Source organism: Nocardia pseudovaccinii NBRC 100343, from assembly GCF_001613225.1.
GTDB lineage: Bacteria > Actinomycetota > Actinomycetes > Mycobacteriales > Mycobacteriaceae > Nocardia > Nocardia pseudovaccinii.
The window spans coordinates 1-55,635 of record NZ_BDBY01000015.1; the positions used below are offsets into that span (position 1 = coordinate 1).

General features: G+C 67.5%; 14 protein-coding genes. 7 read left to right on the forward strand and 7 right to left on the reverse strand.

The window, feature by feature from the left end:
• The coding region (locus NP3_RS51355; protein WP_373864721.1) for a DUF6879 family protein at window positions 1-139 on the reverse strand (139 nt) is incomplete at its 3' end.
• A 531-nt stretch (window positions 140-670) separates the two neighbouring features.
• Here NP3_RS51355 and NP3_RS01495 point away from each other — a divergent pair.
• On the forward strand, window positions 671-904 hold the full coding sequence (locus NP3_RS01495; RefSeq protein ID WP_063036989.1) for a hypothetical protein: 234 nt from the start codon (window positions 671-673) through the stop codon (window positions 902-904).
• A gap of 600 nt (window positions 905-1,504) precedes the next feature.
• Window positions 1,505-1,795 (forward strand): DUF6968 family protein, encoded by a 291-nt coding sequence (locus NP3_RS01500; RefSeq protein WP_063036991.1) that lies wholly within the window; start codon window positions 1,505-1,507, stop codon window positions 1,793-1,795.
• 160 nt (window positions 1,796-1,955) lie between these two features.
• Here the strand turns inward: NP3_RS01500 and NP3_RS01505 are convergent, their stop codons facing one another.
• From NP3_RS01505 to NP3_RS01525, 5 genes are all read right to left on the reverse strand, one after another.
• Complete coding sequence (locus NP3_RS01505) at window positions 1,956-45,887, reverse strand: non-ribosomal peptide synthase/polyketide synthase (protein WP_063036993.1); 43,932 nt, start codon at window positions 45,885-45,887, stop codon at window positions 1,956-1,958.
• A gap of 336 nt (window positions 45,888-46,223) precedes the next feature.
• On the reverse strand, window positions 46,224-46,988 hold the full coding sequence (gene cobM / locus NP3_RS01510) for a precorrin-4 C(11)-methyltransferase (RefSeq protein WP_063036995.1): 765 nt from the start codon (window positions 46,986-46,988) through the stop codon (window positions 46,224-46,226).
• 16 nt (window positions 46,989-47,004) lie between these two features.
• Window positions 47,005-47,430 carry a PPOX class F420-dependent oxidoreductase gene (locus tag NP3_RS01515; protein ID WP_063036997.1) on the reverse strand — a complete coding sequence of 142 codons (426 nt, stop codon included), beginning with the start codon at window positions 47,428-47,430 and terminating at the stop codon, window positions 47,005-47,007.
• Between the two features lie 66 nt (window positions 47,431-47,496).
• On the reverse strand, window positions 47,497-48,114 hold the full coding sequence (locus tag NP3_RS01520) for a LuxR C-terminal-related transcriptional regulator (protein WP_063036999.1): 618 nt from the start codon (window positions 48,112-48,114) through the stop codon (window positions 47,497-47,499).
• On the reverse strand, window positions 48,111-49,313 hold the full coding sequence (locus NP3_RS01525; RefSeq protein WP_063037001.1) for a sensor histidine kinase: 1,203 nt from the start codon (window positions 49,311-49,313) through the stop codon (window positions 48,111-48,113). The genes NP3_RS01520 and NP3_RS01525 overlap by 4 nt, the downstream gene beginning before the upstream one ends.
• Window positions 49,314-49,443: 130 nt before the next feature.
• Between NP3_RS01525 and NP3_RS01530 the strand changes: the two genes are divergently transcribed.
• The 3 genes from NP3_RS01530 to NP3_RS01540 are packed head-to-tail and all read left to right on the forward strand — an operon-like array spanning window position 49,444 to window position 52,195.
• Window positions 49,444-50,502: an ABC transporter permease gene (locus NP3_RS01530; RefSeq protein WP_063037010.1), complete on the forward strand. Its 1,059-nt coding sequence runs from the start codon at window positions 49,444-49,446 to the stop codon at window positions 50,500-50,502.
• Between the two features lie 31 nt (window positions 50,503-50,533).
• A complete protein-coding gene (locus tag NP3_RS01535; protein WP_063037012.1) occupies window positions 50,534-51,265 on the forward strand; it encodes an ABC transporter ATP-binding protein in 732 nt (243 codons plus the stop codon).
• Window positions 51,266-51,319: 54 nt separating this feature from the next.
• Window positions 51,320-52,195 carry an RpnC/YadD family protein gene (locus tag NP3_RS01540; protein WP_063037003.1) on the forward strand — a complete coding sequence of 292 codons (876 nt, stop codon included), beginning with the start codon at window positions 51,320-51,322 and terminating at the stop codon, window positions 52,193-52,195.
• A gap of 91 nt (window positions 52,196-52,286) precedes the next feature.
• Here NP3_RS01540 and NP3_RS01545 read toward each other — a convergent pair whose 3' ends face one another.
• Window positions 52,287-53,210 (reverse strand): LysR family transcriptional regulator, encoded by a 924-nt coding sequence (locus NP3_RS01545; protein ID WP_245720756.1) that lies wholly within the window; start codon window positions 53,208-53,210, stop codon window positions 52,287-52,289.
• A 141-nt stretch (window positions 53,211-53,351) separates the two neighbouring features.
• Here NP3_RS01545 and NP3_RS01550 point away from each other — a divergent pair, with 141 nt between their 5' ends.
• Both NP3_RS01550 and NP3_RS01555 read left to right on the forward strand, forming a co-directional pair.
• Window positions 53,352-54,761 (forward strand): MFS transporter, encoded by a 1,410-nt coding sequence (locus NP3_RS01550; RefSeq protein WP_063037006.1) that lies wholly within the window; start codon window positions 53,352-53,354, stop codon window positions 54,759-54,761.
• Between the two features lie 76 nt (window positions 54,762-54,837).
• Window positions 54,838-55,584: a 3-hydroxybutyrate dehydrogenase gene (locus NP3_RS01555; RefSeq protein WP_063037008.1), complete on the forward strand. Its 747-nt coding sequence runs from the start codon at window positions 54,838-54,840 to the stop codon at window positions 55,582-55,584.
• The last annotated feature ends 51 nt before the right edge of the window (window positions 55,585-55,635 follow it).

Consider the following 55,635-nt stretch of genomic DNA (forward strand, 5'->3'; position numbering starts at 1 on the left):
CTCTGTGTCCAGCAAGGAACCGGTCGAGCTGCGGATTCTCGTCGTCAACGTCGTAGGCGTCCTTGCTTTCGAGGTGGAACGCTGAGCGCTCAGCTTGTCGAAACAGATCCCAGAACGCTTCGCCTTGCAGCAGCCTCACCGTAGAACTTCCTTTCTCGCCTCGGCACCTCGATTGCCGTTTCGTCCTCGGCTAGGTCGAGTTGATCCAGCGTCTCAGCATCCGTAATCGGTCGGCCAGCGAGGGTGAATGTTCCCCGGCCAGTGTCGGTCATATTTGCCCCGACGAACGTATCCGGCTCAGCGAATCCGAGTAGCAAGTGTGGAATCTCGATAGTGCCGAGGTAGTCGGTTTGCCACCCCTGGACGAGGTAGCTGTCTTGGTCGGTGGAGTACAACGTCGGGCAATGGCCTTGTCCTGACCCGCCGCTGCCCAGGAACTCTACGCGCATGATCTTGGCTCCCGTCTAGGAGTGTGACCGTGTGTGACACCCCCACAGGCAATGGTGCCCCATTTCGACTGACTATTTCGCCGATAAACCAAACTTTGTCAAGTTCCGTCAAATTACTAGCAGCTACGGTTATGGGCTCCCTAGCGTCTGAGCTGGCCCCCGTGACATGTGACGCCAACCGGTCACGGGGCGCCTTCCAACACCGGACTACAGGAGTCGAGATGGACAGGTGCACACGACTGTTCGTGTTCCCAGGCGGGTTGTTGGAGGTCGCCGATTACGGCGACGAAAATGACGGTCCGGGTGTGTACCTGGAGTTGCCGACTCCAGCCGATCGTGTGCTATCGCAACGGGTTCCGGGTGCTGCCGTCGTGGATCACCGCGTCAGCCCTGTCGAACCTGCCGACGCCGAGACGTGCGCCACGGTGCTGCGGCTGCTCCAAGATCTGCCGTGATCGTGCTCGGCTGGGTTGTCGCGATCGGACTACCGCTGGCGGTGACGGTCGGAGTGATCGTGTGGCCGGAACAGACTCCGAAGAACCAGTCCGTCAGGGGAATCCGCGAACGGATCGAATGTGAGGACGCGGACGGGATGAGGTCCGACGCATCAGGGGAGTACTGATCAGCTCCGGTCGGTCAGCCACTCGAAATGGGAAAAACATTGCGTAACAGTATTTCTCGACTCGTGAGGAAGAATCATGCGAAACCTAGTGACCCGGTCCGTAGTCATTCTCGGTATCGGCCTATCGGCCGGTCTGCCCGCCACTCCGAGCGCGCCCGCTGCAACGCTCGCGGCGGCGCACTGCACGAAGGCTGTCGTGCAGGTCAACGGCGTAGACAAAGCCGCCTGTGATGCCCACTACTACAACTACCTTGTGCCGGAATGCAATAAGCGCAGGTCGGCCGCCTGCATGCAAGCTGCGAACCAGTGGTATGCGGACTGTCTCTCCGGGAAGGTTCCGCCGCCGTGCGGGTGTGTGTCAGATCCCATGCGTCCGGAGAACTACGGACCAGACACACCCGCCGTTCTCGGGACGGCCGGATAGGATGCGGCCATGGCGATGACCTGGGAGCTTGGGGAACCGATCGCGACCCGCGAACTCCGCAAGGGGGACGATCCCGTGGTCGTCACGTTCGGGAAGCCGACGCCATCCGAAGGCGGTTCTTACTCATGCCCCGTCCGGATCGAAGGCATAGAGGCAGAGCCCTTGACCCGGGCTATCTTCGGTGTGGATGCGGTACAGGCCCTTATCGAGGCGATGACATTCGCGGGTCGTCTGCTCGAAGCCAACGAAGGCGAGTACACGTTCCTCGGGGAATCCGACCTCGGATTTCCGCGAAGCTGAGACAGAGCCGCAGATACGCAAACCCCCGACCGATCGGTCGGGGGTTTTCTGTTGTGCATCGAGACGGCGGTCGGTAGTAGAACCGGAAAGATAAGAGCCCCGCACCTTCATCTTTCGAGGTGCGGGGCTCTTACCTTCGTGTACCGCCGGGTGGTCTCGGTTACTCAACGATCACGATTCGCACGTCCTCGTCGGCTGCATCGGTCGCCTCGCCCACCGTGACGAACCAGTGGGTGACCTCGCCGTCGGCCAGGTCGTCCGCGATGTCGTCCGCGCCGGGCAGTACCGACAACGCACCGGCGACGGCGGCTGTCATGGACTCCAGGAATGCGGCTCGACCCGAGATGGCGGTGGTGAAGGTTGTCGACTCGTAATCGATGTCGTACTCCGAGCGGACCTGCTCGGCCTGTTCGAGTGCCTCGGTCTGGCTGAAGGCGCGTACCGCCCCGTCGGCCGTGAGGATCACGAAGGCCGGGTGTTCCTCGGCGAGCGGGCGGACCCGATCGGCGTAGGAGACCGGGTGCGATGGGGCGGCGGCCAATTCGGCCTGGACCGCGGGATCGCTCGGGACCAGCCAGTTGATCGGGCCGTCGGCCGGTTCCAGCGTGATACCGAAACCGGCTCCGGCGGTTGCCATTTCGGCGGCGGAGAGATCACCGGCGAACAGGCAGGCGGCACCGGCCTTCTGGATGGCCCAGACCGCGACCACCGCATCCTCCGAACGCGGCAGCGCAAGGGCCACCACGTCGCCGGGTCCGGCGCCGTGTGCGATGAGCACCCGGGCCAGCTGCGAGGAACGGCGATCCAGGGCGTGGTAGGCGATTTCGTCGCCGTCCACCAGCAGCGCGGGCGCCTCGGGATCGGCCTCGACCACCTCGGCGAGCACCCGCGACACCGTGCGCGCACCGACGCGGCCCACCGGTTCCGGTGCGGGCGCCGTTGCCGCGATACCGGATTCGACGAGCAGGCGGGCCCGCTCACCGGCATCGAGGATATCGATATCGCCGACCAGTCCGGCCGGATCACCGAGCAGAGCGTCCAGCACCCGAATCAGCCTGGTGGACAAGGTTTCCACCTCTTCGGCGGTGAAACGGCTGAGCAGGTACTCGAAGGTGAATTCGAGGGTGGACTCCGCGGTCACCTGCAGGGTGAGCGGGTAGTGCGTCGCGCTTTCCATGCCCACACCGGTCACCGACATGCCGTCGATCGAACTCGCCGCGGCGATCGCCTCCCGATCGATCGGGTAGGACTCGAACACCAGCAGGGTGTCGAAGTGCGAGGCGATTCCGGCGGCCCGCTGGATATCGGACAGGCCGACGTAGTGGTGGTCGAGCAGCTCGGTCTGGTCGCGCTGCAACCGCTCGAGCTGATCGTCGATGGTCGCGCGGTCATCGATGCGCACCCGGACCGGGAGCGTGTTGATGAACAGACCGACCATCGATTCCACGCCTGGCAGTTCGGCGGGCCGACCCGACACCGTGGCGCCGAAGACCACATCGGCGCGGCCGGTGAGCCTGCCGAGCAGGATGCCCCAGGCCGCCTGCACCAGCGTGTTGACCGTGATGCCGAGTTCGGCGCAGTGCTTGGTCAGCTGACGGGTGCGGTCGGCATCGATCTCGGTGATCAGTTTGGCGGTCTCGTAGGTCTCGGCCGTCCGCGCGGGCGGCGCCAATTCGGTCGGTTCGGTCGCACCGTCGAAGGCATCGGCCCAGACCCGCAGCGACACGTCCTGATCGCGAGTGGCGAGCCAGTCCAGGAAGTCGCGGTAGGAGGAGACCTGCGGCAGTGCCGACTGATCGCCGCGCGTCGCGTAGAGCACCAGCAGATCCCGCATCAGCAGCGGCATCGACCAGCCGTCGATCAGCACGTGGTGCGTGGTGATCGCCAGCGTCCATTCCTCGGCCGCGGTGCGCAACAGCGTGTAACGCACCAGCGGCGGGCTGGACATATCGAAGCGGTCGGCATGGTCGGCATCGATCCGTCGACGCAGTTCGGCGACCCGCTCCGCCTCCGGCACATCGGTGAGATCCTCTATGCGCCAGGGCACTTCGATCCGATCGAGCACGACCTGGCGGACCTGACCGGTGGAATCGGTGACGAATGCGGTGCGCAGGTTCGGGTATCGATCCAGGATCGCCTGCGCGGCCGCGTGCAACCGCGCCACATCGACCGCTCCGGCCAGCTGCACCACGGCCTGCATGGTGTAGACGTCCACGGTGGCCGTGGTCATCAGCGCGTGGAAGAGCAGACCGGACTGGAGCGGCGAGACAGGCCAGACGTCGTCGAGGCCCGGGTAGGTCTGCTCCCACAGGTCGATATCGGCCTGGCCGACCTGCACCAACGGCAGATCCGACGGCGTATGACCACCGGCATCCGGCCGCTGCGCGTGCTTCGCCAGCGCGGTCAGCGCGGCAACCCACAGCTCCGCCAACTCCTGCACCTGCTCCGGAGACAGCAGCCCGACCGGGAACTCGAAGGTGGCCAGCAACCGCGGACCATCGTCCTCGTCGCCGACGGTGACGGCGATATCGAGCGCACCGTTCGCGGGCATGGTGGCATCCCGCTCGGTCTTGATCGCCGCTTCCTGGTACCGGAAGCCGACCTGACCCGCCAGCGGCAGATTCAGCAGCCCGTGGCCGACGCCCTGATCGGGCACCGCGAGCAGCTGCTCCTTCACCGACTTGATGATCGAACCGGCGGCAGCGCCGCCGTCGAACGCCTCGGCCAGATCGATCCCGCTCAGCGCGAGCCGGGCCGGATAGACGGCGGTGAAAGCGCCCACGGTGCGCGACAATTCGGCACCGTCGACCGCCGCCCGGCCGTCACCGTCGAGCCGGATCAGCACATCCGATCCGTGCTCCGCACCGCGCCAGCGCACCAGTGCCATGGCCAATGCCGACAGCAGCCCGTCCGGCACGCCGCCGTGGAACCGCGACGGAACCGTGGTGAGCAGGACCTCGGAGATCTCCGTCGGCACCTCGATACGAACCCGTCGCGTCGTGGCGACGGTGTCCAGCGCCGGATCGAAGGCCCGCGCGCCGAGCAGCGGATCGGGTGTGGCCGAAACCTCCTGCCAGAACGGCAGTTCGGCGGCGCGGCCGGTCGCCTGCTCGGTCAGGCCGTATGCCCAACGCCGCAGTGAGGTACCGACCTCCGGCAGGGCGACCTGGTCGTCGGCTATCAGATCGAGCAGATCGCCGGTCAGGATGCCCAGGGACTTCGGATCGGCCACGAAGCCGTGCATAACGACGAGCATGAAGTTGCCGCCATCGAGCCGGTCGGCGGTGCAGCGCACGAACTGCGCCATCACACCGTTGGCCGGATCGAGGCGATCCGCGGCGGCCGCGCGTTCGTTGTCGGCCAGGCGCATGAGCTCGTCATAGCCGTAGTCGTCGTCGAGGGCGGTATCGAAGGCCACCTCGTGCACCAGCGCATCGATATCGATGGCACCGCGCTCGAGCGCTTCGAATTCCCAGACCTCGTCGACCCTGCGCAACCGGGTGCGCAGTGCATCGTGCCGGTCGACCAGGGCGGCGATCGCCGCACGCAGCCGATCCCCGTCGAGTTCGCTCGGCAGTGCCACCGCCGCCTCGTAGGAGAAGCGCTGGTACGCCGTGTCGTTCGCCAATACCGCCGCGATGCCGGGCAGCAGCGGGATCTCGCCGATCCCACCGCCGGGCAGCTCGGCCATGGTCGCCTGCCGCAGATCCGCGGCCGAGGACGCGATCGAGGCGAGTCCGGCGACGCTGCGCTGGTCGAAGACGTCACGCACGGAGAACACCACGCCCTGTGCCTTCGCCCGCGATACCAGCTGGATCGACAGGATGCTGTTACCGCCGAGTGCGAAGAAGTCGTCGTCGGCGCCGATCCGTTCGATGCCGAGCACATCGGCGAACACACCGGCCACGATCTGCTCGACCGGAGAAACCGGCGCGCGGAAGGCGGCATGTTCGAAGGTGGGCTGCGGCAAAGCGTTTCGATCGAGTTTGCCGTTCGCATTGAGCGGCAGGGCGTCCAGCGCCAAGAAGGCGCTCGGCACCATATACGACGGCAACTCGGCGGCCAATGCCGACTGCACCGCACCCTTGTCGAATTCGCCGGTGGTCGGAACCACATAGGCGACCAAGCGGTCACCGAGTGCCGGATCGGTATGCGCGAGGACCGCGGCCGACGCGATCGCGGTCTGCCGCAGCAGCGCCGCCTCGATCTCGCCGAGCTCGATGCGGAAACCGCGGATCTTCACCTGGAAGTCGGTGCGGCCGCGGTACTCCAGCTCACCGTGCGCATTCCAGGCCACCAGGTCACCGGTGCGGTACATCCGGGCGCCGGATTCGAACGGATCGGCCACGAACCGCTCCGCGGTCAGATCGACCCGGCCGAAGTAGCCGCGGGCCAATTGCGTACCGGCCAGATACAACTCACCCGAAACACCCACCGGCACCGGACGCAACCGCGAATCCAGCACGTAGACACGGCTGTTCCACTCCGGCGCACCGATCGACACCGAGACGGTGTCCGCATCGGTCACTTCGTGGTTGGTGATCGAGACCGCGGCCTCGGTCGGACCGTAGAGGTTGAACAGGCTGGCCGCGTTCGACTCCCGGAACCGCTGCGCCGTCGCGGCGGGCAGCGCCTCACCGATGGCCAGCACCCGGCGCAACGACTCGGGCAGCTGTCCGTCCGATTCGATCAGCAGGGCATCCAACATCGACGGCACCACATGCAGGGTGGTGACGGCGGTACCGCGCATCAGCGTGTTGAGGTAGGACGGATCGCGATGTCCGTCGGCCGACGCGATGACCAGTCGGCCACCGGAAACCGCCGCCGACCAGAACTCCCACACCGAGAGGTCGAAGGTCGCGGCCGTCTTGAGCAGCACCGCGTCCTCGGCGCCGAGACCGAATTCGCTCGTCTTCCACAGCAACTGGTTGACGATCGCCGCATGTGGCACCGCGACACCCTTCGGGCGACCGGTAGAACCCGAGGTGAAGATCACGTACGCCGTATTCGCCGCGCGCAATGGCGCGATCCGCTCCGCGTCGGCGATCGGCGCGTCCGTGACGTCCGCGAGTTCGTCCATCCGGACGACGTCGGTCACCGAGGTCTGGAAATCGGTGTCGGCGTTGGTCACCACACACAGCGGCCGAGCGGTTTCGAGAATGTAGTCGGTCCGCTCACCCGCCTGATCCGGATCCAGCGGCACGTACGCGCCACCGGCCTGGGTCACCGCGTACATCGCGACCACCAGATCCACCGAGCGGCGCAGCGCGAGCGCCACCCGCGCCTCCGGTCCGACACCCAGCGAAATCAGGTGCCGGGCAAGACGATTCACCTGGGAGTCGAGCTCGCCGTAGGTAACGGCAGCGCCGTCGTCGCCGACCAGCGCCACCGCGTCCGGCGTGGCCGCCACGGTCCGATCCAGCAGCGAGGCCAGCGTCGCGGACGAATCCACCTGGTGCGCTGTGGCATTCCGGCCGGAGACCAGTTCGCGGCGTTCATCCGCGGCCATGATCTCGAGATCGCCGACAGCCGAGCGCGGCGCCGCGATGATCTCGGCGAGCACACGAGCGAAGCGATCGGCGAAGCCACGGACGGTATCCGCGTCGAAAAGATCGGTGGCATAGGTGAAGTACCCGCCGATCCCCGACGGAGTGCCGTCCTCGTCGTAGCTGTCCGCCACGATCAGATGCAGATCGAACTGCGAGAGCTGGGTGTCGATATCGAATCCGGCCACCGTGAGTCCGGGCAGTTCCAGCGTGGTCCGCGCCAGGTTCTGGAACGACAGGCCCACCTGGAACAGCGGATGGCGCGCCTGCGACCGCACCGGGTTCAGCACCTCGACCAACCGCTCGAACGGCACGTCCGCATGCGCGAACGCCTGGATATCCGTTTCGCGCTGGCGCCCGAGCAGATCCGTGAACGCCTCGCCGCGCTCCAGCTGGGTGCGGAACACCAGGGTGTTGACGAACATGCCGATCAGGTCGTCGAGCACGGCCTCACCGCGGCCTGCCATCGGTGTGCCGATCGCGATGTCATCGGTTCCGGACAGGCGCGAGAGCATGACCGCGAACGCGGTGTGCACCACCATGAACAGCGTCGCACCCTCGGCCCTGGCCAAACCGACCAGCGCACGATGCGTTTCGGCGTCGATGCTCAGCTCGACCTTGCCGCCCGTGAAGGACTGCACCGCGGGACGCGGGCGATCCGAGGGCAGATCCAGCTGATCCGGCACATCCGCCAATGCCGACTGCCAGTAGGCGATCTGCTTGGCCGCCAACGACTCCGGATCGTCCTCGCTGCCAAGCAGCTCGCGCTGCCAGATGGAGTAGTCCGCGTACTGCACCGGCAGCGGCGTCCACGTGGGCGACTCGCCGACCGAGCGCGCCGCGTACGCCGTCATCAGATCCCGGGTCAGCGGGCCCATCGACGAACCGTCACCGGCGATGTGGTGCACCACGAGTACCAGCACGAATTCGTTCGCGTCCGTGGGAGCGTCGGTCACCTGGAACAGCTCGATACGGACCGGTACCTCGGCGGTGACGTCGAACGGCGCCGCCATCACCGCGATCACCGTGGATTCCAGCTCCGCGGCGACGATCGGCCGCAGCTCCAGTGCCGGAACAGCCTGCGCCACCGGCAGAATCACCTGCGCCGGGGCGCCCGCGGTCTCCGGGTACACCGTCCGCAGAATCTCGTGCCTGCCGACCAGATCCGCCATGGCCGCCCGCAGCGCGTCGACATCCAGCGCACCGGTCAACCGGACCGCGATGGGCAGGTTGTAGGCCGCCGACTCGGTGTCGAAGCGGTTCAGGAACCACATCCGCTGCTGCGCCAGCGACAAGGGCACCGGATCCGGTCGCGGACCGGCGACCAGCGGCCGCCGCTCGCCCACACCGGACAGCTGCTCCAGCTTCACCGCCAGGGCCGCGACAGTGGGCGCCTCGAACAGCGCGCGCACCGGCACCCGCCCACCGATCGCGGCGCTCAGGCGGCCGACCACCTGGGTGGCGACCAGCGAGTTGCCGCCGAGTGCGAAGAAGTCGTCGTCGGCGCCCACGCGCTCGATACCGAGCACGTCACTGAAGACGCCCGCCACGATCTCCTCCACCGGCGTTGCCGGGGCGCGGAATTCGCGCGTGCTGAAGGTCGGTTCGGGCAGTGCCTTGCGGTCGAGCTTGCCGCTCGAATTCAGCGGGAAGGCGTCGAGCACCACGATGGCCGCCGGAACCATATAGGCCGGAAGCACATCCGAGACCTCGGCCAGCAGTGTCCGCTGGTCGATCGACTGACCCGGCGCGGGCACCACGTAGGCGACCAACTGGTCGCCCAGCGCCGACGCGGCCACCAGCGCCACCGCCTGGCTCACCGCGGCATGAGCGAGCAGCGCCGTCTCGATCTCGCCGAGCTCGATCCGCTGGCCGCGGAACTTCACCTGGAAGTCGGTGCGACCCAGGTATTCGAGGCGGTAGCCCGCATCCGCGGGTTCGCGCCAGACCACGAGGTCGCCGGTGCGGTACATCCGCGCACCGGGCGCGAACGGGTTGGCCACGAAGCGATCCGAGGTCAGGTCCGGGCGCGCGACGTAACCGCGGGCCAGCTGATCACCGGCGAGGTACAGCTCACCGGCCACACCGGCGGGCACCGGCCGCAGCCGCGAATCCAGCACGAACACCTGGGTGTTCCACTGTGGCAAGCCGATCGGCACGGTGCGCACATCCGTCTCGCGCGCGGGCCAGTAGGTCACCGACACCGCGGCCTCGGTCGGCCCGTACAGGTTGTGCAGCAGCGCATCCGAAACGGACCGCCACGCCGTCACCGTTTCCGGCGGCAGCGCCTCACCGATCACGAACACGTCCCGCAGCGTCGGCAGCGAGCCCGCCGCCAGCTGTGCCGCGAACACCGTCAGCATGGACGGCACGAAGTCGGTGACGGTAACCCCGTGCGCGGCAATCGCATCCGCCACGTAGGCCGGATCGCGATGGCCGTCGTGGGTGGCGACCACCAGTTTCGCGCCCGCGCGCAGTGGCATGAAGTAGCCCCACAGCGACACATCGAACGTGGTGGCGGTCTTCTGGAAGTACACGTCGGCCGAGCCGAGCGGGTACTCCGCGAGCATCCACTCGATCTGGTTGTTGATCGCCTCGTGCGATACCGCGACGCCCTTCGGACGACCGGTCGAACCCGAGGTGAAGATGACGTAAGCCGGGTTGTCCCGGGTGACCGGGCGCAGCAGCTCACCGGGTTCGATCGGAGCAGACGAGAACCCGTCCAGCTCCAGCGAATCCAGTTCGAGCACCGGAATGTCGGCGGGGACCGGCACCGCGTCGGCCGCGGTGGTGACCACGCACGCGGGCTGGGCGGTGTCCAGGATGTGCGCGATCCGCTCCGCCGGATGATCAGGATCCAGCGGCACATACGCGCCACCGGCCGTCACGATCGCGTACATGCCGACGACCAGATCCAGCGACCGCCGAACGGCAAGGCCGACCAGCGACTCCGCGCCGACACCCTGCGAAATCAACAGGCGGGCAAGCTTGTTCACCCGCTCGTCGAATTCCCGATATGTGAGCTCGGCGCCCTCGAACACCACTGCGACGGCATCCGGGTGCGCCGCCGCGGCGCGCCGGTATCCGTCGAGCAGCAGTTCGGGCTGCACCGGATGCGCGGTGGCGTTCCAACCATCGAGCATCCGTTCCCGCTCCACCGATGTGAGCAGCTCGAGGTCGCCCACCGCCGCGCGCGGCGCGGCGATGATCTCGCCTAGCAGCCTGGTGAACCGGTCCGCGAACCCTTCGACCGTGCTCCGGTCGAAAAGATCGGTGGCGTAGGTGAATATGCCTGCGATGCCCGCGGGGGCCCCGGACTCGTCGTACAGGTCGCTGAGAATCAGGTGCAGATCGAACTGGGAGATGCGGGTATCGAAGTCCACGCCGGAGACCGTGAGATCCGGCAATTCCAGGGTGGTCTGGGCCAGGTTCTGGAACGACAGGCCCACCTGGAACAGCGGATGCCGCGCCTGCGACCGCGCCGGGTTCAGTACCTCGACCAACCGCTCGAACGGCACATCGGCATTCGCGAACGCCTGGATGTCGGTTTCGCGCTGGCGCCCGAGCAGATCCGCGAACGGCTCGGCCGAATCCAGCCGGGTACGGAACACCAAGGTGTTGATGAACGTACCGATCAGATCGTTCAGCGCCGCCTCACCGCGGCCCGCCATCGGCGTACCGATCGCGATATCGTCCGTGCCGGACAGCCGGGACAACAGCACGGCCAGCGCCGTGTGCACGATCATGAACAGCGTCGCACCCTCGGCCTGCGCCACGCCGCTGAGACCGCGGTGGGTGTCGGCGTCGATGCGCACCTCGACGGTGCCACCGGCGAAGGACTGCACCGCGGGCCGCGGGCGATCCGCGGGCAGGTCCAGTTGCTCCGGCAGATCGGCCAGCGCGGTCCGCCAGTAGGCGACCTGCTTGGACATCAGCGATTCCGGATCGTCCTCGCTGCCGAGCAGTTCGCGCTGCCAGATGCTGTAGTCCGCGTACTGGACCTCCAGCGGCGCCCAGTTGGGTGCTACACCCGCCGAGCGCGCCGCGTACGCCGTCATCAGATCCCGCGTCAGCGGTCCCATCGAGGAACCGTCACCGGCGATATGGTGCACGACCATCGCGATCACATACTCGGGAGCCGGACTTTCGGTGGCGATCTCGAACAACCGCACCCGCACCGGCACCTCGGCGGTGACGTCGAACGGCGCCGAAATCAACTCGACCACGGCGGTTTCGACCCGATCCGGTGTGACCGTCCGGACGTCCAGCTCCGGAATCGCCTGTCCCACCGGCAGAATCAGCTGCACCGCACCCGACTCGGTCTCCGGGTAGATGGTGCGCAGGACCTCGTGCCTGCGCACCAGATCCGCGATCGCGGCGCGCAGTGCGTCCACATCGAGCGCGCCGGTCAGCCGCACCGCGATCGGGACGTTGTAGGCGGCGGACTGGGTGTCGAAGCGGTTGAGGAACCACATCCGCTGCTGCGCCAGCGACAGCGGAATCTGCTCCGGCCGCGGACCGGCGACCAGAGCGTGCCGTCCGCGCCCGTCGGCCTGCTGTTCGACCCGGATGGCCAGTGCGCCGACGGTCGGCGCCTCGAACAGCAGTCGCACCGGGACGCGGGTGTTCAGCGCCGCGCCGAGGCGCGCCGCGACCTGCGTCGCGAGCAGCGAGTTACCGCCCCACGCGAAGAAGTCGTCATCCAGGCCGAGCCGCTGCGCCTTCTCTCCGGAACCGAGGTGCAGCACCTCGGCGAAGGTGTTCGCGACGATCTCCTCGATCGGGGTGACCGGCGCGCGGAAGACCGCCTTCTCGAAGGTGGGCTCCGGCAATGCCTTTCGATCCAGCTTGCCGTTCGCGTTCAACGGCAGCGCATCGAGGGTCAGGAAGACCGACGGCACCATGTAGGACGGCAGCTCGGCGGCCAACGCCGATTGCAGCCGCGTGTTGTCGAGCTCGTCGACTTCGGGCACCACGTAAGCGACCAGCCGGTCGCCCAGGTTCGGGTCGGTGTGTGCGAGCACCGCGGTGGCCGCGACCTCGGGCTGCCGCAGCAGGGCCGCCTCGATCTCACCGAGCTCGATCCGGAAACCGCGGATCTTCACCTGGAAGTCGGTGCGTCCGCGATACTCGAGCCCGCCCTCGCTGTTCCAGGCCACCAGGTCACCGGTGCGGTACATGCGCTCGCCCGCGCCGAACGGGTTGGCCACGAAGCGATCCGCGGTCAAGTCCACGCGCCCGAAGTAGCCGCGCGCCAACTGCGCACCGGCCAGGTACAGCTCACCGGAGACGCCGACCGGCACCGGGCGCAGCCGCGAATCCAGCACGTACACCTGGCTGTTCCACTCCGGAGCACCGATCGGCACCGACACGTTGTCGGCATCGGTGACGGTGTGCGTGGTGATCGACACCGCGGCCTCGGTGGGGCCGTACAGGTTGAACAGCTCGGCCGCGTTGTCCCGGCGGAACCGCTGCGCGGTCGTCGCGGGCAGCGCCTCACCGATCGCCAGCACCCGCCGCAGCGACTGCGGCAGGCGGCGACCGGATTCGGTGAGCAGCGCGTCGAGCATCGACGGCACCACATGCAGCGTCGTGACGCCGGTGGTGCGCATCAGCTCGTTGAGGTAGGCGGGATCGCGGTGACCATCGGCATCGGCGATAACCAACCGGCCACCGCAGACGGCGGCCGACCAGAACTCCCAGACCGACAGGTCGAAGGTCGCCGCGGTCTTGAGCAGCACCGCGTCGTCGGCGCCGAGGCCGAATTCGGCTGTCTTCCACAGCAACTGGTTGACGATCGCCGCATGCGGCACCGCCACGCCCTTCGGCTGGCCGGTGGAGCCCGACGTGAAGATCACATACGCGGTATTCGCCGCCACCAGCGGCCGCAGCCGGTCACCGTCGGAGATCGGACCGTCCGCGCCGCCGGATAGATCCAGCTCGTCGATCGACACCACCGCGGCCACGGTGCTGTCGAAATCATCGCGGCCGGTGGTCAGCACGCAGACCGGTGCCGCGGTGCTCAGGATGTAGTCGGTGCGCTCGGCGGGCTGATCGGGATCGATCGGCACATACGCCGCACCCGACTTCGCCACCGCGTACATCGCGACCACGAGATCCACCGAGCGCCGAATGGCCAGCGCCACCCGGTCCTCCGCGCCGACACCGAGCGTGATCAGGTGACGCGCCAGGCGGTTGGCCCGGCCGTCCAACTCGGCGTAGGTGAGCGTCGCGTCCTCGGCCACCAGCGCCAGCGCATCCGGGTTCGCCGCCACCGTGGCGTCCAGCAGCGACACCAGCGTGGTCGAGGCGTCGATGTCGAGCGAGTGCGCGGTGTCGTTCCAGGCGTGCAGGATTCGCGCGTTCTCGGCGGGCGAGAGCAGATCGATCTCGCCGACCCGCACGTCGGCATCAGCCAATACGGCATCGAGCACCAGCACGAAGCGGTCGGCGAAGCCCTGCACCGTCGACTCGTCGAACAGGTCGGTGGCGTAACCGAATTCGGCGACGATCTGGGCGGGCGTGCCGTCCTCGGCGTAGCGGTCGTACAGCGTGACGTGCAGATCGGTCTTGGCCAGCTGCGAATCGAAGTTCACCGCGCTGACCGAAAGACCGGGCAGCGTGAAGGTGGTCTCGGCCAGGTTCTGGAACGAGAGTCCGACCTGGAACAGCGGATTGCGCGCCGTCGAACGCTCCGGGTTGAGCACCTCGACCAGCCGCTCGAATGGCACATCGGCGTTCGCGAACGCCTCGAGGTCCCGTTCGCGTACGTCGGCGAGCAGGTCGGCGAAGGTGTCACCGGGCTCGATGATCGTCCGGAACACCAAGGTGTTGACGAACATACCGATCAGATCGTCGAGTTCGCGTTCACCGCGACCCGCGATCGGGGTGCCGACCGCGATGTCGTCGGTACCCGACAGCCGCGAGAGCAGGACGGCCAGCGCCGCATGCGTGACCATGAACAGCGAGGCGTTATTGGCCCGCGCCAGCTCGTGCAGCTTGGCGTGCTTGTCCGGTGCGATCTCGAAGCGAATCGCCTTGCCCTGGAACGACTGCGCGCGCGGGCGCGGCCGGTCGGCGGGCAACTCCAGCTGATCGGGCATGCCCGCGAGCGCGGACTGCCAGTAGGCGACCTGCTGTGCCGCGAGCGATTCCGGATCCTCCTCGGAGCCGAGCACCGCACGCTGCCACAGCGCGTAGTCGGCGTACTGCACCGGCAGCGGCTGCCACTGCGGGATCTCACCTTGGGCCCGTGCCACATACGCCGCCATGACGTCGCGGGCCAGCGGGCCCATCGACGAACCGTCCGCCGCGACATGGTGCACCGTGAACGCCAGCACGTGTTCCTGTTCGGCGAGCCGGAACAGCCCCACCTTCAGCGGCACCTGAACGGTGACATCGAAGGTGGTGAGCGCGAATTCGATCACCGCGCCGACCAGGTCCGATTCCGAGATATCGGTAACGGTCAGCTCCGGGGTGGCCTGGTCGGCGGGCAGGATAACCTGGTGCGGGCCACTGGCCGAACTCGGGTAGGTGGTGCGCAGCACCTCGTGCCGGGCGAACACATCGCCGAGCGCCTTTTCCAGCGCCGCCACATCCAGCGCACCGGACAACCGCACCGCGAGCGGGATGTTGTCCACGGCAGAGGTGGTGGTATCGAACTGGTTGAGGAACCAGTACCGCTGCTGTGCGGGCGAGAGCGGTATCCGGGCCGGGCGCTCCCCCGCGACCAGCCGCGGCCGGGTGCGGCCGGATCCGGCATTGTGTTCGGCTTTGGCCGCCAGCGCGGCGACCGTCGACGCCTCGAACAGATCGCGGACCGCGAGCTGGGTATCCAGTGCCGCGCCGATGCGCGCGGTCACCTGGGTGGCCAGCAGCGAGTTGCCGCCGAGTTCGAAGAAGTCGTCGTCCAGCCCGACGCGTGCGACGCCGAGCACATCGCTGAACACACCCGCCACGATCTCCTCGATCGGGGTGGACGGTGCGCGGAACACCTTCGCCTCGAATACCGGCGCGGGCAGCGCCTTGCGATCGAGCTTGCCGGAGGCGTTGAGCGGGAACGCTTCCAGTACGACGAAGGCGGTCGGCACCATGTACGCGGGCAGTTCACCCGCGAGTTCGGCGCGCACCTGGTCGATATCGATCGAACGATCCGCCGCCGCGATCACATACGCGACCAGCTGATCGCCGAGGCGATCGTCGGAGCGGACGACCACGGCCGCCTGCGCGATCGTCCCCAGCGCGGTGAGCGCCGATTCGATCTCACCGAGTTCGATGCGCAGACCGCGCAGCTTCACCTGGAAGTCGGTGCGGCCCAAGTACTCCAGCTCACCGTTGGCGGTCCAGGCGACGAGGTCACCGGTGCGATACACGCGCTCGCCGGTGCCGAACGGGTTGGCCACGAAGCGATCCGCGGTCAGATCCGGACGCGCCACATAGCCGCGCGCCAGCTGCTCGCCCGCGAGGTACAACTCACCTGCGACACCGACCGGAACCGGGTGCAGTCGCGAATCCAGCACATACACCTGGGTGTTGAAGACCGGCGCACCAATCGGCACCGACACCGTATCGGCGTCGGTGACCTCGTGATAGGTGACGTCGACCGCGGCCTCGGTGGGGCCGTACAGGTTGTGCAGCCAGACACCGGTCAGTTCGCGCAAGCGCTGTGCGGTCACCGCGGGCAGCGCCTCACCGGAGGCGAAGACATTGCGCAGGTCGAAGCATTCGCCCGCGCGGTCGTCGGCCACGAAGACCGACAGCATGGACGGCACGAAGTGCACCGTGGTGACCTGCTCGTCGGCAATCGTCCGCACCAGGTAGGCCGGATCGCGATGGCCGTCCGGCTTCGCGATGACCAGGCGCGCGCCGACCTGCAGCGGCCACCAGAATTCCCATACCGACACGTCGAAGGTGGCGGGCGTCTTCTGCAGGACCACATCGCCGCGGTCCAGCCCGTATTCGGCCTGCATCCAGACCAGACGGTTGACGATCGCGGCATGGCTGACCGCCACACCCTTCGGACGGCCGGTCGAACCCGAGGTGAAGATCACGTATGCGGTATTCGACGGCCGCAGCGGCGCAAGACGTTCCGCATCGATCAGCGGTTCGTCGGAGTATGCCGACAGATCGAGTGCGTCGATCTCGAGCGTCGGCGTCGAGCCCGCGTCGAACTCGTCGGCGGCGGTGGTCAGCACGCAGACCGGCTGCGCGGTGTCGAGCACATAGCGGGTGCGGTCGGCCGGATGATCCGGATCCAGCGGCACATACGCGCCACCGGCCACGCTCACCGCGTACATGCCGATCACCAGTTCGAAGGATCGGCGCATGCCGAGCGCGACCATCGAATCGGGTCCGACACCCAGCGAAACCAGGTACCGGGCAAGGCGATTCACCCGGGAGGTGAACTCGCCGTAGGAAAGACTCGTACCCTCGAAGGTCAGCGCGATCGACTTCGGGCTCCGGACCGCCTGCTCCTCGAACATCGAGACCAGGGTGGCCTGAGCATCGACGACATACGCCGTCTCGTTCCACTTTTCGAGCACCTTCGCGCGCTCGGCGGCGTCGAGCAGATCGACGTCACCGACCGCGACGGCCGGATCCGCGACCACCGCACGCAGCAGGCGGGTGAGGCGCGTGGCGACACCGGCGATCGTCTTCGCGTCGAACATATCCGTCGCGTAGGCGAATTCGGCGGTCATGCCGTCCGCGTTCCCGGCCGCGTCGATACGGTCGGCGAGGTTCAGGTGCAGATCGAACTTCGCGGTCACCACGTCGAGCGGCACACCGGCCACCTCGAGACCGGGCAGTTCGAACGATGCCTCACCGGTGTTCTGGAACGACAGCATCACCTGGAACAGCGGATGCCGCGCCTGCGAACGGGCCGGGTTGAGGATGTCGACCAGCCGCTCGAACGGCAGGTCGGCGTGGCCGAAGGCGGCCAGATCGGTTTCGCGTGCCCGCGCGACCAAGTCGGCGAAGGACACACCGGAATCGACCGGCGTGCGCAGCACGAGCGTATTGACGAACATGCCGATCGCGTCATCGAGCACGGCCTCGCCACGACCCGCGACCGCGGTACCGATGGCGATATCGTCGCTGCCCGACAGGCGTGCGAGCAGTGCAGCAAACGCCGCGTGCACCACCATGAACAGGCTCGCGCCGTGCGTGCGGGCCAGTGCGTTGAGCTCGGCCAGCAACTGCGCGTCGATGCCGAATTCGTAGACGTCACCGCGGTTCGACGCGACGGCGGGGCGCGAACGATCCGACGGCAGATCCAGCTGATCGGGCAGCCCGGCCAGATTCCGCGACCAGTACGCGACCTGCTGGGCGATCAGCGATGCCGGATCGTCCTCGGAGCCGAGGGTGTCGCGCTGCCAGAGCGCGAAGTCGGCGTACTGCACCGCCAGCGGCGCCCAGGCGGGCGATTCGCCGCGGGTGCGGGCCGCGTAGGCGACCATCACGTCGCGGGCCAGCGGACGCACCGACCAGCCGTCACCCGAGATGTGGTGCACCACGAAGACCAGCACGTGGGTATCGGGCAGTGAGCCGTCCATCGGCGACTCGAGCCGGAACAGCTTGGCGCGCACCGGAACTTCGGCGGTGACGTCGAAGCCGGTCAGCACCAGTTCGCTGATGCGATCGCGAATATCGGTCTCGGACACCACGAGCGGGGTCAGGTCGAGATGGACCTGACCGGTGGGCAGCACGACCTGCACACCATGACCATCGGCGGTTTCCGGGTAGACGGTGCGCAGCACCTCGTGCCGGTCCATCACATCGGCGACGGCCATGCGCAGCGCATCGGTGTCGAGTGCGCCGGTGAGCCGGACCGCCAGCGGGATGTTGTTGACCGCGGTCTGGTTGTCGAAGCGGTTGAGGAACCACATCCGCTGTTGGGCCAGCGAGAGCGGAATCTGTTCCGGCCGCGGTCCGGCCGTCAGTTCCCGGCGTCCGCCGGTGCCCTGCTGTCCCTCCATCCGCGCGGCGAGCGCGGCGACATTCGGGGCCTCGAACAGCAGCCGCACCGGAATGCGGGTGTCGAGTGCGGCGCCCAGGCGAGCGACCACCTGGGTGGCGATCAGCGAGTTGCCGCCGAGGTCGAAGAAGTCGTCGTCCAAACCGACCGGACGCGCGCCGTCCGCGGTCGACAGACCGAGCACCTCGGCGAAGGTGTCGGCCACGATCTCTTCGATCGGGGTCGACGGCGCGCGGAATTCCTTGGCCTCGAAGGCGGGTTCGGGCAGAGCGCGGCGGTCGAGCTTGCCGTTGGGGTTCAACGGCATGGCGTCGAGCACCATGAGCGCCGCGGGGACCATGTACGACGGCAGTTGCGCGATCAGGTGGGTGCGCAGCGCGTCGATGTCGACGGTGGCGCCGTTCGCGGGTACCACGTAGCCGACCAGCTGATCGCCGGTCCTGGCATCCGAACGCACCAGCGCCACGGCCTGTGCCACCGAATCGTATGCGGTGAGCGCGGTTTCGATCTCCCCGAGCTCGATGCGCAGACCACGCAGCTTCACCTGGAAGTCGGTCCGGCCGAGGTAGACGATCGAACCGTCGGCGGCCCGGGCCACCAGGTCACCGGTGCGATACATGCGAGCGCCCGGTGCGCCGAACGGGTTGGCCACAAAGCGATCCGCGGTCAGATCCGTGCGGCCGAAGTAGCCGCGCGCCAACTGCGCACCCGCCAGATACAGCTCACCCGCGACACCAGGAGCGACCGGGTGCAGGCGCGAATCCAGCACGTACGCCTGCGAATTCCACACCGGCAGGCCGATCGGCACCGCGCCTTCGACCTTGTCGGCCACCGGGCCGTGGGTCGCGTGGACGGTGAATTCGGTCGGGCCGTAGAGGTTGTAGAGCTCGGCCGAGCTGACCCGGCGGATGGCGGTCGCGGCATCGGCGGTGAATGCCTCACCGGCGATGAGCAGTGCGCGCAGCGATGCAAGCGCTGAGCTGACCCACCCCGTCGGCTCCGCCGACTGCCGCCCCCGGCTACCGACCGCCGCGTCGACGCTGCTCGCGAAGACACTCAGCATCGAGGGCACGAACGAGGTCATGGTGACCCGCTCGGCCGCGATCACATCGGCCAGGTACTGCGGGTCGCGATGGCCGTCCGGCCCGGCCACCACGATCCGGCCACCGGTGCTCAGCGGGCCGAACAGCTCCCACACCGACACGTCGAACGTGGCAGGGGTCTTGAACAGCACGACGTCATCGGCACCGATGCCGTATTGACCGGTGATCCAACGGATCTGGTTGACGACGGCCGCGTGCGGCACAGCCACACCCTTCGGCCGACCGGTCGAACCGGAGGTGAAGATGACGTACGCCGGGTTGCTCGGCCGCAGCGGCGCGATCCGCTCCGCATCGGTGACCGGCTCGTCCGAGTACTCGGACAGATCCAGGTCATCGATGACGATCGCGGGCAGACCGGTGCCGTCGAAGTCGTCACGCGAGGTGGTCAGCACGCATACCGGCGCCGCCGAATCGAGCACATACCCGATCCGCTCCGCGGGCTGATCGAGATCGAGCGGCACATAACCGCCACCGGCCTCCAGCACGGCGTACGCAGCGACCACGAGGTCGACCGAGCGCCGAAGACCAAGGGCCACCAGGCTCTCCGGGCCGACCCCATCGGCGATGAGGCGACGTGCCAACCGGTGCACGCGGGCACCGAATTCGGCGTAGGTGAGCGCGGCACCCGTCGCCGGGTCCACGATCGCGACCGCATCCGGCGTCGCCGCCGCCTGCGCGGCGAATTCGTCGACCAGCGTGCCGACCGCACCGAGATCGCGCTCGGTGTCGTTCCAGCCACGCAGTGCCAGTTCGGCTTCGGACGCATCGAGCAGGTCGATATCACCGATGGCCCGATCCGGTTCGGCCGCGACGGCTCGCAGCAGTCGGTTGAACCGCTGTCCGAACGCCGCCATGGTGTCGGCGTCGAAAAGGTCGGTGGCGTAGATCAATTCGCCCGCGATGCCCGAAGGCGCGACCGTGGTGGCGCCCGCACCGTTCGAGGTACTGATCGGGGTCGCGGTCTGCTCCGAGAGCACCAGCTGCAGATCGAACTTGGCCACATCGATCGGCAGTTCGACACCGCTGACGGTGAGTCCGGGCAGTTCCAGGCTGTTCTGGCCGGTGTTCTGGAACGACAGCATCACCTGGAACAGCGGATGCCGCGCCTGCGAACGGGCCGGGTTGAGGATCTCCACCAGCCGCTCGAACGGCAGGTCGGCATGTCCGAACGCGCCGATATCGATGGCGCGCACGGTGCGCAGCAGTTCGGTGAAGGTGGCCTCGCCGTCGATCGGGGTCCGCAACACCAGGGTGTTGACGAACATGCCGATCAGATCGTCGAGCGCGCGCTCACCACGTCCGGCGATCGGCGTACCGATCGCGATGTCTTCCTCGCCGGACAAACGCGACAGCAGCACGGCCAGCGCGGTGTGCGCGACCATGAACAGCGTCGTGCCCCTGGTACGCGCGAGTTCGGTGAGCTTGCCGTGGGTCTCGGCATCGATCTCGAAGACGTGCGTCGCACCGCGACCCGATGCCACCGCCGGACGCGGCCGGTCGGCGGGCAGGTCGAGCTGTTCGGGCAGGCCGCGCAGGGTCTCGGACCAGAACTCGATCTGCGCCGAGATCACCGATTCCGGATCGGATTCGGCGCCGAGCACCGCGCGCTGCCACAGCGCGAAGTCGGCGTACTGCACGTCGAGCGGACGCCAGGAGGGCTCGCCGCCCTCGACGCGCGCGGCGTAGGCCGTCATCACGTCGCGGGTGAGCGGGCCCATCGAGAAGCCGTCGGCCGAAATGTGGTGCACCACCAGGGCGAGCACATGTTCGGTCGGGCTGATCTCGAACAGCTTGGCCCGGAACGGAACTTCGGCGGTGACGTCGAAGCCGGTCAGGATGACCTCCGCAACACGCTGCGGCAGTTCGGCTTCGGTGACATCGATCGGCGTCAGATCCGGAATCACCCGGGCCGTGGAGACGGTCTGCTGATAGGCGGTGCCGTCGTACTCCGGGTAGAAGGTGCGCAGCGACTCGTGACGAGCCAGCACATCGGCGACGGCGATCTGCAGTGCCTGGCGGTCGAGCAGACCCGACAGCCGCACCGCGGCCGGGATATTGTCCACCGCCGATTCCGGATCGAAGCGGTTGAGGAACCACATGCGCTGCTGCGCCAGCGACAGCGGCACCCGCTCGGGACGCTGCTGCGGCACCAGGGCCATGCGCGCACCGGCACCGGCACGCGACTCCGCGCGGGCCGCGAGCGCGGCCACCGAGGACGCCTCGAACAGTTCGCGGACACCGAGATCGGTATCCAGTGCGGCCGAGAGCCGGGCGGCGACCTGGGTGGCGCTCAGCGAGTTGCCGCCGAGTGCGAAGAAATCGTCGTCGAGACCGACGCGTTCCAGGCCGAGCACATCGGCGTAGGTGGCCGCGATGATCTCCTCGATCGGCGTGGTCGGCGCGCGGAATACCGCGGCCTCGAACACCGGTGCGGGCAATGCCTTTCGATCCAGCTTGCCGGAGGCGTTGAGCGGGAAGGCGTCGAGCACGATGACCACCGACGGGACCATGTACGCGGGCAACTGCCGCGCCAGATCCTCGCGCACCGTCTCGATATCCAGCCGCAGATTCGGCGTCGCGATGACATACGCGACGAGCTGGTCGCCGGTGTGCTGATCACCGCGTACGACGACGACGGCCTGGGCGACCTCGTCCAGCGCGGTGAACGCCTGCTCGATCTCGCCGAGCTCGATGCGCAGACCGCGCAGCTTCACCTGGAAGTCGGTGCGGCCCAGGTAATCCAGCTCGCCGTCGGCCGTCCAGGCCACCAGGTCGCCGGTGCGGTACATGCGCGCGCCATCGGTGGCGAACGGGTTCGCGACGAACCGATCACTGGTCAGATCCGGACGCGCGACATAGCCGCGCGCCAACTGGGTGCCCGCGAGGTACAGCTCGCCCGCGACACCGACCGGCACCGGGCGCAGCCGCGAATCGAGCACGAAGACCTGGGTATTGAAGACCGGCGCACCGATCGGCACGGTATCGGTATCGGTCGCGACCACCTCGTGGAAGGTGACGTCGACCGCGGCCTCGGTCGGACCGTACAGGTTGTGCAGCGCCGCACCGGTCAGTTCGCGCAGGCGATGGGCGGGCTTGGGCGGCAGCGCCTCACCGGAGGCGAATACCAGTCGCAGCGAATCACACCGCGCCGCGGCCGCATCGGCCACGAAGACCGACAGCATGGACGGCACGAAGTGGGTGACGGTGACCCGCTCGGCGGTAATGATCTCGGCGAGGTAGGCCGGATCGCGATGCCCGTCCGGCTTCGCGATGACCAGCCGCGCACCGATCTGCAACGGCCAGAAGAACTCCCACACCGAAACGTCGAAGGTGGCGGGCGTCTTCTGCAGTACGGCGTCCGCGCCGGTCAGCCCGTAGGCCGACTGCATCCACACCAGACGGTTCACGATCGCGGCATGGCTGACCGCCACACCCTTCGGACGACCGGTCGAACCCGAGGTGAAGATCACATACGCGGTATTCGACGGACGCAACGGCGCACGCCGCTCCGCCTCGGTCACCGGCTGGTCCGAGAGCCCGAACAGGTCGAGCAGATCGATGCGCACCTGCGCGGTATCGATCTTCAGATCGTCACCGGAGGTAAGCACGCAGACCGGATCGGCGGTGGCGAGAATGTATTCCGTGCGCTCGGCCGGATGATCCGGATCCAGCGGCACATACGCGCCACCGGCCACGGCCACCGCGTACATGCCGACCACCAGATCGATGGAGCGCCGCATGCCAAGGGCCACATACGATTCCGGGCCGACACCGCGTTCGATGAGCCAGCGCGCCAGGCTGTAGACCCGGGCGCCGAATTCGCGATAAGTCAGCGTCACGAAGTGACTCGATGAGGGGTGGTGGTCGGGCGACGGGTGGGCCAGACTGGTCCCCTCGAACGTCAGCGCGGTCGCGTCCGGAGTCGCGGCGAGCTGGGCCTCGAACATCGAGACCAGCGTGGCGGCAGCGTCCACGTCGTGTGCGGTGTCGTTCCACTCGGACAGCACGAGTTCGCGCTCGGTGGTGTCGAGCAGTTCGATATCGCCGACGACCGCGGCGGGTTCGGTGGTGATCGCGGTGAGCACCCGCACCAGGCGGTCGGCGATACGGCGCACCGTCTGCTCGTCGAACAGGTCGCGCAGGTAGCCCGCGCGCACTCGCAGCTGAGAGTCCAGCTGCGCGATCAGGGTCAGTGGATAGTGGGTGGCGTCGGCGGCCTGCATATCGACCACGGCCATGCCATCGATATCCGCGGCCTGCGCCCGGATGCCCTCGGCATCGACCGGGTAGGACTCGAAGACCACCAGCGTGTCGAACAGACCGCCGATTCCGGCGGCGGACTGGATATCGGCCAGGCCGACGTAGTGGTGATCGAGCAGATCCGCCTGCTCGCCCTGGGTCCGGGTGAGCAACTGCTCCACCGATTCCGACGGATCGAAGCGCACCCGCACCGGGACGGTGTTGATGAACAGACCGACCATCGATTCGACGCCGGACAGCTGTGCCGGACGGCCGGAAACGGTGGTACCGAACAGCACATCGTCACGGCTGGTCATCCGGCCGATCAGAATGCCCCAGGCGACCTGCAGCACGGTATTCGGCGTGACGCCGAGCGAGGCGGCGAGCGCGGTGAGTCGCGCGGTCGCCTGCTCGTCCAGCTCGAAGAAGTATTCGCCGGACAGCGAGGTGATCTCCCGGCTCGCATCCGGGCGCGACAGCAGCGTCGGTTCGCTGACACCGCGCAGCGCGTCGGTCCACGCGGCCACCGAGGCCGCGTGATCCTGCTGCCTGGTCCATTCCAGGAAGTGCCGGTAGGAGCGCACCGCGGGCAGCACATTGGCATCGGCGTGCGCCGCGTAGAGCACCAGCAGATCCCGCATGAGCAGCGGCATGGACCAGCCGTCGAGCAGGATGTGGTGGTTGGAGACCACGAACTGCCAACTGTCGGAAGCGGTTTGGATCAGCGTGAAGCGGATCAGCGGCGGCGCGGTCAGATCGAAGCGCTGGGTGCGGTCGGCGGCGATGAGATCGGCGGCCTCGCCGGATTCGATCCGGTCGTGCTCGGCCCAGGCGACCCGGGCGCTGTCGAGAACGACCTGCACCGGGTTGCCGTCGTTATCGGTGACGAAGGCGGTGCGCAGGTTCTCGTAGCGGTCCACCAGAGCCTGTGCGGCCGAACGCAATCGGGTCGGATCCACCCGGCCGGTGAGCGTCAGCACGGCCTGCGCGGTGTAGACGTCCACCGAGGTGGCGGCCAAGCGCGCGTGGAACAGCAGACCAGCCTGCAGCGCGGACAGCGGCCAGATATCGGCCAGTGCCGGGAAGCGCTGCTCCCAGTTGTCGATATCGCGCTGTGTTAGTTCCCGCCCCGAGCCGCCCCGCGCCGAGCGCACCAGGGCGAAGTCGGACGGTGTGTGCCCACCCGCGCCGTTCGAATTGGCGTGCCGGGCAACCGCTTCCAGTGCGGTGGTCCACAGTTCGCCGAATTCGCGGACCTGCGCGGCATCGAGCAGGGTGCTCGGGTAGCCGATATTGGCGGTCAGCTTGTCGCCGACCACGATGGCATTGATATCCAGCGGAGCCATCGCGGGCATATCCGCGTCGTAGGCGCCGCCGAGCGCGCCGAGTTCGGCGGCCGGGATCCAGCCGAAGCCGCGCAGCGCCTCGGGCACATCACCCTCGGAGACGCGGCCCAGGTAGTTGAAGCTCACCTGGCCTGGCTGTTCGACGGGCAGTTCCGTCGCGGTCGCTTCGTTCATGTAGCGCAGCAGGCCGTAGCCGATGCCCTTGTCCGGCACCGCGAGCAACTGCTCCTTGACCGCCTTGACGGCCTTGCCGAGCGCGGGGCCGCCGGTCAGCGCGGCATCGATATCGATGCCGGACAGGTCGAAGCGGACCGGGAAGATCGCGGTGAACCAGCCGACGGTGCGCGAGAGATCCGCGCCGGGCACGATGCCCTCTTCGCGGCCGTGGCCCTCCAGGCGGATCAGCAGCGCATCGTCGGCGCGGGCGGTGGTGCGGTCGGCGCGCCACTTCGCGGTCGCCAGGGCGAGCGCGGTGAGCAGACCGTCGTTGACGCCGCCGTGGAACAGCGCGGGCACGGTGGTCAGCAGCGCCTTGGTGACCTCGGCCGACACCTCGACCTGCAGCTTCTCGATGGCGCCCGAGGTATCCACGGCGGGATCCAGCGCACGCTCGGTCAGCAGCGGATCCGCCGTACCGACCACCGAACGCCAGTAGTCGAGTTCGGCGACCCGCTCGGCACTTTCGGCCTCGCGTCGCAGTGCGTCCGCCCAAGCCCGCATCGAGGTCGCGGGCGCGACGAGCTGCGGTTGCTGGCCCGCGGTGAGCTGGCCCCAGGCGGCGACGAAGTCCGGCACCAGGATGCGCCAGGACACACCGTCCACCACGAGGTGATGCGCCGCCACGATGAGGCGGCCGCCGCGGCTGCCGTCCGAGGGTTCCAGCCAGACGAACCGAATCACCACTCCCGCAGCGGGATCGAGTCGACCCAGTGCGGCATCCAATGCGGCGGAAGCGATTTCGAACAGTCCCGCGTCGTCGATACCGGCATCGAATTCGGTGCGATCGATCAGCGCGTCCACGTCGATGGTCCCCGGCTCGACGGTTTCGAGAGTCCAGTCCGCATCCTCGCGGTACAGCCGCGCCCGCAGCATGTCGTGGCGGTCGACCACCGCGGCAACGGTTTTCGCGATGCCCGCGCGATCGATGCCGACCGGCAATTCGAGCGCCATGGTCTGGTTGAACCGGCCGAACGAACCCTGCCGCTGCGCCATGAACCGGACCACCGGGGTCAGCGGCATGGCGCCGATGCCGCCACCGGGCAGCTCGGCCAGCGCCTCGACGGCGGTATCGGTGCTGTCGGCGGTCTCGGCGACCGCGGCTAGTCCGGCCACGGTGCGCTGCTCGAAGACATTGCGCGGGGTGAAGACCACACCGCGCGCCTTGGCCCGCGAAACCAGCTGGATGGACACGATGCTGTCGCCGCCGAGGGCGAAGAACGAATCGTCGACACCGACGCGCTCGACGCCGAGCACCTCGGCGAAGACCTCGGCAATGGTGTGCTCGATCGGCGTGCGCGGTGCGCGGAAGACCACCTCGGTCGCGAATACCGGCTCCGGCAGCGCCTTGCGGTCCAGCTTGCCGACCGGGGTCAGCGGAATGTGGTCGATCACCATCACCGACGACGGCACCATGTACGCGGGCAGGCGTTCCTCGACGTGCGCGGTCAGCTCCGCGACATCGATCGAATGACCCGGTACCGCAACCACATACGACACCAGCGAGGTCGCGCCCGCCGCGCCCTTGTGGCCGACGGTGACCGCGAAGTCGACCGTCTCGTGCGAGGCCAGCGCCGCGTCGATCTCACCGAGTTCGATGCGGAAACCGCGCACCTTCACCTGGAAGTCGGAGCGCCCCACATATTCGACCTCGCCGGTACGGGGCCCACCCGTCGCCCGACCACCACCCCTCATGGAATCGCTTCGCGATGCGGGAACCCATCTGACCACGTCACCGGTGCGATACATGCGCGCACCCGCCACATACGGGTTGGCCACGAAGCGTTCGGCGCTCAGCCCGGCGCGGGCGTGATAACCGCGCGCCAGCTGGATGCCCGACAGATACAGCTCACCCGCGACACCCACCGGCACCGGCCGGAGCTGGGCGTCCAGGATCAGCGACTGCATACCGCGGATCGGCGCACCGATCACCACCGTGTCACCGGCCACCAGCGGCTCGCTGATATTGGTCATGATGGTGGTCTCGGTCGGACCGTAGCCGTTGTGGAAGTTGCGGACGGACCCGTTCTCCAGCGGTACCGCCCACTTGGCGACCAGATCCGCCGGAACCGCTTCACCACCGGCGACCAGTACCCGCAGCGAATCGAGGCCGGTCGGATCGAAGGTGGCCAGCGCGGCCGGTGTGATGAACGCGTGCGTGACCCGCTCGGTACGGATCAGCTCGGACAGTTCCTCACCGCCGTACACGCCGGGCGGCGTCACCACGAGCGCACCGCCCGCGCCGACCGCGAGCAACAGTTCCAGGATCGAGGCATCGAAGCTGGGCGAGGCGAAATGCAGTGCGCGCGAACCGGAATCGAGGTCGTAGCGCACGATCTGCTCGACGCTGAAGTTCGCGAGTCCGGCATGGGTGACCACCACGCCCTTTGGCACACCGGTGGAACCCGAGGTGTAGATGACGTAGGCCGGATGCGCCGGACGCAGCGGGCGTACCCGGTCGGCGTCGGTGATCGGACCGCCGTCGAATCCGTCCAGGTCGAGCTCGTCGAGCACCAGCCAGCGCACCGAATCCGGCAGGCCGTCGCGAACCGCCGCGACCGTCAGGCCGACCGGCGAACCGGAATCGGTGACCATGTGCGCTATGCGCTCGGCCGGGTAGTTCGGGTCGACGGGCACGAATGCCGCACCCGTCTTCGATACCGCCCAGGCGGCGAAGACCGAATCCGCGGACCGCGGCACGCCGACGGCGACCAGATCCTCGGTGCCGATGCCCTCGGCAATGAGCAAGCGCGCCAACCGGTTCGACCGCTCGTCGAGGTCGCCATAGGAGACACGTGTCCCCTGGAACACCACGGCGGTCGCCTTCGGATCCATCGCGGCGGCCTCGGCCAGCAGCTCGGGCAGGGTGCGCGCGGGCACCGCGGGCGCACCGGTGCGGGCGATCAGATCGGCCCGCTCCTGCGCGTCGAGCACATCGATGGCACCGACCGCGACCGTCGGGTCGGCGGCAATGGCCTCCAGGACTCGCCGCCAACGCTGCGTGATCAGCTCGGCGGTCGACTCGTCGAACAGCTCGGTGGCGTAGGTGAGCGCCAAAGTCATTCCGGCGGAACCGGTTTCCGACAGCGTGAACTGCAGGTCGAAGCGGGCCACATTCTCGTCGAGGTCCAGTGCGGACACCGAAAGACCCGGCAATTCGAGTGCGGTGCGCTCCAGGTTCTGGAATGCGAGCATCACCTGGAACAGCGGGTTGCGCGCCTGGGAGCGTTCCGGTGCGAGCAGTTCCACGAGCCGCTCGAACGGCACGTCGGCATTGCCGAAGGCGTCCAGGTCGGTCGAGCGCACCCGGTCCAGCAGCGCCGTGAACGATTCGGACTGATCGATACCGGTGCGCAGCACGAGGGTATTGACGAACATGCCGACGAGATCGTCGAGCGCCTGCTCACCGCGTCCCGCGATCGGCGAACCGACAGCGATATCGTCGGTACCCGACAAGCGGGCCAGCAGCACCGTGAGCGCGCTGTGCATCACCATGAACAGCGACGCACCGCGTTGGCGCGCAATACCTTCCAGCGCCGCGATCAGTTCGGCGGGCAGTTCCGTCTGCAGGGTCGCGCCGCGATGCGAGGCGATCGCGGGACGCGGTCGATCGGTGGGCAGCGGCAGTTCGTCCGGAACACCGTCGAGAGCGCGCTTCCAATGCGCTACCTGACGCGCCATCAGCGAGGTCGGATCGTCTTCGGCGCCGAGGACTTCGCGCTGCCAGATGGCGAAGTCCGCGTACTGCACCGGCAGCGGCGCCCACCCGGGCGCGGCGTCCTGGGCGCGCGCGGTGTAGGCGAGCATCACGTCGCGGGTCAGCGGGCCGATGGAGAAGCCGTCGGCCGCGATGTGGTGCACCACGACGACGAACACATGCTCGTCGGCGCCTGCGGAGAAGAGCCTGGTCCGCAGCGGAGCCTGCTCGGACACATCGAATCCGGTGGTCACGAATTCGGTCACCACCGCGGTCAGCTCGGCCGGATCGACCGAAACCGGCTGCAGATCGAGCGCGATCGCGTCGGCGGGCACGATCACCTGGACCGGGGTGCCACCGTGCTCCGGGTAGCGGGTGCGCAGCGATTCGTGCCTGCGCACCACATCGGCCACGGCCAGCCGCAGCGCCTCGATATCGAGCGCACCGGTCAGGCGAATGGCGACCGGAAGGTTGTAGGCCGCGGATGTGGTGTCGTACTTGTTCAGGAACCACATGCGCTGCTGCGCGAACGACAGCGGCACGAGTTCGTCGGCCTTGCGCGGACGGGCGACCAGCCGGGCGCGCGCGGCGCCGTCGGCATGCGATTCCACCCGGGCCGCGAGCGCTTCCACGGTGGAGGCCTCGAACAGCGCGCGCACCGGGACGGTGGTGCCGAGCGCCGCGCCGATCCGGGCGACCACCCTGGTCGCGATGAGCGAGTTGCCGCCGAGGTCGAAGAAGTCGTCGTCGACACCGACCCTGGGCAGGTCGAGCACATCGGCGAAGACCGCGGCGACGGTCTCCTGCACCGGCGTCACCGGTGCGCGGAAAGCCTTGGCCTGTACCGCGGGCGCGGGCAGCGCGCGACGGTCCAGCTTGCCGTTGACGGTCAACGGAATCCACTCGAGCCGCACCAGCGCCGCGGGCACCATGTAGGACGGAAGTCGTTGCGCCGCACCGCTGCGCACCACGTCGAGGTCCGGGATGACATCGGGTTCGGCGACCACGTAGGCCACGATCCGCTGATCGCCCGGCTGATCCTCGCGCACGATGACCGCGGCCTGGGCGATGCCCGGCTGGGCCAATATGGCGGATTCGATCTCACCGAGTTCGATGCGGAAGCCGCGCACCTTGACCTGATCGTCGGCGCGGCCCAGGTACTCGAGCTCACCGAAGCGGTTCCAGCGCGCGAGGTCGCCGGAGCGGTACAGGCGTGTGCCCGCGGCCTCCGCGTCGGCGAGGGGGTTCGCGACGAAGCGGGTGGTGGTCAGGTCCGAGCGGCCGAGGTAGCCGCGGGCCAGCTGCGGTCCCGCGACATACATTTCGCCCGCGACGCCGACCGGCACCGGCCGCAGCCGGTTGTCGAGGACGTACACGCGCAGACCCGCGATGGCGCGGCCGACCACGCTGCCGGATGCGGCGGCGATGGTCGCGGCGTCCAGCGCACGGTAGGACACGTGCACCGTGGTCTCGGTGATGCCGTACATATTGACCAGCAGCGGAGCGACATGCGCCGAGCGCCGGTCGGTGCCGTCACCGTGTCGGGCAACCCAATCCGAAAGCCTGCGCAATTCGAGGGCTTCACCGCCGAACACCACGTAGCGCAAGGCCAGCGGTTCGGCATCCGGAGCGGCATTGCGATCCGCCTCGGCGAGTTGGTAGAACGCGGACGGCGTCTGGTTGAGCACCGTGACCTGCTCCACCCGCAGCAGTTCCAGGAACTGTTCGGGCGAGCGCGAGGTGTAGTAGTCGACGACCACCAGGGTGCCGCCGAACAGCAGCGGACCCCACAGCTCCCACACCGAGAAGTCGAAGGCGTAGGAGTGGAACAGCGTCCACACATCGCGGGGGCCGAAGCCGAAGTCGCGATCGGTATTGGCGAACAGCCGCACCACATTCCGATGCGCGACCGCCACACCCTTCGGGCGTCCGGTCGAGCCGGAGGTGTAGATCACGTACGCGACATTGTCCGGGGTGAGCGCCGCGAGACGGTCGGCATCGGTGATCGGCGCATCGTCGGCGTCCTCGACATTGCCGGTCTCCACCGCGAATCCGTCGAGCACCACGGTCGGCAGCTCGTCGGGCACCCGCACCTGAACCGTCGAATCGAGGATCACACTGGTCGGACGCGAATCCGCGAGCACGTAGGCGATGCGGTCGGCCGGGTAGGTCGGGTCGACAGGCACATAGCCCGCACCGGTCTTCACCACCGCGAGCAGCGCGACCACGAGATCGAGCGAGCGCGGCAGGATCACCGCGACCAGCGATTCGGGACTCGCGCCGTCGGCGATCAGCCTGCGCGCCAACACATTCGCGCGCCGGTCCAGCTCCGCGTAGGTCAGCGATTCGATGCCGAATTTGGCCGCCGTATTGTCCGGATGCGCGGCCACCGCCTGCTCGAACAGATCGACCAGCGTGGTACCCGGTGCACTGAATCGCGGTGCGCTGTATCGGATTGCGGCGCTCCCGGTGCCCTGCGTGCGCGAGTACGCCTTGCCGAGCGCTGTCTCGACGGCCCCCCGTGCTTCCTCCGGGCCCGTCGCTCGCGCCAGGCTGTCGAATCCGGACGACACCCAGCGCTGCGACACATTGAGCCGCTCGGCCTCACCGAGCAGATCGATATCACCGATGACGATCTCGGGATCCTCGACCACACTGTGCAGAATCCGGACCAGGCGATCGGCGAACGATGCCACCGTCTCCGGATCGAACAGCTCGGTGGCGTAGTTCCAGGACAGGCCAAGTGCACCGTCGGCAGTCTCGCCGACGGTCAGCTGCACATCGAATTTGGCTGTGCCGGGATCGAATTCGACCACCGACAGCTCGACACCCGGCAGCGCGACGGTGCCCATTTCCGCGGCCGATGCGGCCTCGAAGGTCAACGCAACCTGGAACAGCGGATGGTGTGCCTGGGACCTGGCCGGGCTGATCACATCGACCAGCCGCTCGAACGGCACATCGGCATTGGCGAAGGCCGCGAGATCGGTGCGACGCACCTGTGCGAGCAGATCGCTGAACTTGGCGCTCGGCTCGACCTCGTTGCGCAGCACCAGCGTATTGACGAACATGCCGACCAGATCGTCGAGCGCGCGTTCACCGCGGCCCGCGATCGGAGTGCCGATAGCGATATCGGTGCTGTTCGACAGCCGGGCCGCCCAGGCCGCAAGTGCCGCGTGCATGACCATGAACAGCGTGACCCCACGCGCGCGGGCGAGTTCGGCCAGCGCGCCGTGCAATTCGGCGTCGATCGAGAAGCCATGCGTGCCACCGGCATTGGACGCGACCTCGGGCCGCGAGCGGTCGGCGGGCAGTTCGATCTGATCGGGCAAATCGGCCAGCTGCTCGGTCCAGTACGCGAGCTGCTGTGCCGCGACCGATTCCGGATCGTCCTCGCTGCCGAGCACGTCGCGCTGCCACAGCGCGTAGTCGGCGTACTGGACATCCAGCGGCGTCCAGGCGGGCACCTCGCCGCGACTGCGCTCGGTGTAGGCCAGCACCACGTCACGCAGCAGCGGACGCAGCGAGAAACCGTCACCACTGATGTGGTGCATGACGAGCACCGCGACATGGTTCTGCGCGTCGATGCTAAGCAGGTCGGCCCGGAACGGCACCTCGCTGGTCACATCGAAGTGCACGCTCGCCAGCTCGACGATGCGCGCGGGCACCGCGCCGGGGGCGATCGCCTCGGTCGCCAGCTCGAAGCGCACCTCGTCGGTGTGCAGCACGTGCTGGTAACCGGTGCCTTCGACCTCCGGGTAGATGGTGCGCAGCGCCTCGTGCCTGGCCAGCACGTCGCCGACGGCGGCGTTCAGCGCGGCGATATCGACATCGCCGGTGAGCCGGACGGCCACCGGAATGTTGTTGACCGCGGTGCGGTTGTCGAAGCGGTTCAGGAACCACATCCGCTGCTGGGCCAGCGACAGTGGGACCAGCTCGGGGCGCGGTTGCGGAGTCAGCGGTGCGCGACCGCCTTCGCCCGCGGCCGATTCCACCAGTGCGGCCAGTGCCGCGACATTCGAAGCCTCGAACAGCGCGCGCACCGGGATCTGGGTGTCCAGCGCCGCGCCGAGTCGCGCGGCGACCTGGGTTGCGATCAGCGAGTTGCCGCCCAGTTCGAAGAAATCGTCGTCCAGACCGACACCGTGGCCGACGCCCTGCAGACCCAGCACCTCGGCGAAGGTGCCCGCGACGATCTCCTCCACCGGGGTGGTCGGCGCGCGGAATACCTTGGCCGCGAACGTCGGAGCGGGCAGCGCCTTGCGATCCAGCTTGCCGGAGGCATTGAGCGGGAACTCGTCGAGCACCATGTAGGCCGCTGGCACCATGTACGCGGGCAACTGCTCGCCGAGCGTGTTCTTGACGGTCTCGATCTCGATGGCCCGGTCCGGATTCGCGACCAGGTAGGCGACCAGCTGATCGCCGGTCCGGTCATCCGAATGCACGAGCACGACCGCCTGCGCGACCGCGGCCTGCGCGGTGAGCGCCGACTCGATCTCACCGAGTTCGATGCGCAGACCGCGCAGCTTCACCTGGAAGTCGGTGCGGCCCAGGTACTCCAGTTCACCGCGTGGCGTCCACATGACGAGGTCGCCGGTGCGGTACATGCGCTCGGCGGCACCGAACGGGTTCGCGACGAAACGTTCGGTGGTCAGGTCCGGGCGGCCGACATAGCCGTGCGCCAACTGCGCGCCCGCCAGATACAGCTCACCCGGGACGCCCGCGGGCACCGGACGCAACCGCGAATCCAGCACGTACACCTGGGTGTTGAACACCGGGGCACCGATCGGCACCGAGCTGATATCGGCGTCGGTGACCTCGTGGAAGGTGACGTCGACCGCGGCCTCGGTGGGACCGTACAGGTTGTGCAGTCGCGCGCCGGTCAGCTGGCGCAGGCGCTGCGCGGTCACGGCGGGCAGCGCCTCACCGGAGGCGAAAACATTACGCAGACTAGTGCACTCGGCCGCTCGGTCCTCGGCGACGAAAACCGAGAGCATGGACGGCACGAAGTGCACCGTGGTGACCTGCTCGTCGACGATCAGGCGCGCCATATAGGCCGGATCGCGGTGACCGTCCGGCTTGGCGACGACCAGGCGGGCGCCGACCTGCAAGGGCCAGAAGAACTCCCACACCGACACGTCGAAGGTCGCCGGAGTCTTCTGCAGCACAACGTCTTCGGCGGACAAGCCGTACTCGGCGTGCATCCACACCAGGCGGTTGACGATCGCCGCGTGCGAGACCGCGACCCCCTTGGGACGACCGGTCGAACCCGAGGTGAAGATCACGTACGCGGTATTGCCCGGACGCAGCGGGCGATGCCGATCCGCGTCGGTCAGCGGTTCATCCGAGAACTCGGCGAGATCGAGTTCATCGATGCGGACCTGGCGCGACACCGTGGTCTCCAGATCGGTGCCGGAGGTCAGCACGCAGACCGGTCGCGCGGTCTCCAGGATGTAGTCGATGCGCTCGGCCGGATGATCCGGATCCAGCGGCACGTAAGCACCACCGGCGGCATTGATCGCGTACATGCCGACGACCAGATCGATCGAGCGCCGCATGCCGAGAGCCACATAGGATTCCGGGCCGACGCCGTTCTGCTTCAGCCAGCGTGCCAAGCGGTGCACCCGGGCGGCGAACTCGGCATATGTCAGCGTCGCGGAGCGACTCGATGAGGGGTGGTGGTCGGGCGACGGGTGGGCCAGAGTTGTCCCCTCGTAGCTGACCGCGTACGCGTCCGGCGTGCGCAGCACCTGCGCCTCGAACAGCGAGACCAGCGTCGCGGCCGCATCGCCGACCGGCGAGGTCAGTGCCGCGTCCACCGGGAATTCGGTGTCGTTCCACCGGTCGAGCACCTGGGCCCGCTCGGAGTCGTCGAGCAGGTCGATATCGCCAACCGCGATCGCCGGTGCGGCGGTGATACCACGCAGCACCCGGACGAAGCGCTCGGCGAAGGCGTCCGCGAACCGATCGTCGAAAAGGTCGGTGGCATAGACGAGTTCGGCGGCCATCTCCGATTCCGCGCCCTCGCTCAGCGTGAGCTGCAGGTCGACCTTGGCGGTCGGCGGATCGATACCGAGTTCGGAAACCGCGAGTCCGGGCAGCTCCAGCGAGGTGCGCCCGAGGTTCTGGAACGACAGCATCACCTGGAACAGCGGATGGCGCGCCTGCGAGCGGGCCGGGTTCAGCACCTCGACCAAACGCTCGAACGGCACGTCGGCGTGGGCGAAGGCCTGCAGATCGCGCTCGCGCACCTGGGCCAGCAGATCGGTGAACGCTTCGGTCGGATCGACCTGGGTGCGCAGCACCAGGGTGTTGACGAACATGCCGACCAGGTCGTCGAGGACCTGCTCGCCACGACCGGCCACCGGGATGCCGATGGCGATGTCATCCGAACCGCTCAGCCGCGCGAGCAGGGTCGCGAAGGCGCTGTGCACCACCATGAACAGCGTGGTGTTGTGCTCGTGCGCGACGCGGTTGAGCGCCTCGACGAGTGCGCCCGGCAGCTGGAATCGGTGCGTGCGTGCCGCATACGACGCGACCACCGGCCGCGGCTTGGGCGACAGACGCAGTTCCTCCGGCAGTCCGGCCAGGGTTTCGCGCCAGTAGCCGAGCTGTTCGGAGATCAGCGAGGTCGGATCGTCCTCGGAGCCGAGCGTTTCACGTTGCCACAGTGCGTAATCCACGTACTGCACCGCCAGCGGCGGCCAGACCGGCGCGGATTCCGAACTGCGCGCGATGTAGGCCGACATCAGATCGCGGACCAGCGGACGCATCGAGAAGCCGTCCGCCGCGATGTGATGCACCACGACCGAGAGCACGTGGTTCTGCGTGTTGTCGCGCCACTTCTTACTGCTCAGCGGCGCGCGCTCGACCTGGTAGAGCCGAATCCGCACCGGGGATTCGGTCGTGATGTCGAAACCGCGACCGATGAATTCGTAGAGGGCACCGCCCAATTCGCTTTCGGCGACCGGGACGATCTCCAGTTCCGGAATCGCCCGCGCGGCCGCAAGCACCTGCTGGTAGGCCACGCCCTCGTGCGACGGGTAGATCGTGCGCAGCGATTCGTGCCGGGTGATCACATCGGCGATAGCGCCGCGCAACGCGGGCAGATCGAGATGCCCGTGCAGCCGCACCGCCGCCGGAATATTGTCGGCGGCCGAATCGGCGTCGAAGCGGTTGAGGAACCACATCCGCTGCTGTGCGAGCGACAGCGGCGGGTACTCCGGCCGCGGGCGCACGGTCAGCGCCTGGCGGGCACCGGCCCCGGCGCTGGCCTCCATGCGCGCGGCGAGTGCGGCGACAGTCGGCGCCTCGAACAGCAGGCGCACCGGAACCTGGGTGTCCAGTGCCGCGCCGAGCCGCGCCACCACCTGGGTGGCGACCAGCGAGTTGCCGCCGAGATCGAAGAAGTTGTCGTCGATGCCGATGCGCTCGTGGCTCAGCACATCGCTGAAAATGTCGACGACGATCTCTTCGATCGGGGTCGACGGCGCGCGGAATTCCTTGGTCTCGAACACGGGTTCGGGCAGAGCGCGCCGATCGAGCTTGCCGTTGGGGTTCAACGGCATGGCGTCGAGCACCACGATGGCTGCGGGGACCATGTACGACGGCAGCTGCTCGGTCAGGTGCGCGCGCAGCTCGTCGAGGTCGACCGTGCCGCCATTGGCGGGCACCACATAGGCGACCAGCTGATCGCCGGTCCGCGCATCCGCACGCACCAGCGCGACCGCCTGGGCCACCGAATCGTGTGTGGTGAGAGCGGTTTCGATCTCACCCAGCTCGATGCGCAGACCACGCAGCTTCACCTGGAAGTCGGTCCGGCCGAGGTAGACGATGGCGCCGTCGGCGTTGCGGGTCACCAGGTCGCCGGTGCGGTACATCCGGGATCCGGAGGCGCCGAACGGGTTCGCCACGAAGCGATCCGCGGTCAGATCGGTACGCCCGAAGTAACCGCGCGCCAACTGCGCACCTGCCAGATACAGCTCACCCGCGACACCCGGCGCGACCGGATGCAGGCGGGCATCGAGCACATACGCCTGGGCATTCCAGACCGGCAGACCGATCGGCACCGCGCCGACCAGCCCCTGCGCCACCGGACCGTGCGTCGCGTGCACCGCGAATTCGGTCGGGCCGTAGAGGTTGTAGAGCGCGGCGGAGCTGACCTTGCGAATGGCGGCGACGGTGTCACCGGTGAAGGCCTCACCGGCGACCAGCAATGCGCGCAACGACTCGAGCGCCGCGCCACCGGCGGCATCCACACTGCCCGCGAAGACGGTCAGCATGGACGGCACGAACGAGGTCATGGTGACCCGTTCGGCCGCGATGACTTCCGCGAGGTACTGCGGGTCGCGATGACCGTCCGGGCTGGCCACGACAATCCGGCCACCGGTCGACAACGGGCCGAACAGCTCCCACACCGAGACGTCGAACGTTGCCGGGGTCTTGAACAACACGACGTCATCGGCACCGATGCCGTATTCACCGGTGATCCAACGGATCTGGTTCACCACCGCCGCGTGCGGCAGCGCCACACCCTTCGGCCGACCGGTCGAACCGGAAGTGAAGATCACATACGCGGTGTTCTCCGCCCGCAGCGGCGCAATCCGCTCCGCATCGGTCACCGGCGCATCCGAGTACTCGGACAGCTCCAGCTCATCGATGGAAAGCGTTGGCAGCCCACCGCTTTCGAAGTTGTCCCGCGAGGTCGTCAGCACACAGGCCGGTGCCGCCGACTCGAGCACATAGCTGATCCGCTCGGCGGGCTGATCCAGGTCCAGCGGCACATAGCCGCCGCCTGCCTCCTGCACCGCGTACGCCGCGGCCACGAAATCGACCGAACGCCGCAGACCGAGGGCGACCAGCTTTTCCGGACCGACGCCCGCCTCGATCAACCGGCGTGCCAAGCGGTGCACGCGCGCACCGAATTCGGCATACGTCAGCGAGGTGCCGATGGCCGGATCAACGATCGCGACCGCATCCGGCGTGGCCGCGGCCTGCGCGGCGAACTCGCCGACCAAAGTGAGCCCGCCACCCTTGCGAACACCCGAGCGACGCGGGGTGCGGCCGGGCTGACGACGCGGCAGCAAATCGTGCTTGGTGTCGTTCCAGCCGAGGACCGCGAGTGCGGTTTCCTGATCGTCGAGCAGTTGGATATCGCCGATCGGCACGGTCGGATCGGCGATGATCGCCGCCAGGATCCGATCGAGGCGCCGCGCGAAGGCCGCCACCGTGTCCTCGTCGAAAAGATCGAGGGCGTAGGAGATTTCGGCCGACATACCGGCGGCCTCGCCCGATTCCTGGGTCTCCTGCAGGGTCAGCTGCAGATCGAATTTGGCCAGTCGCGCGTCGTAATCGATACCGTTGACCGACAGTCCGGGCAGTTCCAGGTTGGCCTGCTTGACGTTCTGGAACGCCAGCATCACCTGGAACAGCGGATTGCGGGCCTGCGAGCGGGCCGGGTTCAGGATTTCGACCAGGCGCTCGAACGGCAGATCCGCGTGCGCGAACGCCTGCAGGTCGGTTTCCCGAGCCAGGGCGAGCAGGTCGGCGAAGCTCGCCGAACCCGCGACATCGGTGCGCAATACGAGCGTATTGACGAACATGCCGATCAGGTCGTCCAGCGCGGCCTCACCACGACCGGCGGCCGGGGTACCGATGGCGATATCGCTGGTACCGCTGGCCCGCGCCAGCAGCACGGCGAGCGCGCTGTGCATGACCATGAACAGCGACGAATTGTGCTTGCGCCCCAAATCGATGAGCGCACGCTGGGTCTCGGCGGAGATCACGAACGCGTAGGTGCCGCCGCGGTAGGAGGCGATCGCCGGACGCGGGCGGTCCGAAGGCAGCACCAATTCGTCGGGCAGATCGGCGAGTTGTTCGGTCCAGTATCGGATCTGGCTGGAGATCAGCGACTCCGGATCGCCCTCGGAGCCGAGCACTTCGCGCTGCCACAGCGCGTAGTCCGCGTACTGCACCGGCAGCGCGGACCACGCGGGCGACTCCCACGAGGTGCGCGCCGCGTACGCCACCATGACGTCACGCGCCAGCGGCCCCATCGACCAACCGTCGGCCGAAATGTGGTGCACCACCATGCCGAGTACGAACTCGGACTCGCTGATCTCGAAAAGCCTTGCGTGCAAAGGCACTTCGTCTGTGACGTCGAAAGCCATGGAGGCCAGGTCGATCAGATGCTCGACCAGCGTCTCCTCGGTGACCCGGTACGGGGTCAGGTCGGGCACGATCTGCGCCGCGTCGAGCACCACCTGAACCGGACCGCTCTTGGTCTCCGGGAAGACGGTGCGCAGCGATTCGTGCCGGTCGATCACGTCGATGACCGCGACCTGCAGTGCGGCGACATCGAGATCACCGGAGAGCCGGATAGCGACCGGAATGTTGTTGACCGCCGAGGCGGTATCGAAGCGGTTGAGGAACCACATGCGCTGCTGCGCGAGCGACAGCGGCACCTCCTCCGGGCGCTGACGGGCGACCAGCGCACTGCGGGCACCGGCACCGGCATGCGATTCGACCCGGGCCGCCAGCGCGGCCACGGTGGACGCCTCGAACACCATCCGCACCGGCACCCGGGTATCGAGTGCGGTGCCGATGCGCGAGGCCACCTGGGTGGCTATCAGCGAGTTGCCGCCGAGTTCGAAGAAGTCGTCGTCCACGCCGACGCGCGGCAGGTCGAGCACCTCACCGAAGATCTGGGCGACGATCTCCTCGATGGGTGTGCTCGGCGCACGGAAGGTGTGCACCTCGAAGACCGGCTTGGGCAGGGCGCGCCGATCGAGCTTGCCGTTCGCATTGAGCGGCATGGCCTCGAGCGTCACGAATGCCGCGGGCACCATGTAGGTGGGCACCATGCCTGCCAGATGCGTGCGCAGCGCGGTATCGAATCCCGCCTCCGGCTCGGCCTCGGTCGGCACCACATAGGCGACCAACTGGTCGCCGAGCCGGCTGTCGGAACGGACCAGCGCGACTGCCTGCGCCACCGCCGGGTGGGCGCGCAAGGCGGCTTCGATCTCGCCGAGCTCGATCCGGACACCGCGCAGTTTCACCTGGAAGTCGGTGCGACCGCTGTAGACGATCTGTCCCGCGGCATCGCGAGTCACCAGGTCACCGGTGCGGTACATGCGAGAACCGCTGGGGCCGAACGGATTCGCGACGAAGCGGTCGGCCGTCATATCCGGCCGGGTGAGGTAACCGCGCGCCAGCTGGTCGCCCGACAGATACAGCTCACCCGCGACACCCGGGGGCACCGGATGCAGTCGCGCGTCGAGCACATAGGCCTGGGTGTTCCAGACCGGCATACCGATCGGCACCGCGCCGCGCACCACCTCGCCGACGACGGCATGGGTGGCATTGACGGTGAATTCGGTTGGGCCGTAAAGGTTTATCAGCGTGATATCGGGGCGGCCGAGCTTGCGGAACGCCTCAACCGCCTCACCGGTGAACGCCTCACCACCGACCAGCAGCATGCGCACCGAGCTCAGTGCCGCCGAATCGACGGTACCGGCGAATACGGTCAGCAGCGACGGCACGAACGAAGTCACGGTGACCTGTTCGGCGGCGATGACCTCGGTCAGATATTGGGTGTCGCGGTAGCCGTCGTGGGTGGCGATCACGGTCCGGCCGCCGGTCAGCAAGGGCGCCAACGGCTCCCACACCGACGCGTCGAAGGTGGCCGGGGTCTTGTACAGCGCGACGTCGTCGGCGCCGAGCCCGAATTCGCTGATGAGCCAGCGCATCTGGTGCACCAGCGCGGCATGCGAGACCCCGACGCCCTTCGGGCGACCGGTGGAACCCGAGGTGAAGATCGCGTACGCCAAATGCGCTGGGCGCAAAGGTGATACGCGCTCGGCATCGGTCACCGGGGCATCGGAGATCCCGGACAGATCGAGCTCGTCGACAACGAGCGACTCCAGGCCCTCCGGCGCGAACCGGTCCCGCGACGTGGTCAGCACATAGGCGGGCGCCGCGGTATCGAGCACATGGGCGATGCGTTCGGCAGGCTGATCGAGATCGAGCGGCACATAGGTGCCACCGGCCTCGAGCACCGCGTGGATCGCGGTCACCAGGTCGAGCGAGCGCCGCATACCGAGCGCGACCGGGACATCCGGGCCGACGCCCGCCTGGATCAGCCAGCGCGCGAGCGCGTGCACCCGAGACCCGAAATCCGCATATGTCAGCGTCGCACCGACGGCCGGGGTAAAACCGTCGACGGAGCGGTCGACCACGGCAATCGCGTCCGGTGTCGCGGCCACCTGGCGGGTGAACAGATCGCTCACCGTCCCGGCCGTATCGAGCGCACGCGGCGCACCGTGCCAGCCGTCGCGGGCCAGCTCGACTTCGCGTTCGTCGAGCAGATCGATATCACCGACGATCGCTGCCGGATCCGCGGTCACACCGCGCAGAATCCGTACCAGCCGATCGGCGAACGACGAGACGGTCGCCTCGTCGAACAGGTCGGTGGCGTAGGAGACGACCACCGAAACCCCCGCGGGCTCCCCCTGGTTGCCGCGCTGTTCGGTCAGTGTCCAGAGCAGATCGAATTTGGCGATGTGGACTTCGAGTTCGGCGGCCGACACCGACAGTCCGGGCAGTTCCAGTGTGCCGTGCGACATCTCCTGGAACGACAGCATCACCTGGAACAGCGGATGCCGCGCCTGCGAGCGGGTCGGGTTGACCACCTCGACGAGACGTTCGAACGGAACATCGCTGTAGGCGAACGCCGCGAGGTCGACTTCCCTGGTGCGCCCGAGGAATTCGGTGAAGGACCGACCCGGATCGACCTCCGAGCGCAGCACGAGCGTGTTGACGAACATGCCGATCAGGTCGTCGAGGGCCTGTTCGCCACGTCCGGCGACCGGGGTGCCGATGGCGATATCGGTGGTGCCGGACAGCCGGGCCAGCAGCAGTGCGAGCGCGGCGTGCAGCACCATGAACGGGGTCGCGCCCTCGGCGCGGGCCAGTGCGCTCAGCCGGGTGTGCAGTTCGGCATCGATATCGAAAGCGAACTGCGCGCCGCGGAAGCTCTGCACCGGCGGACGCTGCCGATCGGTGGTCAGATCCAGCTGATCCGGCAGACCGGCCAGCGCGTCGCGCCAGTAGGCGATCTCGCGGGCGGCCATGGACTCGGAATCGCTTTCGGCGCCGAGCAATTCGCGCTGCCACAGGGTGTAGTCGCGGTACTGCACCGGCAGGGGCGCCCAGGCGGGCGCTTCCCCGGCCGCGCGGGCCAGATACGCGGTCGTGACGTCGCGCGCGAGCGGCCCGAACGAGAAGCCGTCCGCCGCGATGTGGTGCACGACGAAGGCGAGCGCGTACTCGGGCGTGTCATCCGAGGACGCACCGATGATCTGATACAGGCGCACCCGAATGGGCAGCTCGGTCGAGACATCGAAGCCTGCGGAAGCGAATTCGGTGAGCACGTCGAGCAATTCGGCCGCCGCGAGCGGCTGCACGTCGACATCGAGGTCGACCTCGTCGATCGGCAGCACCTGCTGATAGGCGCCGTCGCCCGAGTTGGGGAAGATGGTGCGCAGCGATTCCTGGCGGGTCAGCACATCGGTGAGTGCGGCCCGCATCGCGTCGAAATCGACGCGACCGCCCAACCGCACCACGAACGGCAGGTTGTAGGTCGGCACCGTGGAGTCGAACTGGTTGATGAACCACATCCGCTGCTGTGCCAGCGACAGCGGCACCCGCTCGGGCAGTTCCTGGGCCACCAGGGCCGGTCGTGGCCGATCGGTGGGCGGCGCCGATTCGGCGCGGGCGGCCAGACCGGCCACGGTCGGGGTCTCGAACAGCGCGCGCACGCCGATCCGGGTGCCGAATGCCGCGCCGATCCGCGCCACCACCTGGGTGGCGACCAGCGAGTTGCCACCCAGATCGAAGAAGTTGTCATCGATGCCGACGCGTTCCTGGCTGAGCACATCGGCGAAGATCGCCGCCACGATCTGCTCGGCCGGGGTACGCGGCGCCCGGAATGCGGTCGCGTCCACGCTGAACACCGGCTCCGGCAAAGCCTTTCGGTCCAGCTTGCCGGAGGTGTTGAGCGGGAACGCGTCCAGCACCATGATCGCCGCGGGCACCATGTAGCTCGGCAGCTTTTCCGCGACGAACCGGGTGAGTTCGATCACGTCCACGGAGCTTGCGGAGTGGCCATTGGGTGGAGCGATCGACCGGCCCGGCGCGGGCACGACATAGGCGACCAACTGCTGACCGGTCGCGGTATCCATCACCAGCACCGCGGCCTGGCTGACCGCAGGATGGGCCAGCAGATCGGTTTCGATCTCACCGAGCTCGATGCGCTGACCGCGGAATTTCACCTGAAAATCGGTGCGGCCGATGTATTCCAGGGTCCCCGCGACATTCCAGCGCACCAGGTCACCGGTGCGGTACATGCGCTCGCCATTGCTGCCGAACGGGTTGGCGACGAACCGATCCGAGGTCAGATCCGCGCGACCGCGATAACCGCGCGCCAGCTGACGCCCACCTAGATACAGCTCACCCGGTGCGCCGACGGCCGCCGGGCGCAGCCGCGAATCCAGCACGTAGACCTGGACATTCCACTCCGGAATACCGATCGGCACCGTGACGGTGTCGGCGGCGGTGGCCTCCCAGTAGGTGACCGAGACGGCGGCCTCGGTGGGGCCGTACAGGTTGTGCAGACCGGCCGAGGTAATAGCGCGGAAACCCGCGGCGGTCTCCGGCGGCAGCGCCTCACCGATGACGAAAACCGCACGCAGCGTGGCACATTGTGCGGCGGTGGCATGGGCGACGAAGACCGTCAGCATGGACGGCACGAAGTCGGTGACGGTGACCCCGTGCCGCTCGATCATCTCGGCGACATACAGCGGATCGCGGTGCCCGTCCGGGGTCGCGACAACAAGTTTCGCGCCGACCATCAGCGGCAGGAAGTAGCCCCACAGCGATACGTCGAAGGTGGTCGCGGTCTTCTGCAGGTACACATCGTCGGCAGTCAGGCGGTACTCGTCGAGCATCCACAGCTGCTGGTTGACGATCGCATGATGGGTTACCGCAACACCTTTCGGGCGTCCGGTCGAACCCGAGGTGTAGATCACGTAGGCGGTGTTGTCCGGACGCAGCGGCGCTCGCCGCTCCGAATCCGCCACCGGCGCATCGTCGTACGCGGACACGTCGAGGGTGTCGATTTCCACCCGGCGCACCGATTCCGGCAGCTCGAGTTCGTCACCGGAGACCGTCAGCACACAGACCGGTGCCGCGGACTCGAGGATGTAGGCGGTGCGATCGGCCGGATGATCCGGATCGATCGGCACATACGCGCCACCGGCCTTGAGCACCGCGTGCATACCGACGACGAGATCGAGCGAACGTCGCATGCCAAGTGCGACAAGCGATTCCGGGCCGACACCGTCGGCGATCAGGAACCGGGCCAGGCGATTGACCCGCGCGGCGAACTCCGCATAGGTCAACTGCGCGCCCTCGAAATCGAGGGCGACGTTGTCCGGAGTCAGTTGAATCTGCGCATCCAGCAGGGCCGCCAGGGTGGTTTCCGGAACGTCCTGCTCGGAGTCGTTCCACTCCGCGACGGTCAGCTCCCGCTCCGCCGCGGTGGTCAGCTCGAGGCCCCAGACCGGCGCATCCGCTTCGGCCCGCAGGAAGCGCTCGAAGAATTCGAGGAAGCGTTCGTGCTGACGCTGTGTCTCCGCCTCGGAGTACAGGTTCGGGTTCGTCTCGAAGTCGATGCGCGCGCGCGAACCGCCCTCGGACTGATAGAAGTTGACGCCGAGATCCTCGATGCTGCCGGTGGACAGCACCACCATGGTGCCGACCATCGAGCCCATGCTGATCTTGTCCTGGAACAGCATGATATTGATCCAGGGGCCGAAGAACTCCCTGGTCACCACGCCGGCACCGGCCGCGTCGCGGCGGATGTCCTCGTGCCGGTAGCGCTGGTGCCGCAGCGCGCCGGTCACCTCGACCTGGACCTGCTTGAGCACATCGGCCACGGTGGTCTCGTGCCCGATCCGCAGCCGCAACGGCACGATATTCGACGAGACGCCGCCGGAGCGGCGCATCACGGCGGTGGTCCGCGCGGTCACCGGCAGGCTGAGGATCACGTCCTCGGAGCTGGTCCACTGCGCCAGATATCCGGCGAACGCGGCGAGCAGCAAACCGGCGGGCGACGAATCATGGCGCGCCACAGCCGCTTCCAGCACCCCGTTCTGCTCGTCCGAGAGCAGCACGCTGCTGAGGGTGTTGATCGGCGCCGGTCCCGCGGACCGGCCCGCCAGGCTGGTGCCGTCCTCCACACCGGCGACCCGCTCGGCCCAGTACTTCTTGTCCGACTGGAACCGGGAACTGTCCCGGTAGGCCATCTCCTGCTCGTAGAGCGTGCGCAGGTGCGCGGCATTGGCCGGTGCGGGCTCGGTGCCGTTCAGCAGGGCGGTGTACCAGTCGGCGACCCTGGAAAGGTTGGTGACCGCACCGAAGCCGTCCAGCACGATGTGGTGCGCGCGCAGGTACAGGTACCAGTGGTGATCGCCCACCTGCAGGCCCGCGAAGCGCAGCAGCCGATCCTCGAGCAGGTTCAGCGGGGCGCTGTACTCGGCGCGCATCCACGCCATGGCGGCGGCCTGGGGATCGGCCTCACCGCGGAAGTCGACGTAGTAGACCTTGTCCCGGTCCGGAATCGTGTAGTCGATCCACTGATACGGCTGGCCGTCGATCTCGGTGATGCAGAGCATGCCCGAGCCGCGCTCCTGCCCGGAGCTGATCAGCGCTTCGCGCAGGACCTTCAGGTCGAGGTCGCCGTGCAGGTCGACGTACTGCGCGATGTTGATCGGCACCTGCGGGTCGACGTGCTGGGCGTACCAGATACCCAGCTGCGCCGGGGACAACGGGAACGGCTCGCTCGACTCCCTCGAAGCAGCGTGCGCCCGTTCGCCACCAGTTTCGCCGTTTCCGCCGAAATCCAGCCGGTCCAACCGTAACCTCGCTTCCGGAACACCACACGAGCGCTCCCCGATGAACACCGGGATGTCGACGCGCACCTATACCAGCGTGGCGCCTGTGTTCCCGCGTTCAGTTCTCATCAATCAAGCAAAAATGTTCATTGGCACTATCTGCCCGTCAGGCCGAGCTTGTTACATGGGCGCGACCATGCCCGCCACCCACCGACCGGCTCCGCCGGGAAGTTCAATGCAGATCACCGAAACAATCTACCGTCGCCCTCGCCAGCCGACCAATCAGCTCTCATAGCCGGGAAACATCAGCCCTGGCAGGGGGATCATCGCAAGTTTGCTGGGTGACTGTCACCGATCTCACACTGCTTGCGAAGGTCGGTGTCGGGCGCGGGCCGGGTCGTAGAGATGGGACTGGGTACAGGACAGATTCGGGGTGAGGGCGCGGCCGACGAGGATGACGGCGGCTTGGCGCAGACCCGCGGATTCGACCTGGTCGGCGATATCGGTGAGGGTGCCGCGCAGGACCAGTTGGCCGGGTTGGCTGGCTCGGTAGACCACGGCGGCCGGGCAGTCGGCGCCGTAGGCGGGGACCAACTCGGCTGCCAGTGGGCGGATTCGGGTGATGGCCAGGTGCAGCACCAGCGTGGCCTGCGTCCGGGCGAAGTTCGCGAGAGCCTCGGACTCGGGCATGGCCGTGGATCGGGCCTGGGTGCGGGTGAGGACCACCGATTGGACCACTTCGGGGACGGTCAACTCGGTGCCGAGCAGGGCGGCCGCGGCGGCATAGGCGGGGACGCCGGGGGTGATGTCCCACGGCACGTCCGCGGCGTCGAGGCGGCGGGTTTGTTCGGTGAGAGCCGAATATATGGATGGGTCGCCCGAGCACAGGCGCGCGACATCCTTACCGGAGCGGTGCGCGCGCACCAGGTGCTCGGTGATCTGGTCGATGTCCAGGTGCTGAGTATCGATCAGTTCGGTATCGGGAGCGCAGTGCGCGAGCACCTCGGGGTCCAGGTAGGTGCCCGCGTAGAGGCAGACCGGGGCGGCGCGCAGCAGTTCGACCGCGCGGACGGTCAGCAGGTCCGCGGCGCCCGGCCCGGCCCCGATGAAATGCACGGTCATGCGGGTGAGTGTAGGGCTAGGCCGTCGCGTCGAAGTGGGCGATCACCTTGGACGGGCGCACCCGGACCACCAGTTCCCCCGGGACGCCGTTGCGCTTGCCGAATTCCTCGGCCCGATCCGCGCCCATATAGCGGCCGCCGATCTCGGTGGCGGTGCGCAGGAGTTCCTCGGGATCCTCGGACAGGGTCACGGTGCCCTGGATCTGAATGGACGAATACGGCGCTTCCTCGAGGTCGACCACCACCGCGATGCGTGGGTCGCGGGCGAAGGCCTTGCCCTTGGCCGTGCCCTTGCCGGTATTGAAGACCAGCTCGTCGCCCTCGAGGACGAACCACACCGGGGTCACGATCGGGCGTCCGTCGGCGCCCACCAGTGCGACCTTTGCGGTTCGCGTGCCATGAGAGAGGAATTCGCGCACCGCGGGATCCGAAAGTGAGGCCATCCCTCAACCCTAGGTCCATATCGCGCGCCGACCGCGCCGACGGGCCGCAATACTGCCTGTGGCTGTTCAGATGGCGCCTTGTTCGCGGGCGCGTGCGACGGCGGAGGTGCGCGAGCGGACGCCGAGCTTGGCGTAGATGTGCACGAGGTGGGATTTGACGGTGGTTTCGCTGAGGAACAGCTCCTTGGCGATCTCCCGGTTCGAACTGCCGTCGGCCACCAGCCGCAGCACCTCGATTTCGCGCGGGCTCAGAGTGGTGTCGGCGCGGCGAACGCGGATCATCAGTTTGGAGGCCACCGCGGGCGACAGCACGCTCTCCCCCGCGGCCGCCGACCGCACCGCCGCGAGCAGTTCCACCGGCGGGGTGTCCTTGAGGATGTAGCCGCTGGCCCCGGCCTCGATGGCGCTGAGGATATCGGCATCGGTGTCGTAGTTGGTGACGACCAGGACATTGGGCGGCTGTGCGAGGGCACGCAACTCGGCGGTCGCATCGACGCCGGAGCGGCCCGGGCCGAAGCTGAGATCCATCAGCACCAGATCGACCGGGGTGCTGGTGCAGAAGGCCACGGCGGCCTCGGCGGTCGGTGCGTCGCCGACGACGGTGATGTCGGGATTGCTCTCCAGTAGTGCGCGCAGACCCGCGCGCACGATGGCGTGGTCGTCGGCCAGCAGGAGGCGGATCATGCGTGGGGCTCCTGGTAGGTTGCGCCGGAACAGGATTCGGCGGATGCGGGCTCCAGTGGAAACGAGACGGTGACCGCGGTGTGGCCCGGCTCTGACTCGACCGCCATTGTGCCGCCCTGTTGTTCGACGCGACTGCGCATAGCGGCCAACCCGAAGGTGCCCGTCGGGGCGCGATCGAGCACAGCGGGATCGATGCCCATGCCGTCGTCGACCACGTCGAGGTACACATCGGTATCGGCGTAGGTCAGGGTCAATCGCATCCGGCTCGCGCCCGCGTGGCGCACCACGTTCGAGACCGCCCCCTGCGCGATCCGAACAAGTGCCGCCTCGACGGGCATCGGCAGACGCTCAGGGAGGCCCTCGACGACCATCTGGGTGAGCAGTCCCGGAGCCTCGGCGCGTTGACAAATGCGCTCGAGCGCCTGCGCGAGGCTCTGCCCCTCCAGGGCGGCGGGGGTCAATTCCGCTATCAGCCTTCGGGTTTCGGCCAGATTCTCGGCAGCTGTCTCGCGGGCCAGCCGAATCTGTTGCAGCGCAGGATGATCCGGTGCCGACTGCTCGGCGGCGTGCAGCAGCAGCTGGATGCTGCTCAACCCCTGCGCGACGGTGTCGTGGATTTCCTGCGCCAGCCGTTCGCGCTCGGCCAATTTGCCCGCGGTGCGCTCCTGTTCGGCGAGAGTCGCTCGGGTGCTGAGCAATTCGTCGATCAGGCGCTGACGTTCGGCGGATTCGCGGAACAGCGCCTGGTAGCCGAGCCCGATCCCCACCGCGACGGCCGCGCCGATAATCGGGCCGATCGCACCCGCCACCGACCAGCCGCGATGCACCCCGAAACCGATCACCGCGACCACCGTGGCCGCACCGACCGCGAACAGGCTCCACGGCCGTGGCAGCAGGTGCAGGTAGAGGAAGAACACGCCGAATGCGAGGTATCCGGCATCGGGTGCGAGCACCACGAGGCCGAGCCACAGCACCGTAAGCGCCGCCAACCAGATGCGGATGCCCGCCGGGCGGCGGCCGACCAGCGCACCGGCGAAGTACACGGCCAAGAACGCCACGGTCAGCGTGAGGACGCCGAGCGGATGTCCGGCGCCCGGCAGCAGTGCACGCATCGCGACCACCACGGCCAGCGTCGTCACCAGCACATGCGGCCCCAACCGCAGCGCGGTGAAGACAGGCGTGAACGGCGACGAATGCACGTTGCCAGCTTATGTGCGGCTATCCGGGCGGCATCCATCGAAAGGCGTAAAACACCGACCAACCTTCGATCGGGGCGCATTCCTCCGCGTGCGCGATGGCATGGGTGCCGACGCGCGGCAGGGTGATGGCATGTTCGTCGCACTCCGGGATCTGCGAGCCGCACGCGGCCGTTTTCTGCTCATCACGCTGGTCGTCACCCTGGTGGCGCTGCTGGTGAGTTTCCTGAGCGGTCTCACCGCCGGACTCGCGCACCAGAACATCTCGGCCATCGAGGCGATCCACGCCGATGCCATCGTCTTCGCCGATAACGGCGCGGATCCCTCCTTCGACACCTCCGCACTGACCGAGCGGCAGGTCGAGTCCTGGCGGGCGGCCGCGGGCTCCGTCGACCCGATCGGCATCAGCCGGGCGGAGAGCGCGGTGTCGGGTCAGGGTGCGACCAAACCCGCCCAGGTCGCGCTGTTCGGCACTACCGGAACCGCATTCGGCAACCGCGTCGCAACCGATTCGGGCACCGTCGTGCTCAGCACCGGCGCGGCCAAGGCCCTCGATGCCGTCGCCGGTGACACCGTCACGCTCGGCGCGGGCACCTTCCGGGTGGCCGCAGTCGAGGGCGACGACTGGTACAGCCACACCCCCGTCGTCTGGATGACGCCCGCCGACTGGCAATCGGTGAGCCCGCGCGGCGGCGCCGCCACAGTGCTCGCGATATCCGGCATCCCGAATATGGCTTCCGTCAACGCATCTGCGCACACGACCTCGACCAGCGTCTCCGGATCGCTGTCGGCATTGAGCTCCTACAAAGCCGAAAACGGTTCGCTGACCTTGATGACGGTGTTGCTGTTCGCCATTTCGGCCCTGGTGATCGGCGCATTCTTCACCGTGTGGACGGTGCAGCGCATGCCCGATATCGCGACCTTGAAGGCGCTCGGCGCGACATCCGGCGCACTGGTCCGCGACGCCCTCGCCCAAGCGGCGATCGTGCTGACCGCGGGTGTCACGGTCGGGCTCGGAATCACCGTAGCCGCAGCAACATTCACGGGCGACGCGCTGCCTTTCGTACTCAGCGTATCGACAACCCTGTTTCCCGCGGCGGCCCTGATCCTGCTCGGTCTGCTCGGCGCGGCCTTCGCCCTGCGCTTCTTGTTCACCACCGACCCGCTGACCGCACTCGGTGCGGCCCGCTGACCGTTCGGAGACCTGCATGACCACCGCAACCATGACGAAAACCGCTCTCACCGTGAGCGAAACAACCCTCACCTACCCGGACGGCGCGGGCCGCCTCACCGCACTGAACCAGGTGAACCTGCACGTCACCGGAGGCACCATCGCCGCAATCACCGGCCCCTCCGGCTCCGGAAAATCCAGCCTCCTCGCCGTAGTCTCCACCCTGATCCGTCCAGACTCCGGCCGCATGGACCTCGAAACACCCAACGGCACAGTCGATCTCGCAACTCTCACCCGTCGCGAAGCCGCCGCCCTGCGCCGCTCGTGCATCGGCATCGTCTTCCAACAGCCGAACCTGATCCCCGCCTTGACCGCCGTCGAACAGCTAGAGGCCATGTCCCACCTCGGCCAGCGCCTGTTCACCTCCCCCTCCCGGCGCCGCGAAATCCACACCAAGGCAATGGAATTAATCGACGCCGTCGGCCTCGCCGACCAACACGCGAAACGCCCCGCGCAACTCTCCGGCGGCCAACGCCAACGCGTCAACATAGCCCGCGCCCTGATGAACGACCCGTCCCTCCTGGTCATCGACGAACCAACCAGCGCCCTCGACACCGAACGCGGCACCGCCATAATCGAACTCATCCTCACCATGGCCCGCACACACGATGCCGCCACCCTCCTGGTAACCCATGACCACACCCACCTCCATCAAATGAACGCCGTCTACCGCATGATCGACGGCACCCTCACCCTCGACCACACCGCAGGCCGAGCAGCTTGAAACCTGCACCCTTGCAGGGATTTTTCTGTCGGTGGCCGACGCTAACGTGCAGGCATGCCCAGCATCCTGCACGAAGCGGTGATCGACCTCTTCCGGCAACGCCCCCAACTGGCGGCCGAACTACTAGAACTCGTGCTGGACAACCCCTTACCCGAATTCGATCATGCCCGCCTGGAATCCGGCGACTTCCCCGACATCGACCCAACCGAGTACCGCGCCGACTCGGTAGTCGTGCTCGCGACCGGCACAACCCCGGTACTGGCTGTAGTTGTCGAGGTCCAGCTCCAACCGGATTCCGATAAGTCGTGGAGTTGGCCCGTCTACCTGACCACTCTGCGAGCCCGGCTCCACTGCCTCACGATCCTGCTCGTCCTGTGTCCGAATGAGCGAACTGCCAACTATTGCCGCAAACCAATCACCGTTGCCCCGGAATTCACGCTCAGACCCGTGGTGCTGAGCCCGAAAGACGTCCCGATAGTCACCGAGCCCGAGGTTGCTGCGGACAATCCCGAACTCGCGGTCCTGTCGGCCATCGCCCACCGTAACCACCCCGAACGGAACGCCATCCTGACCACCCTCGCCGCGAGCGTGTTCCCCGCGCCCCGTGGCGAGATGTACATTGACCTGGTAACGGCCATCTTGCCCAAGGCGGCCCGGCACTTCTTGGAGAGCCTCATGACGACCGGCACCTACGAATACAAGAGCGAGTTCGCACGGCGTTACTTCTCCCAGGGCGAGGCTAAAGGCGAAGCCAAGGGTGAGGCGCGGGGCGAAGCCAAAGCTCTGCTCCGGATTCTCGCCAAGCGAGGCTTCGACGTCTCCGACGCCCTCGAAGCCCGCATCAATGCCTGCACCGATCTCGACCAACTCGACAGTTGGATCGATCGCGCACTCACCGCCACCCGCATCGACGAGATCTTCCCGAAATAGCCGCAGAAACAAGTCGGTGGCTCAGCGCACGAGGCGCTGAGCCACCGGTTTGTCGATTCGGGTGCGCTAGGGCTGACCGCTGAAGTAATGGTTACGCCGATAAACCGAGCAGCACATTCCGCTGCTCCCGCACCCGAACCTGAATCGCCTCGACCACCGCCGCCACTTCGGGCCTGCGCAATGTCTCGGTGCGGGTGACGAGCCAATAGGTGAGCCGAACGGAGACTTCCTTCCGAAGCACTCGGATCAGGTCATCGTGACGATCGGCCATAAAGCAGGGCAGCAAGCCGAGGCCCGCGGCCGCACGGGTCGCTTCGACGTGCACGAAAACATTTGTGGAAGTGACGGATTCACGCATGGCGGGTGCGAAACTAGAGGACAGGTCCAAATCGTCCACTTGCAGCATCGAATCGATGAAGTACACCAGCGAGTGGCGCGCGAGATCACCGATGGCCGTCGGTGTTCCGTGTTCGCGGAGATAGTCACGCGAACCGTAGAGCCCGAGACAGTAATCGGCCAACCGAATTGCCCTGGCGCGGTGCACTTGCGGTTCACCCACCACCACTTCGATATCCAGACCCGAACGCTGCTGGGACGCGCGCCGGGTCGCCGCCACGATCTCGACGGCGATCTTCGGGTGCCGCCGCTGCACCTCGGCGGCGGCCGGTGCGGCCATATAGGCACTGAATCCGTCGGTCGCCGAAATCCGAACCACACCCTCCAGTACCCGCATGCCATCGGCATCGGTAGCCAGCGACTTGACCGCGGATTCCACCGCTTCCGCCGCCGCCAGCGCCTCCCGTCCGAGATCGGTCAGCTCCCATCCACCGGTCACCCGGGTGAGCACCCGCCCGCCCAGCGTCTGTTCCAGTGCGGCAATGCGGCGGGAGATGGTGGTGTGGTTGATCCCGAGCTCCTCGGCGGCCGAAACGAAGCGCCCAGAGCGCCCGACAGCGAGCAGAACCAGCAGATCATCCGCGCTGGGGCGGTTGGGACCCGAGGCAGGCGGACTCATTTCTGCATTCTTGCAGATACGCACTGCACAACTGGTCATTGCGGCCGAAGATATGTGCACGAATACTCGTTCTGACCACGAAATGTGGGGGCCGTCACATCTTGTTGCCAGATGTGGCCCCGGTCATGAAGGAGATGTTCGATGAGCGTGCGCGATGCAATGCGGCCGACGGGAAACGATCCCGGCGGGATACCGGCCGGGCTGAGGCGGGTGGTGGCCGCGTCCATGGCAGGCACCGTGGTCGAGTGGTACGAGTTCTTCCTCTACGGCACGGCCGCGACGCTCGTCTTCAGCAAGGTGTTCTTCGCCAAGGGCACCAGCGATCTCGACGCGATCCTCGCCGCCTTCATCACCTACGCCGTCGGCTTCGCCGCCCGTCCATTGGGCGGCGTCGTCTTCGGACATTTCGGTGACAAATACGGCCGCAAGAAGCTACTGCAGTTCAGTTTGGTGCTGGTCGGCGCCGCGACTTTCCTGATGGGCTGTCTGCCGACCTTCGCCCAAATCGGTTATTGGGCACCCACATTGCTGGTGATCCTGCGATTCATCCAGGGCTTCGCGGTCGGCGGCGAATGGGGTGGCGCGGTACTGCTCGTGGCCGAACACAGTCCGAACAAGAGCCGCGGATTCTGGGCCAGCTGGCCACAGGCCGGGGTGCCGGTGGGCAATATGCTGGCGACGGTCGCATTGCTGGCATTGACCTCGACGCTGTCCGATGCCGCCTTCCTGAGCTGGGGTTGGCGCGTCGCATTCTGGTTGTCCGCGGTGGTCGTGCTGGTCGGGTACTACATCCGCACCAAGGTCACCGACGCGCCCATCTTCGTTGCGGCACAGCAGGAAATCGAACAAATCAAGGCCAATTCGCTCAGTGTCGTCGAGGTGCTGCGGCGCTACCCGCGCGGGGTGTTCACCGCCATGGGGCTGCGATTCGGCGAGAACATCCTCTACTACCTGGTGGTCACCTTCACGATCACCTATCTCAAGGTGCATGTGCACGTCGATACCAAGGTCATCCTCTGGTGGCTGCTGGCCGCACATGCCGTGCACTTCTTCATGATTCCGTTGGCGGGCAGTCTCTCCGATCGTTTCGGCAGGCGGCCGGTGTATCTGGTCGGCGCGCTCACCGCGGGCACCTGGGGCTTCTTCGCCTTCCCGATGATGGACAGCGGCCACAACGCGGTCATCATGTCCGCGATCATTATCGGCCTGGTATTCCACGCCTTCATGTATGCGGGACAGCCCGCGATCATGGCCGAGATGTTCCCGACCCGGATGCGCTATTCCGGTGTCTCCCTCGGTTATCAGGTCACCTCGATCGTGGCCGGATCGCTCGCCCCGATCATCGCCGTGCGCTTGCTCAATACCTACGGGTCCGCGGTACCGATCGCCCTGTATTTGGCTGCCGCCGCCGCGATTACCGCGATCGCCGTCCTGTTCGCCCGCGAGACGAAGGGCATCACGCTGGAAAGCATCGACAGTGCCGATGCGGAAAACCTTGCCGCACAGACCCCGGATGCGCGGGTCGAAACCCTACGAGCGGAGCTCACATGAGCGAGCGCAGCGAGCGAACCATCAACGCAGCGACAAGGTCGGTCATGCCGGAGTCGAGCGCCAGCGAGGAGCAGGCATGAGTGACCTGAACGGACGTTCCGCCCTGATCACCGGCGGCGCCAGCGGTATCGGCGCCGCCTGCGCCAGAGAACTCGCGGGCCGCGGCGCAACCGTCACCATCGCCGATATCGATGACGTGACCGCGAAGGCACTCGCCGGTGAGATCGACGGAAAAGCCTGGGCCATAGATCTTCTCGACGTCGCCGCCCTGGAACAACTCACCCTGGACGTGGACATCCTGGTGAACAACGCCGGTGTACAGAGCATCAACCCGATCGAGGATTTCCCACCGGAGCGATTCCGGAACCTGATGACCCTCATGGTCGAAGCGCCGTTCCTGCTCATCCGCGCGGCACTGCCGCAGATGTATCGGCGGGGCTTCGGCCGGATCATCAACCTGTCCTCGGTGCACGGGTTGCGCGCGTCCGAATACAAGGTCGCGTATGTGACGGCCAAGCACGCACTCGAGGGCCTGTCCAAGGTGACCGCGCTCGAGGGCGGCCGCCACGGCGTCACCAGCAATTGCGTCAATCCCGGCTATGTCCGAACTCCCTTGGTGGACAAGCAGATTGCCGATCAGGCCAAGGCGCACGGCATCGACGAGCAGGAGGTGCTGGAGCGGGTGCTGCTCACCGAGAGCGCGATCAAGCGCCTGGTGGAGCCGGAAGAGGTTGCCTCACTGGTGGGTTGGCTCGCCTCGCCGCACGCGGGCATGGTCACCGGCGCGTCCTACACCATGGACGGCGGGTGGACCGCGCGGTGATGCTGTGTTCGATGGCCGCGCCTTCGGCGCGGCGTGTTCGCGGCCCCGGGT

Coding starts and splice junctions, on each gene's coding strand:
- NP3_RS01495 (WP_063036989.1), top strand. CDS start 671: ATGGACAGGTGCACACGACTGTTCGTGTTCCCAGGCGGGTTGTTGGAG.
- NP3_RS01500 (WP_063036991.1), top strand. CDS start 1,505: ATGGCGATGACCTGGGAGCTTGGGGAACCGATCGCGACCCGCGAACTC.
- cobM (WP_063036995.1), bottom strand. CDS start 46,988: ATGACCGTGCATTTCATCGGGGCCGGGCCGGGCGCCGCGGACCTGCTG.
- NP3_RS01515 (WP_063036997.1), bottom strand. CDS start 47,430: ATGGCCTCACTTTCGGATCCCGCGGTGCGCGAATTCCTCTCTCATGGC.
- NP3_RS01520 (WP_063036999.1), bottom strand. CDS start 48,114: ATGATCCGCCTCCTGCTGGCCGACGACCACGCCATCGTGCGCGCGGGT.
- NP3_RS01530 (WP_063037010.1), top strand. CDS start 49,444: ATGTTCGTCGCACTCCGGGATCTGCGAGCCGCACGCGGCCGTTTTCTG.
- NP3_RS01535 (WP_063037012.1), top strand. CDS start 50,534: ATGACGAAAACCGCTCTCACCGTGAGCGAAACAACCCTCACCTACCCG.
- NP3_RS01540 (WP_063037003.1), top strand. CDS start 51,320: ATGCCCAGCATCCTGCACGAAGCGGTGATCGACCTCTTCCGGCAACGC.
- NP3_RS01545 (WP_245720756.1), bottom strand. CDS start 53,210: ATGAGTCCGCCTGCCTCGGGTCCCAACCGCCCCAGCGCGGATGATCTG.
- NP3_RS01550 (WP_063037006.1), top strand. CDS start 53,352: ATGAGCGTGCGCGATGCAATGCGGCCGACGGGAAACGATCCCGGCGGG.
- NP3_RS01555 (WP_063037008.1), top strand. CDS start 54,838: ATGAGTGACCTGAACGGACGTTCCGCCCTGATCACCGGCGGCGCCAGC.